The 57,073-nt window shown below is 61.6% G+C and carries 50 protein-coding genes and 1 pseudogene (1 of these 51 running past the window's edge); 27 read left to right on the forward strand and 24 right to left on the reverse strand.

What is annotated here, in order from left to right; all coding sequences use genetic code 11:
- The 3 genes in view from KI237_RS05585 to KI237_RS05595 are tightly spaced (at most 10 nt apart) and all read left to right on the forward strand, a layout consistent with a single transcriptional unit that may run on beyond the window.
- Window positions 1-870, forward strand: the 3' portion of a protein-coding gene (locus KI237_RS05585) for an amino acid ABC transporter permease (RefSeq protein WP_212799125.1). Its footprint begins 312 nt before the window's first position; 870 of the gene's 1,182 nt are visible here — the last part of the coding sequence; its start codon lies off the left edge, out of view; the stop codon is at window positions 868-870.
- Between the two features lie 10 nt (window positions 871-880).
- Window positions 881-1,978 carry an amino acid ABC transporter permease gene (locus tag KI237_RS05590; RefSeq protein WP_212799126.1) on the forward strand — a complete coding sequence of 366 codons (1,098 nt, stop codon included), beginning with the start codon at window positions 881-883 and terminating at the stop codon, window positions 1,976-1,978.
- 10 nt (window positions 1,979-1,988) lie between these two features.
- Entirely contained in the window at window positions 1,989-2,753 is a 765-nt protein-coding gene (locus KI237_RS05595) for an amino acid ABC transporter ATP-binding protein (RefSeq protein ID WP_003178331.1), read from the forward strand.
- Between the two features lie 59 nt (window positions 2,754-2,812).
- Here the strand turns inward: KI237_RS05595 and KI237_RS05600 are convergent, their stop codons facing one another.
- Together KI237_RS05600 and KI237_RS05605 are read right to left on the reverse strand one after the other, a co-directional pair.
- Entirely contained in the window at window positions 2,813-3,295 is a 483-nt protein-coding gene (locus KI237_RS05600) for a type II toxin-antitoxin system MqsA family antitoxin (RefSeq protein WP_212799127.1), read from the reverse strand.
- Window positions 3,292-3,603, reverse strand: a complete 312-nt coding sequence (locus KI237_RS05605) for a type II toxin-antitoxin system MqsR family toxin (protein ID WP_212799128.1) — start codon at window positions 3,601-3,603, stop codon at window positions 3,292-3,294. The genes KI237_RS05600 and KI237_RS05605 overlap by 4 nt, the downstream gene beginning before the upstream one ends.
- Before the next feature lie 165 nt (window positions 3,604-3,768).
- On the opposite strand from KI237_RS05605, the gene KI237_RS05610 reads away from it, so the two are divergent.
- From KI237_RS05610 to KI237_RS05630, 5 genes are all read left to right on the forward strand, one after another.
- Window positions 3,769-4,428, forward strand: coding sequence for a FadR/GntR family transcriptional regulator (locus tag KI237_RS05610; protein WP_212799129.1), 660 nt, complete (start codon window positions 3,769-3,771; stop codon window positions 4,426-4,428).
- Between the two features lie 35 nt (window positions 4,429-4,463).
- The gene (locus tag KI237_RS05615) at window positions 4,464-5,768 is read left to right on the forward strand and encodes a CynX/NimT family MFS transporter (RefSeq protein WP_212799130.1); all 1,305 of its coding nucleotides are present in this window, start codon (window positions 4,464-4,466) and stop codon (window positions 5,766-5,768) included.
- Between the two features lie 87 nt (window positions 5,769-5,855).
- Window positions 5,856-6,326, forward strand: coding sequence for a nuclear transport factor 2 family protein (locus KI237_RS05620; protein ID WP_212799131.1), 471 nt, complete (start codon window positions 5,856-5,858; stop codon window positions 6,324-6,326).
- Between the two features lie 40 nt (window positions 6,327-6,366).
- The gene (locus tag KI237_RS05625; protein WP_212799132.1) at window positions 6,367-6,690 is read left to right on the forward strand and encodes a GIY-YIG nuclease family protein; all 324 of its coding nucleotides are present in this window, start codon (window positions 6,367-6,369) and stop codon (window positions 6,688-6,690) included.
- Window positions 6,691-6,769: 79 nt separating this feature from the next.
- Window positions 6,770-7,705, forward strand: coding sequence for a glutathione S-transferase family protein (locus KI237_RS05630; protein ID WP_212799133.1), 936 nt, complete (start codon window positions 6,770-6,772; stop codon window positions 7,703-7,705).
- 187 nt (window positions 7,706-7,892) lie between these two features.
- On the opposite strand, the gene KI237_RS05635 is transcribed toward KI237_RS05630, so the two are convergent.
- Together KI237_RS05635 and yejK are read right to left on the reverse strand one after the other, a co-directional pair.
- The gene (locus KI237_RS05635) at window positions 7,893-8,249 is read right to left on the reverse strand and encodes a glutaredoxin family protein (protein WP_212799134.1); all 357 of its coding nucleotides are present in this window, start codon (window positions 8,247-8,249) and stop codon (window positions 7,893-7,895) included.
- Window positions 8,249-9,253, reverse strand: coding sequence for a nucleoid-associated protein YejK (gene yejK, locus KI237_RS05640; RefSeq protein WP_212799135.1), 1,005 nt, complete (start codon window positions 9,251-9,253; stop codon window positions 8,249-8,251). The genes KI237_RS05635 and yejK overlap by 1 nt, the downstream gene beginning before the upstream one ends.
- Before the next feature lie 396 nt (window positions 9,254-9,649).
- On the opposite strand from yejK, the gene KI237_RS05645 reads away from it, so the two are divergent.
- Window positions 9,650-9,931, forward strand: a complete 282-nt coding sequence (locus KI237_RS05645) for an HU family DNA-binding protein (protein ID WP_058544106.1) — start codon at window positions 9,650-9,652, stop codon at window positions 9,929-9,931.
- 171 nt (window positions 9,932-10,102) lie between these two features.
- Here KI237_RS05645 and rlmF read toward each other — a convergent pair whose 3' ends face one another.
- The 5 genes from rlmF to KI237_RS05670 all read right to left on the reverse strand — a co-directional run bounded on the left by rlmF (window position 10,103) and on the right by KI237_RS05670 (window position 16,821).
- Window positions 10,103-11,128, reverse strand: a complete 1,026-nt coding sequence (gene rlmF, locus KI237_RS05650) for a 23S rRNA (adenine(1618)-N(6))-methyltransferase RlmF (protein ID WP_212799136.1) — start codon at window positions 11,126-11,128, stop codon at window positions 10,103-10,105.
- Window positions 11,129-11,384: 256 nt separating this feature from the next.
- A complete protein-coding gene (locus tag KI237_RS05655; protein ID WP_212799137.1) occupies window positions 11,385-14,231 on the reverse strand; it encodes a valine--tRNA ligase in 2,847 nt (948 codons plus the stop codon).
- Between the two features lie 236 nt (window positions 14,232-14,467).
- Window positions 14,468-14,833, reverse strand: a complete 366-nt coding sequence (locus KI237_RS05660; protein WP_212799138.1) for a DNA polymerase III subunit chi — start codon at window positions 14,831-14,833, stop codon at window positions 14,468-14,470.
- An 8-nt stretch (window positions 14,834-14,841) separates the two neighbouring features.
- A complete protein-coding gene (locus KI237_RS05665) occupies window positions 14,842-15,270 on the reverse strand; it encodes a DNA polymerase III subunit chi (RefSeq protein WP_212799139.1) in 429 nt (142 codons plus the stop codon).
- A gap of 60 nt (window positions 15,271-15,330) precedes the next feature.
- Window positions 15,331-16,821, reverse strand: a complete 1,491-nt coding sequence (locus KI237_RS05670) for a leucyl aminopeptidase (protein ID WP_212799140.1) — start codon at window positions 16,819-16,821, stop codon at window positions 15,331-15,333.
- Window positions 16,822-17,134: 313 nt separating this feature from the next.
- On the opposite strand from KI237_RS05670, the gene lptF reads away from it, so the two are divergent.
- The 8 genes from lptF (at window position 17,135) to pdxJ (ending at window position 25,625) form a co-directional block, all read left to right on the forward strand.
- Window positions 17,135-18,256, forward strand: a complete 1,122-nt coding sequence (lptF, locus tag KI237_RS05675; RefSeq protein ID WP_212799141.1) for an LPS export ABC transporter permease LptF — start codon at window positions 17,135-17,137, stop codon at window positions 18,254-18,256.
- A complete protein-coding gene (gene lptG / locus KI237_RS05680; RefSeq protein ID WP_212799142.1) occupies window positions 18,249-19,310 on the forward strand; it encodes an LPS export ABC transporter permease LptG in 1,062 nt (353 codons plus the stop codon). Before lptF ends, lptG begins: the two co-directional genes overlap by 8 nt.
- Window positions 19,311-19,506: 196 nt before the next feature.
- Complete coding sequence (lepA, locus tag KI237_RS05685; protein ID WP_212799143.1) at window positions 19,507-21,306, forward strand: translation elongation factor 4; 1,800 nt, start codon at window positions 19,507-19,509, stop codon at window positions 21,304-21,306.
- Between the two features lie 5 nt (window positions 21,307-21,311).
- Window positions 21,312-22,166, forward strand: coding sequence for a signal peptidase I (gene lepB, locus KI237_RS05690; RefSeq protein ID WP_063324533.1), 855 nt, complete (start codon window positions 21,312-21,314; stop codon window positions 22,164-22,166).
- A 183-nt stretch (window positions 22,167-22,349) separates the two neighbouring features.
- Window positions 22,350-23,039 carry a ribonuclease III gene (rnc, locus tag KI237_RS05695; protein ID WP_057448995.1) on the forward strand — a complete coding sequence of 230 codons (690 nt, stop codon included), beginning with the start codon at window positions 22,350-22,352 and terminating at the stop codon, window positions 23,037-23,039.
- A complete protein-coding gene (era, locus tag KI237_RS05700) occupies window positions 23,032-23,934 on the forward strand; it encodes a GTPase Era (protein ID WP_003205264.1) in 903 nt (300 codons plus the stop codon). Before rnc ends, era begins: the two co-directional genes overlap by 8 nt.
- A 208-nt stretch (window positions 23,935-24,142) precedes the next feature.
- A complete protein-coding gene (gene recO, locus KI237_RS05705) occupies window positions 24,143-24,832 on the forward strand; it encodes a DNA repair protein RecO (RefSeq protein ID WP_212799144.1) in 690 nt (229 codons plus the stop codon).
- Window positions 24,833-24,881: 49 nt separating this feature from the next.
- Window positions 24,882-25,625, forward strand: coding sequence for a pyridoxine 5'-phosphate synthase (gene pdxJ, locus KI237_RS05710; protein ID WP_212799145.1), 744 nt, complete (start codon window positions 24,882-24,884; stop codon window positions 25,623-25,625).
- 151 nt (window positions 25,626-25,776) lie between these two features.
- On the opposite strand, the gene mltF is transcribed toward pdxJ, so the two are convergent.
- The gene (mltF, locus tag KI237_RS05715; RefSeq protein WP_212799146.1) at window positions 25,777-27,237 is read right to left on the reverse strand and encodes a membrane-bound lytic murein transglycosylase MltF; all 1,461 of its coding nucleotides are present in this window, start codon (window positions 27,235-27,237) and stop codon (window positions 25,777-25,779) included.
- A gap of 287 nt (window positions 27,238-27,524) precedes the next feature.
- Between mltF and purL the strand changes: the two genes are divergently transcribed.
- Together purL and cutA are read left to right on the forward strand one after the other, a co-directional pair.
- Window positions 27,525-31,421, forward strand: coding sequence for a phosphoribosylformylglycinamidine synthase (gene purL, locus KI237_RS05720; protein ID WP_212799147.1), 3,897 nt, complete (start codon window positions 27,525-27,527; stop codon window positions 31,419-31,421).
- Window positions 31,422-31,425: 4 nt separating this feature from the next.
- Window positions 31,426-31,737, forward strand: coding sequence for a divalent cation tolerance protein CutA (gene cutA, locus KI237_RS05725; RefSeq protein WP_212799148.1), 312 nt, complete (start codon window positions 31,426-31,428; stop codon window positions 31,735-31,737).
- 307 nt (window positions 31,738-32,044) lie between these two features.
- Here the strand turns inward: cutA and nagE are convergent, their stop codons facing one another.
- The 5 genes from nagE to KI237_RS05750 are packed head-to-tail and all read right to left on the reverse strand — an operon-like array spanning window position 32,045 to window position 39,210.
- Window positions 32,045-33,760, reverse strand: coding sequence for an N-acetylglucosamine-specific PTS transporter subunit IIBC (nagE, locus tag KI237_RS05730; RefSeq protein WP_212799149.1), 1,716 nt, complete (start codon window positions 33,758-33,760; stop codon window positions 32,045-32,047).
- A gap of 33 nt (window positions 33,761-33,793) precedes the next feature.
- Window positions 33,794-36,307, reverse strand: a complete 2,514-nt coding sequence (ptsP, locus tag KI237_RS05735; RefSeq protein WP_212799150.1) for a phosphoenolpyruvate--protein phosphotransferase — start codon at window positions 36,305-36,307, stop codon at window positions 33,794-33,796.
- 44 nt (window positions 36,308-36,351) lie between these two features.
- Complete coding sequence (locus KI237_RS05740) at window positions 36,352-37,374, reverse strand: SIS domain-containing protein (protein ID WP_212799151.1); 1,023 nt, start codon at window positions 37,372-37,374, stop codon at window positions 36,352-36,354.
- Entirely contained in the window at window positions 37,355-38,461 is a 1,107-nt protein-coding gene (gene nagA, locus KI237_RS05745) for an N-acetylglucosamine-6-phosphate deacetylase (RefSeq protein ID WP_212799152.1), read from the reverse strand. Before nagA ends, KI237_RS05740 begins: the two co-directional genes overlap by 20 nt.
- 17 nt (window positions 38,462-38,478) lie before the next feature.
- Window positions 38,479-39,210 carry a GntR family transcriptional regulator gene (locus KI237_RS05750; protein WP_212799153.1) on the reverse strand — a complete coding sequence of 244 codons (732 nt, stop codon included), beginning with the start codon at window positions 39,208-39,210 and terminating at the stop codon, window positions 38,479-38,481.
- A 761-nt stretch (window positions 39,211-39,971) separates the two neighbouring features.
- Between KI237_RS05750 and KI237_RS05755 the strand changes: the two genes are divergently transcribed.
- Both KI237_RS05755 and KI237_RS30905 read left to right on the forward strand, forming a co-directional pair.
- Window positions 39,972-40,331: a DUF6124 family protein gene (locus tag KI237_RS05755; protein ID WP_212799154.1), complete on the forward strand. Its 360-nt coding sequence runs from the start codon at window positions 39,972-39,974 to the stop codon at window positions 40,329-40,331.
- A 336-nt stretch (window positions 40,332-40,667) separates the two neighbouring features.
- A pseudogene (locus KI237_RS30905) lies at window positions 40,668-40,799 on the forward strand (DUF6124 family protein); the annotation flags it as partial.
- Window positions 40,800-41,972: 1,173 nt separating this feature from the next.
- Here KI237_RS30905 and KI237_RS05760 read toward each other — a convergent pair.
- The 3 genes from KI237_RS05760 to KI237_RS05770 all read right to left on the reverse strand — a co-directional run bounded on the left by KI237_RS05760 (window position 41,973) and on the right by KI237_RS05770 (window position 44,490).
- Window positions 41,973-42,896 carry a scabin-related ADP-ribosyltransferase gene (locus KI237_RS05760; RefSeq protein WP_212799155.1) on the reverse strand — a complete coding sequence of 308 codons (924 nt, stop codon included), beginning with the start codon at window positions 42,894-42,896 and terminating at the stop codon, window positions 41,973-41,975.
- A gap of 489 nt (window positions 42,897-43,385) precedes the next feature.
- Window positions 43,386-43,892, reverse strand: a complete 507-nt coding sequence (locus KI237_RS05765) for a L,D-transpeptidase family protein (protein WP_212799156.1) — start codon at window positions 43,890-43,892, stop codon at window positions 43,386-43,388.
- Window positions 43,893-43,938: 46 nt separating this feature from the next.
- The gene (locus KI237_RS05770) at window positions 43,939-44,490 is read right to left on the reverse strand and encodes an NUDIX hydrolase (protein WP_212799157.1); all 552 of its coding nucleotides are present in this window, start codon (window positions 44,488-44,490) and stop codon (window positions 43,939-43,941) included.
- 145 nt (window positions 44,491-44,635) lie between these two features.
- Between KI237_RS05770 and KI237_RS05775 the strand changes: the two genes are divergently transcribed.
- The 3 genes from KI237_RS05775 to KI237_RS05785 are packed head-to-tail and all read left to right on the forward strand — an operon-like array spanning window position 44,636 to window position 45,982.
- On the forward strand, window positions 44,636-45,235 hold the full coding sequence (locus tag KI237_RS05775; RefSeq protein WP_046064854.1) for a CoA pyrophosphatase: 600 nt from the start codon (window positions 44,636-44,638) through the stop codon (window positions 45,233-45,235).
- 16 nt (window positions 45,236-45,251) lie between these two features.
- Window positions 45,252-45,776, forward strand: coding sequence for a gamma carbonic anhydrase family protein (locus tag KI237_RS05780; protein ID WP_212799158.1), 525 nt, complete (start codon window positions 45,252-45,254; stop codon window positions 45,774-45,776).
- Window positions 45,773-45,982 carry a DUF1289 domain-containing protein gene (locus tag KI237_RS05785; RefSeq protein ID WP_212799159.1) on the forward strand — a complete coding sequence of 70 codons (210 nt, stop codon included), beginning with the start codon at window positions 45,773-45,775 and terminating at the stop codon, window positions 45,980-45,982. The genes KI237_RS05780 and KI237_RS05785 overlap by 4 nt, the downstream gene beginning before the upstream one ends.
- A 142-nt stretch (window positions 45,983-46,124) precedes the next feature.
- Here the strand turns inward: KI237_RS05785 and KI237_RS05790 are convergent, their stop codons facing one another.
- Both KI237_RS05790 and KI237_RS05795 read right to left on the reverse strand, forming a co-directional pair.
- The gene (locus KI237_RS05790) at window positions 46,125-46,781 is read right to left on the reverse strand and encodes a Pr6Pr family membrane protein (protein ID WP_212799160.1); all 657 of its coding nucleotides are present in this window, start codon (window positions 46,779-46,781) and stop codon (window positions 46,125-46,127) included.
- 3 nt (window positions 46,782-46,784) lie between these two features.
- A complete protein-coding gene (locus KI237_RS05795; RefSeq protein ID WP_212799161.1) occupies window positions 46,785-47,015 on the reverse strand; it encodes a VF530 family protein in 231 nt (76 codons plus the stop codon).
- A gap of 488 nt (window positions 47,016-47,503) precedes the next feature.
- Here KI237_RS05795 and KI237_RS05800 point away from each other — a divergent pair, with 488 nt between their 5' ends.
- Window positions 47,504-49,918, forward strand: a complete 2,415-nt coding sequence (locus KI237_RS05800) for a glucose/quinate/shikimate family membrane-bound PQQ-dependent dehydrogenase (protein WP_212799162.1) — start codon at window positions 47,504-47,506, stop codon at window positions 49,916-49,918.
- Window positions 49,919-50,111: 193 nt separating this feature from the next.
- Here the strand turns inward: KI237_RS05800 and purT are convergent, their stop codons facing one another.
- The 4 genes from purT to KI237_RS05820 form a co-directional block, all read right to left on the reverse strand.
- Window positions 50,112-51,293, reverse strand: a complete 1,182-nt coding sequence (gene purT / locus KI237_RS05805) for a formate-dependent phosphoribosylglycinamide formyltransferase (RefSeq protein ID WP_212799163.1) — start codon at window positions 51,291-51,293, stop codon at window positions 50,112-50,114.
- Window positions 51,294-51,384: 91 nt separating this feature from the next.
- Window positions 51,385-51,852 (reverse strand): preQ0 transporter, encoded by a 468-nt coding sequence (locus KI237_RS05810; RefSeq protein WP_212799164.1) that lies wholly within the window; start codon window positions 51,850-51,852, stop codon window positions 51,385-51,387.
- 212 nt (window positions 51,853-52,064) lie between these two features.
- Window positions 52,065-52,850, reverse strand: a complete 786-nt coding sequence (locus KI237_RS05815) for a siderophore-interacting protein (RefSeq protein WP_212799165.1) — start codon at window positions 52,848-52,850, stop codon at window positions 52,065-52,067.
- Window positions 52,847-53,413 carry a PadR family transcriptional regulator gene (locus tag KI237_RS05820; RefSeq protein WP_212799166.1) on the reverse strand — a complete coding sequence of 189 codons (567 nt, stop codon included), beginning with the start codon at window positions 53,411-53,413 and terminating at the stop codon, window positions 52,847-52,849. Before KI237_RS05820 ends, KI237_RS05815 begins: the two co-directional genes overlap by 4 nt.
- A 436-nt stretch (window positions 53,414-53,849) precedes the next feature.
- On the opposite strand from KI237_RS05820, the gene KI237_RS05825 reads away from it, so the two are divergent.
- Window positions 53,850-54,335, forward strand: a complete 486-nt coding sequence (locus KI237_RS05825; protein ID WP_212799167.1) for a CS1 type fimbrial major subunit — start codon at window positions 53,850-53,852, stop codon at window positions 54,333-54,335.
- A 126-nt stretch (window positions 54,336-54,461) separates the two neighbouring features.
- Window positions 54,462-56,996 (forward strand): CS1-pili formation C-terminal domain-containing protein, encoded by a 2,535-nt coding sequence (locus KI237_RS05830; protein ID WP_212799168.1) that lies wholly within the window; start codon window positions 54,462-54,464, stop codon window positions 56,994-56,996.
- Window positions 56,997-57,073: the final 77 nt, after the last annotated feature.

Raw genomic sequence — 57,073 nt, forward strand, 5'->3', positions numbered from 1 at the left:
CTGGGGTTCATCATCGGTGTGGCACGGCTGTCGCAGAACTGGATCATTTCCAAGTTGGCAACCGTTTATGTCGAGGTTTTCCGTAATATCCCGCCACTGCTGCAAATCCTGTTCTGGTACTTCGCGGTATTCCTGAGCATGCCAGGACCGCGTGCTGCCCATAACTTCGGCGACACCTTCTTTGTCAGCAGCCGGGGCCTGAACATGCCTGCCGCGCTGGTGGCCGAAGGGTTCTGGCCGTTCGTGATCAGTGTTGTGCTGGCGATCGTCGCCATCGTGCTGATGACGCGCTGGGCCAACAAGCGTTTCGAAGCGACTGGCGAGCCGTTTCATAAATTCTGGGTCGGCCTGGCGCTGTTCCTGGTGATCCCGGCGTTGAGCGCGCTGCTTTTTGGTGCGCCAGTGCATTGGGAGATGCCGGAGCTCAAGGGCTTCAACTTCGTCGGTGGCTGGGTGCTGATCCCGGAACTGCTGGCCTTGACCCTGGCCTTGACCGTATATACCGCGGCGTTCATCGCCGAGATCGTACGCTCGGGCATCAAGTCGGTCAGCCATGGCCAGACCGAAGCCGCCCGTTCCCTGGGATTGCGCAACGGTCCGACGCTGCGCAAAGTGATCATCCCGCAGGCCCTGCGCGTGATCATTCCACCGTTGACCAGCCAATACCTGAACCTGGCGAAAAACTCCTCCCTGGCGGCCGGTATCGGCTACCCGGAAATGGTTTCGCTGTTTGCCGGCACAGTGTTGAACCAGACGGGCCAGGCCATCGAGGTGATTGCGATCACCATGAGTGTGTACCTGGCGATCAGTATCAGCATTTCGTTGCTGATGAACTGGTACAACAAGCGCATTGCGCTGATCGAGCGGTGAGGAAACGCGCATGACGACTCATACTTTCAAGCCAGACATGCCCCCGCCGGGCAGCAGCATCGGCGTGGTGGCGTGGATGCGCGCCAACATGTTCTCCAGCTGGATCAACACGCTGCTGACCCTGTTCGCGTTCTACCTGATCTACCTGATCGTGCCGCCGCTGTTGCACTGGGCGATCCTCGATGCCAACTGGGTCGGTACCACCCGCGCCGATTGCACCAAGGAAGGCGCCTGCTGGGTGTTCATCCAGCAGCGTTTCGGTCAGTTCATGTACGGCTACTACCCGACGGACCTGCGCTGGCGCGTAGACCTGACCGTGTGGGCTGCAGTGATCGGTGTGGCGCCGCTGTTCATCTCGCGCTTCCCGCGCAAGGCGATCTACGGCCTGAGCTTCCTGGTGCTGTACCCGATCATTGCCTGGTGCCTGCTGCACGGCGGCGTGCTCGGCCTGGACGCCGTGGCGACCAGCCAATGGGGCGGCCTGATGCTGACCCTGGTGATCGCCACCGTCGGTATCGTCGGTGCACTGCCGCTAGGCATCGTCCTGGCTTTGGGCCGTCGTTCGAACATGCCGGCGATTCGCGTGGTCTGCGTGACCTTCATCGAGTTCTGGCGCGGCGTGCCATTGATCACGGTGCTGTTCATGTCGTCGGTGATGCTGCCGCTGTTCTTGCCCGAAGGCATGAACTTCGACAAGCTGCTGCGAGCGCTGATCGGGGTGATCCTGTTCCAGTCCGCCTATGTGGCCGAAGTGGTGCGCGGCGGCCTGCAAGCCATTCCCAAGGGTCAGTACGAAGCGGCCGCAGCGATGGGCCTGGGCTACTGGCGCAGCATGGGCCTGGTGATTCTGCCGCAAGCCTTGAAGCTGGTAATCCCGGGTATCGTCAACACCTTCATTGCGTTGTTCAAGGACACGAGCCTGGTGATCATCATCGGCCTGTTCGACCTGCTCAACAGCGTGAAACAAGCTGCCGCCGACCCGAAATGGCTGGGCATGGCCACTGAAGGCTATGTGTTCGCCGCCCTGGTGTTCTGGATTTTCTGTTTTGGTATGTCCCGCTATTCCATGCATTTGGAACGCAAGCTGGACACTGGCCACAAGCGTTAGGAGTTGACTCATGAGTGAAGCGATCAAACAGCCTGTGAGCCCTGAAGGCATTATTCAGATGCAGGGCGTCAACAAGTGGTACGGCCAGTTCCACGTGTTGAAAGACATCAACCTGAACGTCAAGCAGGGCGAGCGTATCGTGCTGTGCGGCCCGTCGGGCTCCGGCAAGTCCACCACCATCCGCTGCCTCAACCGCCTGGAAGAGCACCAGCAAGGTCGCATCGTGGTCGACGGTGTGGAACTGACCAACGACCTCAAGCAGATCGAAGCGATCCGCCGTGAAGTTGGCATGGTGTTCCAGCACTTCAACCTGTTCCCGCACCTGACCATCCTGCAGAACTGCACCCTGGCGCCGATGTGGGTACGCAAGATGCCCAAGCGCAAGGCCGAGGAAATCGCCATGCATTACCTGGAGCGCGTGCGCATTCCAGAGCAGGCGCACAAGTACCCGGGCCAGCTCTCCGGCGGTCAGCAACAGCGCGTGGCCATCGCCCGTGCCTTGTGCATGAAGCCGAAAATCATGCTGTTCGACGAGCCGACTTCGGCCCTCGACCCGGAAATGGTGAAAGAAGTGCTGGACACCATGATCGGCCTGGCCGAAGACGGCATGACCATGCTCTGCGTGACCCACGAAATGGGCTTTGCCCGTACCGTGGCCAACCGCGTGATCTTCATGGACAAGGGTGAAATCGTCGAACAGGCCGCACCGAACGACTTCTTCGACAACCCGCAGAATGACCGCACCAAGCTGTTCCTGAGCCAGATCCTGCATTGATCCGGCCTTAGGCAGTGAAATAAACCCGGACTTGTCCGGGTTTGTTTTTAATGGGCCGCTCAGCAAGCCGTGAGGGTCTCGTGTTCCTTGTGCACCGTCGTTTTGAATTGCCGCAAGTCTGCGTCTTCAGCGAAGGCATGGGCATCGGCAAGCAAATGCGGATAGCGATCAAGCAGGCGCATCAGCAAGATCAACGCCTTGGGTGGCACTACCTCGCCGCGCTCGTAGCGGGAAAACGCATTGTGTCCACCGCCCGATAGCAGCAGTACCGCTTCCTTTTGCGATAGATGCAGTTTGCGCCGGACACGTTTGATCTCTTCGCCGATCATTCGCCTGGCTGCGTTGACCAGTTCATCACCTGCCTGGTCGTAGCGATCCGAGCAGCTTGAATCGAGCTCGACTTCGCCGCACATCTGACATTCCCAGCCAGACAAGTCATCGACCCGGCGTTCCAGTCCCTTGACGCTCATGGTTTCGCCGCGACCTTCGAAATGCAACATGCCCTCCGGGGCACCACAGCTGAAGCATTGCTGGTGTTTCATGAGTTGTTCTCCTTGAAGGAAATTACCGGTGGGCCTCCGCTGGGGCGGTACGTCACTTTCAGGTAAATCTGCAGACCGTGTGAATTGGCGTGGTAGACGTCATGCCAGACTCGGTGATCGTCATAGGTGGTCATTGATTTGTAGAACTGTTTTCGCTCAAGCCCATGGATGACCTGCTGCATGTCCGAGACGTTTAAACCGAGCGTCCGAGCAGCGTTCTTCGCAGTGCTGGTGAAAGCTTTCCCTTTAAGCCGCCTGACATCCGCCTGTATCGCCACCAAGGCGTAATGGGGTGTGTTCTTTTCCATGGAACGGTGTGCCTTGTCCTTAAAATTACCCTTAAAGGGTAATATTGACTAATCGAAAATTTCGCTCCTTTTCCGTCCCATTGACCCTAGGCGGTTGCCGTCCTACGCGAAGCTGACTAACATGTCAGAAAATTCATCCTATGATTGGATGAAAGGGCGAATCCTATGTCAGCTATTTCTCCATTAATGAAACGTTCCCTGGTCGATCAGGCCCTGGAACAATTGCGCCGACGTATCAGTGATGGTGTGTGGGCCGTCGGCCAGCGCTTGCCTACCGAGCCGGAGTTGGTGGCGGAGCTGGGTATCAGCCGCAACACCGTGCGTGAAGCCATGCGCGTGCTGGCGTTTTCCGGGTTGATCGAGATCCGCCAGGGCGATGGCAGCTACGTGCGGGCGGTGGTTGATCCGCTGGATACGCTCAAGGTGCTATCCCGTTGTTCGCTGGAACAGGCCCGGGAAACCCGGCATATCCTGGAGGTGGAGGCCATTGGGCTGGCGGCGCTGCGACGCACCGATGAGGATCTGCTTGCCTTGCGCCGGGCCCTGCAAGACAGCGGCGAGCACTATCACGGCGACCTGGAGCACTACATCGCCTGCGACCTGGTGTTCCACCGCCTCCTGGTGGATGCCGCGCACAACCCGGCGCTCAGTGAACTCTATCGCTACTTCTCCAGCGTCATCGGCGCACAGTTGCGCCAGAGCCTCAACATTACCCCGCGCCATCAACATGTGTTCGACCTGCATGTCGAAATCCTGGAAGCCGTCGAGCAACAGGATCCGCAACGGGCCAAGTCCCTGTGTCGCCAGTTGATCAATGAACCCTGAGTGCTTGAAACCCTGAGCCCAAACCTGAGTTTTCCATGTCCCGCGATCTGCTTGACCCTACCACTTCGACGGCCCCCAAACGCGCCGCCGAACTCGAAGAACTGTTGATCGATGCCGAGGCTGACGATGAGCAGGCCCAGCAGCGCCATCCGTTGGTGCGTCGCCCCTGGCTGTTGCTGCTCGGGTTGATCCTGGTGGCGCTGAACCTGCGTCCGGCGTTGTCGAGCATGGCGCCGTTGCTCAGCGAAGTGTCAAGAAGCCTCGGCCTGTCGGCTGCCCAGGCCGGTTTGCTGACCACATTGCCTGTGCTTTGCCTGGGCCTGTTCGCACCGCTGGCACCGGTACTGGCGCGGCGCTTCGGTGCCGAGCGCGTGGTGCTGGGGATCTTGTTGACGCTGGCGGGCGGGATTGTCTTGCGCAGTGCGTTCGGTCAGGTCGGGCTGTTTGTCGGCAGCATCCTGGCCGGCGCGAGTATCGGTGTGATCGGCGTACTGCTGCCAGGCATCGTCAAGCGCGACTTCGCCAAACAGGCCGGCACCATGACCGGTGTCTACACCATGGCGCTGTGCCTGGGCGCGGCGATGGCGGCCGGGGCGACGGTGCCGTTGAGCGAGCACCTTGGCCACAGCTGGGCCTTGGGCCTGGGCTTCTGGGTGGTCCCGGCGCTGCTGGCCGCGGTGTTCTGGCTGCCGCAAGTGGGCGAGAAACACGGTGCGCACCAAGTGGCGTACCGGGTCCGCGGCTTGCTGCGTGATCCCTTGGCCTGGCAAGTGACCTTGTACATGGGGTTGCAATCGTCCCTGGCCTACATCGTCTTTGGCTGGCTACCTTCGATCCTGATTGGCCGTGGCCTGACCCCGACCCAGGCCGGGCTCGTGCTGTCCGGTTCGGTCATCGTGCAGTTGATCAGTTCCCTCGCGGCGCCCTGGTTGGCAACACGCGGCAAGGACCAGCGCCTGGCCATCGTGATCGTCATGCTCATGGTCTTGGGTGGGTTGTTCGGTTGCCTCTACGCTCCGCTCGATGGCTTGTGGGGCTGGGCGATATTGCTGGGGTTGGGGCAGGGCGCGACGTTCAGCCTGGCGCTCACGCTGATCGTGTTGCGTTCGCGGGACGCCCATGTGGCCGCCAACCTGTCCAGCATGGCCCAGGGCTTTGGTTATACACTGGCGTCGCTGGGGCCGTTCGCGGTGGGCGTGATCCACGACTTGACCGGCGGCTGGAATGCCGTGGGCTGGGTCTTCGGCCTGGTTGGCCTGGGGGCGATCATTGCGGGCATCGGTGCAGGCCGGGCGTTGTACGTCGGGGTCGAGAGTGAAAAAATCACCGACCTTCGTTGATATCATTTTCATGGCGAATGACGATAGTCTTCCTCGCGGCGGCAGATTATCGTGCAGGCCTACTGAAACGTTTTTCGGAGCCGGTCCATGAGTGATGCCCACAACGCCTTGATCACCCGTTTTTATCAGGCCTTCCAACGCCTGGATGCCGAAGCCATGAGCGCTTGCTACACCGACGACGTGCTGTTCAGCGACCCGGCGTTCGGCGAACTGCGCGGGCGCGATGCGGGTGACATGTGGCGCATGTTGACGACCCGGGCCAAGGACTTTTCCCTGACGTTCGATAACGTGCGCAGCGATGAGCGTACCGGTGGAGCTCATTGGGTGGCGACGTACCTGTTCAGCCAGACCGGCAACATCGTGATCAACGACATTCAGGCGCGCTTCGTGTTTCGCGACGGCAAGATCTGCGAGCACCATGACAGCTTCGATCTGTGGCGCTGGTCCCGCCAGGCGTTGGGCGCCAAGGGCCTGCTGCTGGGCTGGACACCGCTGGTGCGCAACGCCGTCAGGGCCCAGGCCCTCAAGGGGCTGCGGGCGTTCCAGGCCAGTCGCTGATAAGATCGCGGCTTGTCTTTGCCGACCTGTTGAACATCTTGTGACGACCGCCGCTCCCTCTCCCGATCTGCCTGCACAAGGCCCAACCGAACCGGACAAACCCTGGTTCGTCTATCTGGTGCGGGCCGCCAACGGTTCGCTGTACTGCGGCATCAGTGATGACCCGGTGCGGCGTTTCGCCAAGCATCAAAGCGGCAAGGGGGCGCGCTTCTTCCTTTCCAGCCCGGCAGTGGCTTTGGTGTACACCGAGGTCTGTCGCGACAAGGGCGAAGCCCTGCGCCAGGAGCGGCTGATCAAGAAGCTCAAGAAAAGCGCCAAGGAATGCCTGGTGGCCAGTGCGCTGTCGCTCAATCAGCCGGGCTGATAGGCCCTTATCAGGCCGGTAGGCTAGCCCGGTCAGGCGCGCTAAGCTGTAAAGCTTCATTCCTGCAGTGGCCAATCCCATGTCAGAGCTGATCCTTCATCATTACCCAACGTCTCCCTTCGCGGAAAAAGCCCGCTTGCTGTTGGGTTTCAAGGGCCTGTCCTGGCGTTCGGTGAGCATCCCGCCGATGATGCCCAAGCCTGACCTTACGGCGCTGACGGGTGGCTATCGCAAGACGCCGGTATTGCAGGTCGGCGCGGATATCTATTGCGATACGTCGCTGATGGCCCGCCGCCTGGAGCAGGAAAAAGCCTCGCCGGCGCTGTTCCCCGAAGGCCGGGAAATGCTTGCCGCGTCCTTTGCGGCGTGGGCCGATTCGGTGGTGTTCCAGCATGCGGTAAGCCTGGTGTTCCAGCCGGAGTCGGTGGCGGTGCGGTTCGCCAAGCTATCGCCCGAAGCGATCAAGGCGTTCGTCAGCGACCGCGCCGGGCTGTTCAGTGGCGGCACGACTACGCGCTTGACTGCCGAGCAGGCCAAGCACCAATGGCCGACGATCATGGCGCGCCTGGAGCAACAGTTGCAGCGCGAGGAGGGCGATTTCCTGTTGGGTGATCCGTCGATTGCCGACTTCGCCATGGCCCATCCGCTGTGGTTCCTCAAGGGCACTCCGGTCACCTCGTCGCTGGTGGATGCATATCCGGCTGTCTCGACCTGGTTGGCTCGGGTGTTGGGTTTCGGCCATGGTGCCTCGAGCCAGATGAGTGGCGAAGAAGCCTTGGACGTTGCCCGCAACGCTACGCCGGCAGCGCTGCCGGATGAGTCATTCGATGAGCCGAACGGGTTCACGGCAGGGCAGCAGGTGAGCATCGCCGCGACCGACTATGGCGTCGATCCGGTGGCCGGGGAGTTGTTGTTTGCTGGCAGCGAAGAATTGATTCTGCGTCGCGAAGATGCGCGTGGCGGGGTGGTGCATGTGCACTTTCCGCGGTTTGGCTTCCGGATCGAGGCTCGATGAACAACGAATGACCTTGTGGGAGCGAGCTTGCTCGCGATGGCGCCAGATCAGTCGATATTGATATTGAATGTTGCTCCGCTATCGCGAGCAAGCTCGCTCCCACAGGAGAGGTGTGTGGTGCACTGGATCTGCGTTTGCCGCCGATCACTGTGTGGGAGCGAGCTTGCTCGCGATGAGGCCCCCAAGCCTATATCGCGGACAATGCCCTGAGAATGTTCTCCGGCTCATACCCACGAATCAACGTACCGTTCACATCCAGGATCGGAATCCCCCGGCCACCCAGCGCCTCATAGGTCTTGCGCGCCTCGGTGTCCTTCTCGATATCGAACTCGTGAAACGGCACGCCTTTCTCGTCCAGGAACCGTCGGGTGGCCTTGCAGTAGCCGCACCAGTCGGTGGCATAAAGCACGACGCGGGCGTTGCTGCGAATCTGCTCGGAAACCATCTGTGACGGGTTGAACACCCGCTCGATCTTGCCCCAGTTCTGGTACGCCACCACCACCAGCAGAATCAACAGGAATTTCTTCAGCACCCCACCCAACATCAATTACGACGCTTGAGCTGGTCGGTCAGCGACGTGGGCAGGCCCTTGATGATCAGCGTGCCGGCTTCTTCGTCATACTCGATCTTGGAGCCCAGCAAGTGCGCTTCGAAGCTGATGGACAAGCCTTCGGCGCGGCCGGTGAAGCGGCGGAACTGGTTGAGGGTGCGTTTATCCGCCGGGATTTCCGGCGACAACCCGTAGTCCTTGTTGCGGATGTGATCGTAGAAGGCTTTCGGGCGATCTTCATCGATCAGCTCGGACAATTCTGCCAGGCCCATCGGCTCGCCAAGCTTGGCCTGGCTGCTGGCGTAGTCGACCAGGGTCTTGGTCTTTTCCCGGGCATCTTCTTCCGGCAGGTCTTCGCTTTCGACGAAGTCACTGAAGGCCTTGAGCAGGGTGCGGGTCTCGCCGGGACCGTCGACACCTTCCTGGCAGCCGATGAAGTCACGGAAGTATTCCGAGACCTTCTTGCCGTTCTTGCCCTTGATGAACGAGATGTACTGCTTCGATTGCTTGTTGTTCTGCCATTCCGACACATTGATCCGCGCCGCCAGGTGCAACTGGCCCAGGTCCAGGTGGCGGGACGGGGTCACGTCCAGCGCATCGGTCACCGCCACGCCTTCGCTGTGGTGCAGCAGGGCGATGGCCAGGTAGTCGGTCATGCCTTGCTGGTAATGCGCGAACAGCACGTGGCCGCCCACCGACAGGTTGGACTCTTCCATCAGCTTTTGCAGGTGTTCCACCGCCACGCGACTGAAGGCGGTGAAGTCCTTGCCGCCGTCCAGGTACTCCTTCAGCCAGCCGCTGAACGGATGCGCCCCGGACTCGGCATGGAAAAAGCCCCAGGCTTTGCCTTGCTTGGCGTTATAGCTCTCGTTGAGGTCGGCGAGCATGTTCTCGATGGCCGTGGACTCTGCCAGTTCGGAGTCGCGGGCATGGAGCACAGCAGGGGTGCCGTCGGGTTTTTTGTCGATCAGGTGGACGATGCAATGACGGATCGGCATGGATTTCTCGGCTGATGAAAGAGAGGAGGGCGCGCTCCCCGAAAAAGGGCCCAGTGTACCGCAATCACTGGTTTTGGAACCCGGCAAAGGCCCTTTCAGACTCATCCCACACCCTATATGCATTTTTTTAACGTTTTAGCGCAAGAAAGCTGACCAAATGGGTAGCTAGAGGCGGATATTTCAGAGGCGTTGTGCTAGTTTTGCCCGGTCTTACGCGAAGTCACTGCGTTAAGCGTGCATTCAGCATCTGTCAGGTCGAACCAAACCCGGTTTTCGGCATCTATTACCCCGATCCGTCGCGGTGATTGCCGAGGGTGCCTGATCAATAGAGATCGGGCTCGATGGCTGACACTGCACTCTGCAATCCATATGAATTTGATAGGGAAGGAACACTACATGGCTCTTACTAAAGACCAACTGATCGCTGATTTGGCTGAATCTGTAGATGCACCAAAAGCTACCGTGCGTGCTCTGCTGGACCAATTGGGCCAAGTCGTTGCCGATCAGCTGGAAAATGGCGGCGAAATCACTCTGCCAGGTGTTGGCAAGCTGAAAGTCACCGAGCGTCCTGCCCGTACCGGCCGCAACCCTTCGACTGGCGCTGCCATCGAAATCGCTGCCAAGAAAGTGATCAAGCTGGTTGTGGCCAAAGGCCTGACCGACGCGGTCAACAAGTAAGACCGCAGTAAAAAAACCGTGCCTCGGAGCGATCCGGGCACGGTTTTTTATTGCCTTGAAAAAATGCTCTGTGGCGAGGGGATTTTGTGGGAGCAAGGCTTGCCCGCGACACGGGCGATGCGATCTTCCTGAAACCGAGTCGCCTTAATCGCGGGCAAGCCTGGCTCCCACTCAGTCCTTGCGAACCCAACGCGACTGGCGCCAAGCCTGTTGCTGCGCCTCGGTCTGGAAGGTCCAGGCCACGAAACGACTCTGCTTCTGGCCCTGGGACATCTCCACCACCTGGCTGTGCAGCGCACCGGCCCTTTTCAGCGCGGCTTGGATCGCCGGCAGGTTCGACGCCTTTGACACCAGGGTGCTGAACCACAGCACTTGTCCGGCCAGCTGCGCGCTTTCGCCGATCAGTTGCGTCACGAACCGGGCTTCCCCACCCTCGCACCACAACTCCGCAGCCTGACCGCCGAAATTCAGCACCGGCAGCTTGCGTTTCGGATCGGCCTTGCCCAGTGCCCGCCACTTGCGCTGGCTGCCCTTGGTGGCTTCCTCCAGGGAGGCATGGAACGGAGGGTTGCACATCGTCAGGTCGAACCGTTCGCCGTCCTCCAGCAGGCCCAGGAGAATCTGCTTGCGGTTGGCTTGCTGGCGCAACTGGATGGCTTTGTTCAACCCATTGGACTGGACGATGGCCTTGGCCGAGGCGATGGCCGTCGGGTCGATCTCCGAACCGAGGAAGTGCCAGCGGTAGTCACTGTAGCCGATCAACGGATAGACACAGTTGGCGCCGGTGCCAATGTCCAGCACCTTGACCGCCGCCCCGCGGGGGATTTCACCGGCGTTGTGGCTGGCGAGCAAATCGGCGAGGAAGTGTACATAGTCCGCCCGGCCTGGCACCGGCGGGCACAGGTAGTCGGCCGGGATATCCCAGTGGGCGATGCCATAGAAAGCTTTGAGCAACGCCCGATTGAACACTCGCACGGCTGCGGGGCTGGCAAAGTCGATGCTTTCCTTGCCGTAGGGGTTGATGATCACGAACTTCGCCAGTTCCGGCGTGCTCTTGATCAGCGCGGGGAAGTCGTAGCGGCCCTGGTGGCGGTTGCGCGGATGCAAGCTGGCCTTCTCACGCGGTGCCACGGCTTTGGCCTGCGGGGTGGACTTGGGCTTCTGGCGGGCAGGTTTAGGTGTGCGGGGGGCGGTCATGGGCGAGTCGATTCGGGGGAGGGTTCAAAAAGTGGCGGACATTGTCCCACATCCAGCCCAGTCTGGATGACTGCGCGGTTTAAATGTGGGAGCGAGCTTGCTCGCGATGACGGCGGTACATTCCACAGTGATGCAAGCTGACCCACTGCTATCGCGAGCAAGCTCGCTCCCACAAGGGATCTTCACTGTTTGGAAAAAAGTGCCAGGCATAAAAAAGGAGGTCCAATAGGACCTCCCTTTTCATTGCGAATCGCCGTTACAGGCTGGAGATCCGCCCATGCTGCTCGGCCAGCTTGCCCAAGGCCTGCTGTGCCTCGGCCAGTTTGGCCCGTTCCTTCTCGATGACTTCGGCCGGCGCCTTGTCGACGAAGCCGGCGTTGGACAGCTTGCCGCCGACCCGCTGCACTTCGCCTTTGAGGCGCAGGATTTCCTTGTCCAGGCGCGCCAGTTCCGCAGCCTTGTCGATCAGGCCCGCCATTGGCACCAGCACTTCCATCTCGCCGACCAGGGCGGTGGCCGACAGCGGTGCTTCTTCGCCGGCCGCCAGGACCGTCACCGATTCAAGCTTCGCCAGTTTCTTGAGCAGCGCCTCGTTTTCGTTGAGGCGGCGCAGGTCTTCGGTGCTGGCGTTCTTCAGGAACAGGGCCAGTGGCTTGCCCGGACCGATGTTCATTTCGGCACGGATGTTACGCAGGCCCAGCATGAAGGTCTTGAGCCATTCGATGTCGTCTTCGGCCGCTGGATCGATGCGGCTTTCGTTGGCCACCGGCCAAGGTTGCAGCATGATCGTCTTGCCTTGGGCGCCTGCCAGCGGTGCGATGCGCTGCCAGATTTCCTCGGTGATGAACGGCATGAACGGATGCGCCAGGCGCAGCGCCACTTCCAGCACGCGCACCAGGGTGCGACGGGTGCCGCGTTGGCGTTCGACCGGTGCGTTTTCGTCCCACAGCACAGGCTTGGACAGCTCCAGGTACCAGTCGCAATACTGGTTCCAGATGAATTCGTACAAGGCTTGTGCGGCCAGGTCGAAACGGAACTGGTCCAGTTGGCGAGTCACTTCGGCTTCGGTGCGTTGCAACTGGGAAATGATCCAGCGATCGGCCAGGGTCAGTTCAAAGGCTTCGCCGTTCTGGCCGCAGTCTTCGCCTTTATCCAGCACGTAGCGCGCGGCGTTCCAGATCTTGTTGCAGAAGTTGCGATAGCCTTCGACGCGGCCCATGTCGAACTTGATGTCGCGACCGGTGGATGCCAGCGAGCAGAAGGTGAAGCGCAGGGCGTCGGTGCCGTAGCTGGCGATGCCCTCGGCGAATTCTTCGCGGGTGGCTTTCTCGATCTTCTTCGCCAATTTGGGCTGCATCAGGCCTGAGGTGCGTTTTTGCACCAGGGTTTCCAGGTCGATGCCGTCGATGATGTCCAGCGGGTCGAGGACGTTGCCCTTGGACTTGGACATCTTCTGGCCCTGGCCGTCGCGCACCAGGCCATGGACGTAGACGGTCTTGAACGGTACCTGTGGCGTGCCGTCCTCGTTTTTCATCAAGTGCATGGTCATCATGATCATCCGGGCGACCCAGAAGAAAATGATGTCGAAGCCGGTGACCAGCACGTCGGTGGAGTGGAATTTCTTCAGGAACTCGGTCTGTTGCGGCCAGCCCAGGGTGGAGAAGGTCCACAGGCCCGAGCTGAACCAGGTGTCGAGTACGTCGTTGTCCTGTTGCAGCGCCACGTCCGGGCCGAGGTTGTGCTTGGCGCGGACTTCGGCTTCATCACGGCCAACATAGACCTTGCCCGACTCGTCGTACCAGGCCGGGATGCGATGGCCCCACCACAGTTGACGGCTGATGCACCAATCCTGGATGTCACGCATCCACGAGAAGTACATGTTTTCGTATTGCTTGGGCACGAACTGGATGCGGCCGTCTTCCACGGCGGCAATCGCCGGCTCCGCCAGCGGCTTGGTGGACACGTACCACTGGTCGGTCAGCCACGGTTCGATGATGGTGCCGGAGCGGTCGCCTTTCGGGACTTTCAGGGCGTGATCGTCGACGCTGACCAGCAGGCCGGCGGCCTCGAACGCCGCGACGATTTGCTTGCGTGCTTCGAAGCGGTCCAGGCCGGCGTATTGCGCCGGGATCTGGGCGTCGACGCTTTCGTTCAGCGTGCCGTCGAGGTTGAATGCCTGGGCAGCCGGCAATACGTTGGCGTTCTTGTCGAAGATGTTCAGCAGCGGCAGATTGTGGCGCTTGCCGACTTCGTAGTCGTTGAAATCGTGGGCCGGAGTGATTTTCACGCAGCCGGTGCCGAATTCGGGGTCGCAGTAGTCGTCGCCGATGATCGGGATGCGACGGCCAACCAGGGGCAGTTCGACGAACTTGCCGATCAGTGCCTGGTAGCGTTCATCGTTCGGGTTCACCGCCACGGCGGAGTCGCCCAGCATGGTTTCCGGGCGCGTGGTGGCGACGATCAGGTAATCCTTGCCATCGGCGGTCTTGGCGCCGTCGGCCAGGGGGTATTTCAGGTTCCACAGGAAACCTTTCTCGTCGTGGTTTTCCACTTCGAGGTCGGAAATGGCCGTGTGCAACTTGGTGTCCCAGTTGACCAGGCGCTTGCCGCGATAGATCAGCCCGTCTTCATGCAGGCGCACGAAGGCTTCCTTCACTGCTTCCGAAAGCCCGTCGTCCATGGTGAAGCGCTCGCGGCTCCAGTCCACGGACGAGCCGAGGCGACGGATCTGGCGGCTGATGTTGCCACCGGACTCGTCTTTCCATTCCCAGACTTTCTCGAGGAATTTCTCGCGACCCAGGTCATGGCGATTCTGGCCCTGGGCTTCGAGGCGACGTTCCACCAGCATTTGCGTGGCGATACCGGCGTGGTCGGTCCCTGGCTGCCACAAGGTGTTGCGACCTTGCATGCGGCGAAAACGGATCAGCGCGTCCATGATCGCATTGTTGAAACCGTGGCCCATGTGCAGGCTGCCGGTGACGTTTGGCGGTGGGATCATGATGGTGTAGGAATCGCCCGCGCCTTGCGGAGCGAAATAATTCTCGGACTCCCAGGTGTTGTACCAGGAAGTTTCAATGGCGTGCGGCTGGTAGGTCTTATCCATGCGCGGCGGGACCCTATTGGCATTTATTCAGGAAAAGCCGGGAAGTATAGCGGGCGGGGCGGGTGCAAGCCACAGGCTGCGAGCAGCAAGTCGGGCCTATGTGTGGGTATTGAGAACCCTGTGGGAGCGAGCTTGCTCGCGATAGCGGCGGTTCAGCCTGCACTGATAGTGGATGTGCCGGCCCCATCGCGAGCAAGCTCGCACACAGGGTGTCCGGCGATCAGCAGATCGGTGGGTTACTCGTACTGGCTCAGCAGCCGCTCCATCCTTGCATCCAGGCGGCGCTTGATCTCGGTCTCGATGTGCGGGGCGAAGTCGTCGATGACGTCTTGCAGGATCAGTTGTGCGGCGGCGCGCAGTTCGCTGTCCAGGTGCAGCAGGGCGTCGGGACCCTTGGGCTCGACCTTGGCGGCGGGCTCGGGATCGGGTTGGCCGTTGATCGGGTCGAACAGCAGGGGAATCTGTTCGTCATGCACCGGCTCGTGCACGACCGTGTCGGTCAGCAGCGGTGGTTGCAGGTTGTCGTCGCCGAGCAGTTGGCGGATCGACTCGAGGTCATCCAGCAGGTGCGCAGGCTTTTGTGGCGGTTTTGGAGTGTCCATCGTAGGGCTCAGAGTCGCTGTAAACGGTGGTCTTGCAGAGGATAGCCCTGTTCGCGGTAGAAACGGAAACTCTCCCGCGCGGCTTGTCGGATGGCTGGGTCTTCGACCACCACTTCTGCCACACGGGCGAAGCGCTGGGCAAAGGCCGGTACTTTCAGGTCGAGGTTGACCAGCAGGTCCTGGTGCTGGCCGCAGTCATCTCCCAGCCCCAGCACGATCAACCCCTCGGGTTCGTTTTCGGCTGGGCCGTGGGGCACGAAGCTCTCGCCCTTGAAAGCCCACAGGCGTGCGTCAAGGTCCTCGCGCTGGGCGGCATCGCTGCAATGCAGATAGATGCTGTGCCCCATGCGCCAGGCCTTTTCAACGAGCTTGCAGGCGAAATCCAGCCGCGCCGAAGGATCGGCGCTGGGCAGGATATAGAAATCGACTTTGGTCATTGCGGTTCCTGAGCCGTCGATGACGCCACCCGAAGGCGACGTCCGCGACGGTCATCGGTGTCAGGCCTTGGCGCGGTCCAGCAGGTATTGGGTCAGCAGCGGAACCGGACGACCGGTGGCGCCCTTGTCCTTGCCGCCGCTGGTCCACGCCGTGCCGGCGATGTCCAGGTGCGCCCAGTTCAAGTTCTTGGTAAAGCGCGACAGGAAGCAGGCTGCGGTGATGGTCCCGGCTTTCGGGCCGCCGATGTTGGCGATGTCGGCGAACGGGCTGTCCAGTTGTTCCTGGTACTCGTCGAACAGTGGCAACTGCCAGGCGCGGTCGTCGGCCTGTTGGCCGGCGCTGAGCAGTTGGCCGATCAGCTCATCGTTGTTGCCCAGCAGGCCCGAGGTGTGGGAACCGAGGGCGACGATGCAGGCGCCGGTCAGGGTCGCGATGTCGATCACCGCTTGCGGCTTGAAGCGCTCGGAGTAGGTGAGGGCATCACACAGCACCAGGCGGCCTTCGGCGTCGGTGTTGAGGATTTCCACGGTCTGGCCGCTCATGGTGGTGACGATGTCACCCGGACGCGAGGCGGTGCCGCTGGGCATGTTCTCGGCGCAGGCCAGGATGCACACCAGGTTGATCGGCAGTTGCAGTTCGAGCACGGCGCGCAGGGTGCCGAACACGCTCGCGGCGCCGCCCATGTCGTACTTCATCTCATCCATGCCGGCACCCGGCTTGAGGCTGATGCCGCCGGTGTCGAAGGTGATGCCCTTGCCGACCAGTGCGTACGGTTTCTCGGATTTCTTGCCACCGTTGTATTGCATCACGATCAGGCGTGGCGGCTGGGCGCTGCCCTGGCCGACGGAGTAGAACGAACCCATGCCCAGGTCCTTGATCTTCTTCTCGTCGAAGACTTCGACCTTCAGGCCCTTGAATTCCTTGCCCAGCGCCTTGGCTTGCTCGCCGAGGAACGTCGGGTGGCAGATGTTCGGCGGCAGGTTGCCCAGGTCGCGGGTGAACGCCATGCCGTTGGCAATTGCGGTGGCGTGGGTCACGGCACGCTGGACTTCAGCCTGCGCGGCCTTGATGGTCAGCAGGGTGATTTTCTTCAGGGCGCGGGGTTCGGCTTTCTGGCTCTTGAACTGGTCGAACTGGTATTGGCCATCCACCAGGGTTTCGGCCAGCAGGCGGTTCTTGCCGTAGCTGTCGCGGCCCTTGACCACCAGCTCGTCCAACGCCAGGGTGGCATCAGCGCCGCCAAGGCCCTTGAGGGTGCCCAGCACGCCGGCAATGATTTTACGGAACGGACGGTCGCCCAGTTCAGCGTCCTTGCCCACGCCCACCAGCAATACGCGTTCGGCCTTGAGATTGGGCAGGTTGTGCAGCAACAGGCTCTGGCCGACTTTGCCGGCCAGGTCGCCGCGCTTGAGCACGGCGCTGATGGCACCGCCGCTCAGGGTATCGAGCTGGGTGGCGACCACGCCGAGTTTGCGGTTTTCACCGACGGCAACTACCAGCGCGGCGGTTTTCAACGTTTCTGGGCTGACGCTTTTTACAACCAGTTCCATGTCCGGATCCCTGAGTCAGTGGTCAAGAGGCCAGGCGCCGAGACAATGGCGCACTGAGCAAGCTTCTTCTATATAAAAGAAACGCCGGTGTTTGCCGGCGACAAAGGCCGCAGTTTGAACCCCGGCGGCCGGGCCTGACAACCCTCGGAGCCCTTAACTTTTTGGCTTTAAGTGCCGGCTTAAAGCGTGCGAAGTGACAGGCGCCTCCAATCACAGGATAATGCGCCTCTTTTTTCGACGGTTCGCGTTGGCGGGCCGGCTCGATACGTTTGCTTGTTTGGCCGCCCAGCCTGACAACCCTGGAGTGTCTGGTTTGATCGTCTTTCGTTATCTATCCCGCGAAGTCCTGCTGACCCTGAGCGCCGTCAGCGCCGTGCTGCTGGTCATCATCATGAGCGGGCGCTTCATCAAATACCTCGCCCAGGCGGCCTCCGGCGCCCTGGACCCGGGCTCGTTGTTCCTGATCATGGGGTTCCGCCTGCCGGGCTTCCTGCAACTGATCCTGCCGCTGGGGTTGTTCCTCGGCATCCTGCTGGCTTACGGGCGCTTGTACCTGGACAGCGAGATGACCGTGCTGTCGGCCACCGGCATGAGCCAGCAACGCCTGTTCCGCATCACGCTTTTCCCGGCCGCGCTGGTTGCGCTGATGGTGGCGTGGCTGAGCCTGAGCCTGTCGCCCCAGGGCGCCAACCAGTTCCAATTGCTGATCAACCAGCAGGACGCGATGACCGAATTCGACACGTTGGTGCCGGGGCGTTTCCAGGCGCTGCGCGACGGGACGCGGGTCACCTACACCGAACAGCTGTCGGAAGACCGGGTCGACCTGGGCGGTGTCTTCATTACGCAAAAAAACTTGTCTTCGGACACCAAGAAGGACCGTGGCATTTCCGTGCTGGTGGCCGAGAAGGGGCGCCAGGAAATCAGCCCCGAAGGCAATCGCTACCTGATCCTGAAAAACGGCTATCGCTATGACGGCAAGCCCGGGCAGGCTGATTACCGGGCCATCAAGTACGACACCTATGGCGTGCTGCTGCCCAAGCCGGAAGTCAGCGAAGAAGTCACCGACCGCGACGCAATGCCCACCGCCAGTCTGCTGGGCAGCAATGACATCCGTGCCCGCACCGAGCTGCAGTGGCGCCTGTCGCTGCCGCTGCTGGTGTTCATCGTGACCCTCATGGCGGTCCCGCTGGCGCGGGTTAACCCACGCCAGGGCCGTTTCCTCAAGTTGCTGCCGGCGATTCTCCTGTACATGGCTTACCTGACTATCCTGATTTCCGCCCGCAGTGCCCTGGAGAAAGGCAAGATCCCGCCCGCGTTGGGCCTGTGGTGGGTGCACGGAATTTTCCTGGTCATCGGCCTGGGGCTGCTCTATTGGGAGCCTTTGCGCCTGAAGCTGGCCAGTCGTCGCAGCGCGCTGGAGGTGGCCCGTGGTTAAACTCGACCGCTACATCGGCAGCAGCGTGTTCATGGCGATCCTTGCGGTACTGGGGATCATCCTTGGCCTGGCGACCCTGTTCGCCTTCATCGACGAGATGAGCGACGTCAGTGACACCTATACCCTGGCAGACGTGGCGAGCTACGTACTGCTGACCGCTCCGCGCCGGCTCTACGACATGCTGCCGATGGCTGCGCTGATCGGCTGCCTGATCGGCCTGGGCAGCCTGGCCAGCAACAGCGAACTGACCATCATGCGCGCCGCCGGCGTGTCCATCGGTCGGATCGTCTGGGCGGTGATGAAGCCGATGCTGGTGCTGATGCTGGTGGGTGTGCTGATCGGCGAATACATCGCTCCGGCCACCGAAAATACCGCCCAGGCCAATCGCTCCCTGGCCCAGGGTGGCGGTGATGCGCAAAGCGCCAAGCACGGCCTGTGGCACCGTCAGGGCGACGAGTTTATCCACATCAACTCCGTCCAGCCCAACGGCATCCTCTATGGCGTGACCCGCTATCGTTTCGACGACCAACGGCACATGCTCTCGTCGAGCTTTGCCAAGCGCGCCAATTTTGCCGAGGATCACTGGCAATTGAGCGATGTCACCACCACCCTGTTCCATGACAAACGCACCGAAGTGGTCGCCGCCCCGCAAGAGCGTTGGGACGTGTCGATCAGCCCACAGTTGCTCAGCACCGTGGTGATGGCGCCGGAGTCCCTGTCGATTACCGGTTTGTGGGGCTATATCCACTACCTGGCAGACCAGGGCCTGAACAACGGTCGCTATTGGCTGGCTTTTTGGGTCAAGGTGTTGCAACCGTTGGTCACCGCCGCCTTGGTGTTGATGGCGATTTCCTTCATTTTCGGCCCGCTGCGTTCGGTGACCCTGGGTCAACGGGTGTTTACCGGCGTGCTGGTGGGCTTCACTTTCCGTATTGCCCAGGATTTGCTGGGGCCGTCGAGCCTGGTGTTTGGCTTCTCGCCGCTGTTTGCGGTGCTGGTGCCGGCCGGTGTCTGTGCGTTGGCTGGGCTCTGGTTGTTGCGCCGCGCGGGTTGAACTACGGCTGTAGAAGGGGCTGTGGGAGCAAGGCATGTGGGAGCAAAGCTTGCTCGCGACACAGGCGACGCGGTCTTTCAGAAACCGAGGTGGCCGTTTCGCGAGCAAGCTTTGCTCCCACTTGCCCGGTGTATCAGGTACAATTCCCGGCTATTTTTCGGCGGGCTATGCCTGCAGCCTTTTTGAGTGTTGATCCGTGAGTGATTTGAGTCATATCCGCAATTTCTCCATCATCGCCCACATTGACCATGGCAAGTCGACGCTGGCCGATCGCTTCATCCAGATGTGCGGCGGCCTGGCCGAGCGTGAAATGGAAGCCCAGGTCCTGGACTCCATGGACCTGGAGCGTGAACGCGGGATCACCATCAAGGCCCACAGCGTTACCCTCTATTACAAGGCCCGCGACGGCGTCACCTACCAGCTGAACTTCATCGATACCCCGGGCCACGTCGACTTCACCTATGAGGTCAGCCGGTCGCTGGCGGCCTGTGAAGGTGCGCTGCTGGTGGTCGATGCTGGCCAGGGCGTCGAAGCCCAGTCGGTCGCCAACTGCTACACGGCCATCGAGCAGGGCCTGGAAGTCATGCCGGTGCTGAACAAGATCGACCTGCCCCAGGCCGATCCGGACCGCGTGAAGGAAGAAATCGAGAAGATCATCGGCATCGACGCCACCGACGCGGTCACCTGCAGCGCCAAGACCGGCCTGGGCGTGGACGAAGTGCTCGAACGCCTGGTCACCACCATTCCCGCGCCAACCGGCAACATCGAAGATCCGCTGCAAGCGTTGATCATCGACTCCTGGTTCGACAACTACCTGGGCGTGGTCTCCCTGGTTCGCGTGCGCCATGGCCGCGTGAAGAAGGGCGACAAGATCCTGGTCAAGTCCACCGGCAAGATCCACCTGGTGGACAGCGTCGGTGTATTCAATCCGAAACACTCCGCCACCGTTGACCTGAAGGCCGGTGAAGTGGGCTTCATCATTGCCGGCATCAAGGACATCCACGGGGCGCCGGTCGGTGACACCCTGACCTTGAGCTCGACCCCCGACGTCGATGTGCTGCCAGGTTTCAAACGCATTCAGCCACAGGTCTATGCCGGCCTGTTCCCGGTCAGCTCCGACGACTTCGAGGATTTCCGCGAAGCCCTGCAAAAGCTGACCCTGAACGACTCGTCCCTGCAATACACCCCGGAAAGCTCCGACGCCCTGGGCTTCGGCTTCCGTTGCGGGTTCCTGGGCATGCTGCACATGGAAATCATCCAGGAGCGCCTGGAGCGCGAGTACGACCTGGACCTGATCACCACGGCGCCGACGGTTATTTTCGAGCTGCTGCTCAAGAGCGGCGAAACCATCTACGTCGACAACCCGTCCAAGCTGCCGGACCTGTCGGCCATCGAAGACATGCGCGAGCCGATCGTGCGGGCCAACATCCTTGTGCCTCAGGAGCACCTGGGTAACGTCATTACCCTGTGCATCGAGAAACGTGGTGTGCAGCACGACATGCTGTTCCTCGGCACGCAGGTCCAGGTGACCTACGACCTGCCGATGAACGAAGTGGTGCTGGACTTCTTCGATCGCCTCAAGTCCACCAGTCGCGGCTATGCTTCGCTGGACTACCATTTCGATCGTTACCAATCGGCTAATCTGGTGAAGCTGGATGTGCTGATCAACGGCGAGAAGGTCGATGCCCTGGCATTGATCGTGCACCGTGACAACGCGCACTACAAAGGTCGTGCGTTGACCGAGAAGATGAAGGAACTGATTCCGCGGCAGATGTTCGATGTGGCAATCCAGGCCGCCATTGGCGGGCAGATTGTGGCGCGTACAACCGTCAAGGCGCTCAGAAAGAACGTATTGGCCAAATGCTACGGTGGCGACGTCAGCCGTAAGCGCAAGCTGTTGGAAAAGCAGAAGGCCGGTAAAAAACGCATGAAGCAGGTCGGTAACGTGGAAATTCCACAGGAAGCCTTCCTTGCGGTGCTCAGGTTGGATAGTTAGGTCCTATGTCGCTAAATTTCCCGCTGTTGCTGGTTATCGCCGTGTTTGTCTGCGGCCTGTTGGCGTTGCTTGATCTGTTGTTCCTGGCGCCCCGGCGTCGGGCGGCCATCGCCTCCTATCAGGGCAGCGTCAGCCAGCCTGATGGTGTGGTGATCGAAAAGCTGAACAAGGAACCGCTGCTGGTCGAATATGGCAAGTCGTTCTTCCCGGTGCTGTTCATCGTGCTGGTGCTGCGCTCGTTCCTGGTGGAACCGTTCCAGATCCCGTCCGGCTCGATGAAGCCGACCCTGGACGTGGGCGACTTCATTCTGGTGAACAAGTTCTCCTACGGGATCCGCCTGCCGGTGATCGACAAGAAGGTCATCGAGGTGGGTGACCCGCAACGCGGCGATGTCATGGTGTTCCGCTTCCCGAGCGACCCGAACGTCAACTACATCAAGCGAGTGGTCGGCCTGCCGGGCGACACGGTTCGCTACACTGCCGACAAGCGCCTGTTCGTCAATGGCGAATCGGTGGCCGAACAGTTGCTCGGCTCCGAGCCGGGTACGCTGGGCAGTGCCGAGCTCTACCGGGAAAAACTCGGCGAGGCCGAGCACCTGATCCGCAAGGAGATGAGCCGCTACCGCGCTACACCGGACCATTCGTGGACCGTGCCGGCGGGGCACTACTTCATGATGGGCGACAACCGCGACAACTCCAACGACAGCCGGTACTGGGATGATCCGAACATTCCCAAGGACCTGCTGGGCATGGTCCCGGACCGGAATATCGTCGGCAAGGCCTTTGCTGTCTGGATGAGCTGGCCGGAACCCAAACTCAGTCACCTGCCGAATTTCTCGCGGGTTGGCCTGATCAAGTAATCACACGCGGCGCTGTTGAACACAGCGCCGAATGCTTTTCTGGAGCCTGTGCAAGGTTGCCCGAAGGCATGAAGCCAACGATAGTCAGGACGTATTTTTGAACACAGCGTTAATTGTCCCAAGCCAACGGTGCCTTGCCACCGTGGCGGTGGAATCCAGCCACGAACTCAGCGTGGGTAAACCGTGAGCGTTTCTCTAAGCCGTCTCGAGCGTCAGCTCGGCTACACCTTCAAGGACCAGGACCTGATGCTCCTGGCCCTCACTCACCGCAGTTTTGCCGGGCGCAACAATGAACGCCTGGAATTTCTCGGTGATGCCATCCTCAACTTCGTGGCCGGTGAGGCGCTGTTCGAGCGTTTCCCGCTGGCCCGCGAAGGCCAGTTGTCGCGTTTACGCGCACGTTTGGTAAAAGGTGAGACCCTGGCTGTATTGGCCCGTGGTTTCGACCTGGGCGATTACCTGCGCCTGGGCTCCGGGGAGTTGAAAAGCGGCGGTTTCCGTCGCGAGTCGATCCTGGCCGATGCCCTGGAAGCGTTGATTGGCGCGATCTACCTGGACTCAGGCATGGAAATGGCGCGCGAACGCGTGCTGGCCTGGCTGACGTCCGAGATCGACAGCCTGACGCTGGTGGACACCAACAAGGACCCGAAGACCCGTTTGCAGGAATTTCTGCAATCGCGCAGTTGCGAGCTACCGCGCTACGAAGTCGTGGATATCCAGGGTGAGCCGCATTGCCGTACCTTCTTCGTCGAATGCGAAGTTGTCCTATTGAATGAAAAAAGCCGGGGTCAGGGTGTGAGTCGTCGTATTGCCGAACAGGTAGCGGCCGCCGCAGCACTGATTGCCCTGGGTGTGGAGAATGGCAATGACTGATACAACCGTCACCCGCTGCGGCTATGTCGCCATTGTCGGTCGGCCGAACGTGGGCAAGTCCACGCTGCTGAACCACATCCTGGGCCAGAAGCTGGCGATCACCTCGCGCAAGCCCCAGACCACTCGCCACAACATGCTGGGCATCAAGACCGAAGGCGCCGTGCAGGCGATCTACGTCGACACCCCGGGCATGCACAAGGGCGGGGAAAAGGCCCTGAACCGCTACATGAACAAGACTGCCTCGGCGGCGTTGAAAGACGTCGACGTGGTGATCTTCGTGGTCGACCGCACCAAGTGGACCGAAGAGGACCAGATGGTCCTCGAACGCGTTCAGTACGTGACAGGTCCCTTGATCGTGGCGCTGAACAAGACCGATCGCATCGAAGACAAGGCTGAACTGATGCCGCACCTGACCTGGTTGCAGGAACAGTTGCCGAACGCCCAGATCATCCCGATCTCTGCCCAGCACGGCCATAACCTCGACGCGCTGGAGCGGGTGATTGCCGAGCACCTGCCGGAAAACGATCATTTCTTCCCCGAAGACCAGATCACCGACCGCAGCAGCCGTTTCCTCGCCGCCGAGCTGGTGCGTGAGAAAATCATGCGTCAGATGGGCGCCGAGTTGCCCTACCAGATCACGGTCGAGATCGAAGAGTTCAAGCAGCAGGGCAAGACCCTGCACATTCACGCGTTGATCCTCGTCGAACGTGACGGCCAGAAGAAAATCATCATTGGTGACAAGGGCGAGCGTATCAAGCGCATCGGCACCGAGGCGCGCAAGGACATGGAGCTGTTGTTCGACTCCAAGATCATGCTCAACCTGTGGGTCAAGGTGAAGGGCGGCTGGTCCGATGATGAGCGGGCGCTGCGGTCGTTGGGTTACGGCGACCTCTGATCGCACAACCGGATATACCGAGAACCATTGTGGGAGCGAGCTTCTGTGGCGAGGGAGCTTGCTCCCGCTGGGCTGCGAAGCGGCCCCGGGTCCTCGATTCCTACGCCACATAGCCTGGTTATACGACTGCTTCGCAGTCGAGCGGGAGCAAGCTCCCTCGCCACAGGGTTCTTCAACCACTGATGTCTTGTTGATATTCAGGCCTGTAATGTCCTCCAACCAACCCATCGCCCAACCCGCCTACGTCCTGCACTCTCGCGCCTATCGCGAAAGCAGCGCCCTGGTGGATTTCCTCACGCCGCAAGGGCGGTTGCGGGCGGTGTTGCGTGGGGCGCGGGGCAAGGCCGGGACGCTGGCGCGGCCGTTCGTGCCGCTGGAGGTCGAGTTCCGTGGCCGGGGCGAGTTGAAAAACGTCGGTCGCATGGAAAGCAACGGCGTCGCGGCCTGGCTCAACGGCGAGGCATTGTTCAGCGGCTTGTACCTCAATGAACTGCTGATCCGCCTGCTGCCGGCTGAAGATCCCCACCCGGCCGTCTTCGACCACTACGCCGCCACGCTGCTGGCCCTGGCCGAAGGTCGTCCGTTGGAGCCGCTGCTGCGTTCGTTCGAATGGCGGCTGCTCGATGACCTGGGCTATGGCTTCGCGCTGAACACTGACCTGCACGGCGAACCCATCGCGGCCGACGGCCTGTATCGCTTGCAGGTGGATGCCGGCCTGGAGCAGGTCTACCTGTTGCAGCCGGGGCTGTTCAACGGTGCTGAGCTGCTGGCCATGGCCGAAGCCGACTGGAGTGCACCGGGCGCCTTGTCGGCGGCCAAGCGGTTGATGCGCCAGGCCCTGGCCGTGCATCTGGGCGGGCGGCCACTGGTCAGTCGCGAGCTGTTTCGCAAGCCCTGATCAACCCGTATGCTGTGGGTCGACTATTCGTCCATTCAGGAGCCTTTTCGTGAGCACCAGCAATCGCATTCTTCTCGGCGTGAACATCGACCATGTTGCCACCCTGCGCCAGGCCCGCGGTACGCGTTACCCGGATCCGGTCAAGGCCGCACTGGACGCGGAAGAGGCGGGCGCCGACGGCATCACCGTGCACCTGCGTGAAGACCGTCGTCACATCCAGGAGCGAGACGTGCTGCTGCTCAAGGATGTGCTGCAAACCCGCATGAACTTCGAAATGGGCGTGACCGAAGAGATGATGGCGTTCGCCGAGCGCATCCGCCCAGCGCACATCTGCCTGGTGCCGGAGACTCGCCAGGAACTGACCACCGAAGGCGGCCTCGACGTGGCGGGGCAGGAGGCGCGGATCAGCTTGGCAGTGGAGCGCCTGTCGAAGATCGGCGCCGAGGTATCGCTGTTCATTGATGCCGACGAACGGCAAATCGAGGCGGCCAAGCGGGTCGGCGCGCCAGCCATCGAACTGCATACTGGCCGTTATGCCGATGCCGAAACACCAACGGATGTGGCCGATGAGCTGCAACGCGTGGCCGACGGCGTCGCCTTCGGCCTGGCCCAAGGTCTGATCGTCAACGCCGGCCACGGCCTGCACTATCACAACGTCGAGGCCGTCGCGGCCATCAAGGGCATCAACGAACTGAACATCGGCCATGCACTGGTGGCCCATGCGTTGTTCGTCGGATTCAAATCGGCGGTGGCGGAGATGAAAGCGCTGATCCTGGCTGCCGCCAAACCCTGACCCTGCCACCACATCCTGCGAGAGCTAGCCTGTGGGAGCAAAGCTTGCTCGCGATAGCGGACTGACAGTCAAACCATTATCGCGAGCAAGCTTTGCTCCCACAGACCTGCTCCCACAGACCTGCTCCCACAGTAAGGGGTGTGTAGGGCTATCAGAGCTGCGGTGTTTCCGTACTGGGCTTGCTCTTGTCGACACCCGGCACGTGCAGGTTGCCCTCGGCCACCTGGTTGCCTTCAAGCTGTGGCTGCGTCACCCAGGTCAGGATGTCGTAGTAGCGACGGATGTTCGCCACGAAATGCACCGGCTCGCCGCCCCGGGCGTAGCCGTAGCGGGTCTTGCTGTACCACTGCTTCTGGGACAGGCGCGGCAGGATCTTCTTCACGTCCAGCCACTTGTTCGGGTTCAGCCCTTCCTTGGCCGCCAGTTTGCGGGCGTCGTCCAGGTGACCGCTGCCCACGTTATAGGCGGCGAGGGCGAACCAGGTGCGGTCCGGCTCCTCGATGCTTTCATCCAGTTGGTCCTTCATGTAGGCCAGGTACTTGGCGCCGCCCATGATGCTTTGCTTCGGATCCAGGCGGTTGGACACGCCCATGGCCTGGGCGGTGTTCTGGGTCAGCATCATCAGGCCGCGCACGCCGGTCTTGGACGTGACCGCCGGTTGCCACAGCGACTCCTGGTAGCCAATCGCGGCCAGCAGGCGCCAATCGACTTTTTCCTGCTTGGCGTAGGCCTTGAAGTGCTGTTCGTATTTGGGCAGCCGCTGCTGCAAATGCTGGGCGAACGTGGTGGCGCCCATGTAGCCGAGGACATCGACGTGCCCGTAATAGCGGTCCTTGAGGCGTTGCAGCGTGCCGTTCTTCTGCACCTTGTCGAGGTAGCTGTTGATCTCGTTGAGCAGGCTGTTGTCGTCGCCGGGGGCCAGCGCCCAGCTTTGGCTGCGGGCGTCACCCAGGTCAAAGGCCACGCGCACGTTGGGGAAGTACACCTGGTTCATCGCCACTTCGTTGGAATCCACCAAGGTCAGGTCGATCTGGCCTTCATCGACCATGCGCAGCAGGTCGACCACTTCCACCGCATCGGACTCTTCGTACTCGATGCCCGGGTACTGCTGCTTCAACTGGGCCAGTTGTTCGGCGTGGGTACTGCCCTTGAGTACCATGATCTTCTTGCCGGCGAGGGCGGCGGCATCGGTGGGGCGTGACTGGCCGTTGCGGTAGATGACCTGCGGGGTGACTTCCAGGTAGGAATGGGAAAAACGCACCTGTTTCTTGCGCTGCTCGCTGCTGACAAGGCCGGCGGCGGCCAATACCGGGCCGTTGGGCTTGCCGATCTGGCTGAACAGGTCGTCGAGGTTGTCGGCGGTCTCTATCTTCAGTTCCACCCCCAAATCGTCGGCGAAACGCTTCACCAGCTCGTATTCGAAGCCGGTTTCACCGTTACGATCCTCAAAGTAGGTGGCGGGGCTGTTTCGGGTAACCACCCGCAGCACGCCATCCTCCTTTACGCGCTCCAGTGTGTTGGGTTTCTCAACACAACCACTGAGCACCAGGAAGAGTCCGGTTGCGATCAGCCATCTGGCATATCGCGGACGCAAAGCCGTTGGGGAAAACATCTGCGCAGTATACGCAAACGGCCCTTGCCGCCATATCTCGACAGCAAAAGGCCAGTCTGCTAGCCATTGCAAAACTTGTCCGCAGCACCGGCCGGCCGGGGGCGCAGGGCTTTGCGTCGCTGAAAAATATCTCTGCGAAAACCTTGGCGCGGGTGTCCAATTGCGCCGTGCGCGCCAAGGCCGACATTCGGCTAGCACCGCGCGTGCCGTTTCGGGTGCCGTCGGCGGCGGTTTAGGCTAGAATGCACGGCCTCAAAGCACACCCCCTTCCCGAGGCTGTCCCGAAGATGTTGATCCTGCGCGGCGCTCCTGCCCTTTCTGCCTTTCGCCACAGCAAACTCCTTGAGCAACTGAGCCAGAAGGTACCGGCTGTCAGCGGCTTGTATGCTGAATTCGCTCACTTCGCCGAAGTCACCGGCGGTTTGACCGGCGACGAACAGCAGGTGCTCGCGCGCCTTCTGAAGTACGGTCCAAGTGTTCCTGTCCAGGAGCCGGCCGGTCGCCTGTTCCTGGTGCTGCCGCGTTTTGGCACCATTTCGCCGTGGTCGAGCAAGGCCAGCGACATTGCCCGCAACTGCGGCCTGGCGAAAATCCAGCGCCTGGAGCGCGGTATTGCCTTTTATGTCGCCGGTGAGTTCAGCGAGGCCGAGGCCCAACTGATCGCCGACGGCCTGCATGACCGCATGACCCAGGTCGTCCTGGGCAACCTGGAGCAGGCCGCCGGCCTGTTCAGCCACGCCGAACCCAAGCCACTCACGGCCATCGACGTACTGGGCGGCGGTCGCGCTGCGCTGGAAAAAGCCAACGCCGAACTGGGCCTGGCCCTGGCCGAAGACGAGATCGATTACCTGGTCAACGCCTTCAAGGGCTTGAAGCGCAACCCGCACGACATCGAACTGATGATGTTCGCCCAGGCCAACTCCGAGCACTGCCGCCACAAGATCTTCAACGCCAGTTGGGACATTGACGGCCAGAGCCAGGAAAAAAGCCTGTTCGGCATGATCAAGAACACCTACCAGATGCACAGCGAAGGCGTTCTTTCTGCTTATAAGGACAATGCCTCGGTCATCGTCGGCAGCGTTGCCGGCCGTTTCTTTCCGGACCCCGAGACCCGCCAGTACGGTGCGGTCCAGGAGCCGGTGCACATCCTGATGAAGGTCGAGACCCACAACCACCCGACCGCCATCGCCCCGTTCCCTGGCGCGTCCACCGGTTCCGGTGGCGAGATCCGCGACGAAGGCGCCACCGGGCGCGGCGCCAAGCCCAAGGCTGGCCTGACCGGTTTCACCGTGTCGAACCTGCAGATCCCGGGCTTCGAACAGCCGTGGGAAAAGCCCTACGGCAAGCCTGAGCGCATCGTCAACGCCCTCGACATCATGATCGAAGGTCCCCTGGGTGGCGCGGCGTTCAACAACGAATTCGGCCGTCCGGCCCTGACCGGTTACTTCCGTACCTTCGAACAGTCCATCACCACCCCGCGTGGTGAAGAAGTCCGTGGTTACCACAAGCCGATCATGCTTGCTGGCGGCATGGGCAATATCCGCGCCGAACACGTGCAGAAGGGCGAGATCCTGGTCGGCTCCAAGCTGATCGTCCTCGGTGGCCCGGCCATGCTGATCGGCCTGGGTGGCGGCGCCGCTTCCTCCATGGCCACCGGCACCAGCTCGGCAGACCTGGACTTCGCGTCGGTCCAGCGGGAAAACCCGGAAATGGAACGCCGTTGCCAGGAAGTCATCGACCGTTGCTGGCAGTTGGGTGAACACAACCCCATCAGCTTCATCCACGACGTTGGCGCGGGCGGCCTGTCCAACGCCTTCCCGGAACTTGTCAACGACGGTGGCCGCGGTGGCCGCTTCGAACTGCGCAACATTCCAAACGACGAGCCGGGCATGGCCCCGCATGAAATCTGGAGCAACGAATCTCAGGAGCGTTACGTCCTGGCGGTCGGTCCGGCCGACTTCGAACGTTTCCAGGCCATTTGCGAGCGCGAGCGCTGCCCGTTCGCCGTGGTCGGCGAAGCCACCGCCGAGCCGCAACTGACCGTCACCGACAGCCACTTCGGCAACAGCCCGGTGGACATGCCACTGGAAGTGCTGCTGGGCAAGGCCCCGCGCATGCACCGTTCGGCTGTTCGTGAAGCCGAACTGGGCGATGATTTCGATCCGTCGACCCTCGATATCGCCGACTCCATCGAGCGCGTCCTGCACCACCCGGCCGTGGCGAGCAAAAGCTTCCTGATCACCATTGGCGACCGCACCATCACTGGCCTCGTGGCCCGCGACCAGATGGTCGGCCCATGGCAGGTGCCGGTGGCTGACGTGGCCGTGACCGCCACCAGCTTCGACGTCTACACCGGTGAAGCCATGGCCATGGGCGAGCGCACGCCGCTGGCGCTGCTGGACGCTCCGGCGTCGGGCCGCATGGCAATCGGCGAGACCCTGACCAACATCGCGGCTTCGCGCATTGGCAAGATTTCCGACATCAAGCTGTCGGCCAACTGGATGTCCGCCGCCGGTCACCCGGGTGAAGACGCTCGCCTGTACGACACCGTCAAGGCTGTCGGCATGGAGCTGTGCCCTGAGTTGGGCATCACCATTCCGGTGGGCAAGGACTCCATGTCCATGGCCACGCGCTGGAACGACGAAGGCGTGGACAAGAGCGTCACCTCGCCGTTGTCGCTGATCGTGACCGGTTTTGCTCCGGTCACCGACATCCGCCAGACCCTGACCCCGCAACTGCGCATGGACAAGGGCACCACCGACCTGATCCTGATCGACCTGGGCCGTGGCCAGAACCGCATGGGCGCCTCGATCCTGGCCCAGGTGCATGGCAAGCTCGGCTCGCAAGCGCCGGACGTCGACGATGCCGAAGACCTGAAGGCGTTCTTCGCCGTCATTCAGGGCCTCAACGCCGACGGTCACCTGTTGGCTTACCACGACCGTTCCGACGGCGGCCTGCTGACCACCGTGATGGAAATGGCCTTTGCCGGCCACTGCGGCCTGAGCCTGACCCTCGACAGCGTTGCCGAGTCCAAGGCTGAAATCCCGGCCATCCTGTTCAACGAAGAGTTGGGCGCGGTGATCCAGGTTCGCCAGGACGCCACCCCGGACATCCTCGCCCAGTTCAGCGCAGCTGGCTTGGCCGACTGCGTCTCGGTGATCGGCCAGCCGATCAACAATGCCCACATCAACATCACCTTCAACGGCGACACCGTCTTCGAAGGCCAGCGTCGCCTGTTGCAGCGCCAGTGGGCTGAAACCAGCTACCAGATCCAGCGCCTGCGCGACAACGCCGAGTGTGCCGAGCAGGAATTCGACGCGCTGCTGGAAGAAGACAACCCGGGCTTGAGCGCCAAGCTCAGCTACGACGTCAACCACGACGTGGCCGCGCCCTACATCAAGAAGGGCATTCGCCCACAAGTGGCGGTCCTGCGCGAGCAGGGCGTCAACGGTCAGGTGGAAATGGCGGCGGCTTTCGACCGCGCCGGTTTCAACGCTATCGACGTGCACATGAGCGACATCCTGGCCGGTCGTGTCGACCTGAACGACTTCAAGGGCATGGTTGCTTGTGGCGGTTTCTCCTACGGCGATGTGCTGGGTGCCGGTGAAGGCTGGGCCAAGTCGGCGCTGTTCAACAGCCGCGCCCGTGATGCGTTCCAGGGCTTCTTCGAGCGCACCGACAGCTTCACCCTCGGCGTGTGCAACGGTTGCCAGATGATGTCCAACCTGCACGAGCTGATCCCGGGCAGCGAGTTCTGGCCGCACTTCGTGCGCAACCGTTCCGAGCAGTTCGAAGCCCGCGTGGCGATGGTCCAGGTGCAGGAGTCGAACTCGATCTTCCTGCAGGGCATGGCCGGTTCGCGCATGCCGATCGCTATCGCCCACGGCGAAGGCCACGCCGAATTTGAAAGCGAAGAAGCGCTGCTCGAAGCTGACTTGTCCGGTTGTGTATCGCTGCGTTTTGTCGATAACCACGGCAAGGTCACCGAAACCTACCCGGCCAACCCGAACGGCTCGCCGCGCGGGATCACCGGCCTGACCAGCCGCGACGGCCGCGTCACGATCATGATGCCGCACCCGGAGCGTGTGTTCCGCGCGGTGCAGAACTCGTGGCGTTCGGACGACTGGAACGAAGACGCACCGTGGATGCGCATGTTCCGCAACGCGCGCGTCTGGGTGAACTGAGGCGGTGTACAAACTCTGCTTCTTCGTTCCGGCCAGCCACGTGGACGTGGTCAAAAGCGCCGTATTCGCTGCCGGTGGTGGGCGAATCGGCGACTATGACCACTGCGCCTGGCAAGTGTTGGGCCTGGGCCAGTTTCGCCCGTTGGACGGCAGCCAGCCGTTCATGGGCGAGGCGGGGCAGGTCGAGCAGGTCGAGGAATGGAAGGTGGAGCTGGTCGTTGCCGATGAGTTGATTCGTGAGGTGGTGGCGGCGTTGAAGCAGAGCCATCCCTACGAGACGCCGGCGTATGAAGTGTGGCGGTTGGAGGATTTTTGATCCGACTGCACCGAACTGAAAAACCCGCTGATTGATTCAGCGGGTTTTTTATTGGGCGTGATTTGAAGCCACATCATCTGCGTACACGGAACCCCGTGGCGAGGGAGCTTGCTCCCGCTGGGCGGTGCAGCAGCCCCAAACAGCCAAACTCGATTTGCCTGACACACCGCGTTGTCGGGTTTTAGGGCCGCTTCGCGAGCAAGCTCGCTCCCACAATGGAGTTGTGTTGTTCACAAAATGTGTGATCTGCACCCTGCCCTGTGGGAGCGAGCTTGCTCGCGATAGCGGACTGTCAGGCAACGAAGGCCTAAGCTTTCACCTCTGCCTGACGACTCAGCACCACCGCCTCCAACGCCTGCCACAACCCCGGCGCTTTCTCCCCAAGCAGCAAGTGCCAGACGCCACCCTCCAATGGGCTAACCCCCTGGCACCCCAGCGCCTTGAGAGCGCTTTCCGACAACCCTTTGCCGTCGGCCAGGCGCACCCGCAACCGGCTCATCGCCACGCAATCGAGTTGCAACACATTGCCACCGCCACCCAGCGCATCCAGCCATTGTTGCGCTTGGGCCCCGGACACGACGGTCGCTGTAGTCGGTTCAACCGCAGCGGCCACGGGTGCAATGACAGGGCGGTCGGAGGAGGGCATTGCCAGGCGGATTTCGTCGGCAATGCTGTCGGCCATCGGCCCGACCACCACCTGCAAGCTTCCACCGTTTCCGGGGCGGACCACGGCCATGGCACCCAAAGCCTTGAGCTGCGCGTCGGATGCCTTGTTGCGATCCACCATGTCCAGGCGCAGCCGTGTGGTACAGGCGCCGACGGTGATCAGATTGTCTGCGCCACCCAAGGCCTGGACGTAGGCCGCGGCTCGCTGGTTCTGGGCGATGACGGGTTTGTCCCCGGCCGGCACTTCTTCACGCCCTGGGGTCTTGAGGTCGAAACGGCGGATGCAGAAGTCGAACACCGCGTAATAGATCACCGCATAGGCCAGGCCCACCGGTATCACCAGCCAACCGTTACTGGACTTGCCCCAACCCAGGACCATGTCGATGAAACCGCCGGAGAACGTAAAGCCCAGGCGAATGTTCAGCCAGTCGGTGATCGCCATCGACAAGCCGGTGAGCAAGGCATGCAGCAGGAACAACAACGGCGCGAGGAACATGAAGGCGAATTCCACCGGTTCGGTGACCCCGGTAAGAAACGACGTCAGCGCCATGGACAGCAAAATCCCGCCCATCACCTTGCGCCGCTGGGGCAGGGCATTGCGGTACATCGCCAGGCATGCGGCGGGCAGGCCGAAGAGCATCACCGGGAACATGCCGGTCATGAACTGGCCGCCATTGGGGTCACCGGCAAAGTAGCGGGTCAGGTCGCCGGTGACCACCGCGCCGGTTTGTGGATCGGTGAAGCTGCCGAAGATAAACCACGCCATGTTGTTGAGGATGTGGTGCAGGCCGGTGACGATCAGCAGCCGGTTGAACACGCCGAACACGAAGGCTCCGAAACTGCCACTTTCCATCAGCAGGGCGCCGAAACTGTTGATGCCCTGCTGGACCGGTGGCCAGATCAGGCCGAACACCACGCCAAGGCCTACGGCGCTGAAACCGGTGACAATCGGCACGAAGCGCCGGCCGCCAAAGAACGCCAGGTACTCCGGCAGCTTGATGTCCTTGAAGCGGTTATATAACGCGCCGGCCAGCAGGCCGCTGATGATCCCGGCGAGCATGCCCATGTTGATGCTGGCATCGAGCACCTTCAGGGTGGCGATCATCACCAGATAACCGATGGCCCCGGCCAACCCCGCCGTACCGTTATTGTCCCGGGCGAAGCCCACGGCGATGCCGATGGCGAAGATCATCGCCAGGTTGGCGAAAATCGCCTGGCCGGCATCGTGGATGATGGCGATGTTCAACAGGTCGGTGTCGCCCAGGCGCAGCAACAGGCCGGCGATGGGCAGGATCGCGATGGGCAGCATCAGTGCCCGGCCGAGGCGTTGCAGCCCTTCGATGAAATGCTGGTACATGGCGTTTCTCCCTTTATTGTTCTTCGACGTGGCTCAGCCCAGGGGCCAGTGTTGATGACAGGCGCGGCGCACGGCTGCGGCACTGCCCAGGTTCAGCAGCTCGGCGCTGAGGCAAGCGCACTTGACGGTGTCGAGCTGGCGCACCCGCGCCTTGATTTCAGCGATCTGCGGCGCGCTGACCGACAGTTCCCGTACGCCCAGCCCGATCAGCACCGGCGTGGCCAAAGGGTCGCAAGCCAGGGCGCCACACACGCCGACCCAGCGCCCATGTTTCGCCGCGCCGGCGCAGGTCTGGGCGATCAGCCGCAGCAGTGCCGGGTGCAGGGCATCGACCCGGGCGGCGAGGCCGGCGTGGTCGCGGTCCATGGCGAGGGTGTATTGCGAGAGATCGTTGGTGCCAATGGAGAGGAAATCCGCGTGTTCGGCCAATTGTTCGGCCAGCAACGCGGCCGCCGGCACTTCGATCATCACCCCCAGTTGCGGGCGTTCGCTCAGGCCCAGTTCCGCGCCCAGGGCATCGAGGCGTTGGCGGATGTGCAGCAGTTCGTCGACCTCGGTCACCATCGGCAACAGGATCCGGCAGCACTCCAGCGGACGGGTGTTCAGCAAGGCTCGCAGTTGCTGGTCGAGCAGATCCGGCCGCAGCTGGGCCAGGCGAATGCCGCGCAGGCCCAGCACCGGGTTGGCTTCGGCCGGCAGTGGCAAATAATCCAACTGCTTGTCGCCGCCCACATCGATGGTGCGGATGATCACCGGCTTGCCGCCCATGGCATCGAGTACGGCTTGATAGGCCTGGCGCTGTTCCTCTTCGTCGGGTGCGGTGTGACGGTCGACGAAGAGGAATTCAGTGCGCAACAAGCCAACGCCGTCGGCACCGCTTGCCAACGCCTGGGCCGCATCGCCGCTGGAGGCGACATTGGCCGCCACTTCTATATTCACGCCATCGCGGGTGTGCGCCGGTGTGTGGGCGAGGGCCTGTTGTTGGGCGCGTTGGGTTGTTCGCCGCAGTTGTTCTTGTTGCACCTGGGCCAGGCGCTCGGCGGTTGGCGCGAGTTCGAGGCGGTCGCCGTCGGCATCCAGCACCACCGATTGCCCCGGCGTCTGTACCAGCAGTGCGTCGCCCAGCGCCACCAGGCACGGTAGGCCTTTGCCACGGGCCAGGATTGCCACGTGAGAGGTTGCGCCACCCTCGGCCGTGCATACGCCGGCCACGCCTTGGGCGCAGAGTTGCAGCAGTTCCGACGGTGTCAGTTCCAGCGCCGCGACGATGGCGCCCGTGGGCACGTCGAATTGCCAGGCCTCGCCCAACAGCTCGCGCAAGACCCGCTGGCGCAGATCGCGTAAATCATTGGCACGCTCAGCCAGCAGCGGACTGCCCAGTTGCTGCAGCACCTGGCATTGCAAGTCGATGGAGCGGCTCCAGGCGTGAGGCGCGGCACTGCCCTGATCGATGGCAAGGTGCGCGGCGTCAAGCAAGATCGGGTCTTCCAGCAGTGCCAGATGGGCGCTGAAAATCGCTTCTTCGTCGCGATGGCGGCGGGTCTTGGCGTTTTCCAGGGTGAGCTGGATTTGGCGACGGACGTGCTCCAAGGCACTGTTGAGCCGCTGCCGTTGTTCTTCGGCGTTGTGGTTGCCAGCGTCCTCGGGCAGTTGAATGCCATTCAAGCGAACCAGCGGCCCGGCCACCAGGCCGGGGGCCGCACATACACCGTGCAGCACGCCGTCTTCAGCGCTACGGTTGTGTGCCCTGACCGGCGGCGCCACGGCATGGGCTTCCTCAACCAGGGTTGTGGATAACGTCTTCAGCAGGGCTTGCAACGCTGCCTCGGCATCGCTGCCCCGGCAACTGACGTGCACCTCTGCCTGCTCGGTGATGGCCAGGCCCATCATTCCCATCACGCTGTCGCAGGACGCCGACTGACCAGCGAAATGCAGCTGCGAACGGCTCTTGAAGCCTTGGGCGGTCCGGCGAATCAACGCCGCCGGGCGGGCATGCAGACCGCCGCGATGGGCGATGCGGACCTGGCCGAAGACTTCCAGGCCACTGTCCTGGTCTTCGTCTTGTGTTTCACCCGGGGTCTTGGCGACGACATGCAACAGCGGCTCGCCGACCTTCACCCCTTTGAGGGTGATGGGCCGCGCCTGGAAGTGCTCGCCGTTGGTGATGACCAGCAGGCTGACCAGGCTCTTGCAGCGCAGGGCCACTTTGTCCAGGTCATAACGCAGCAGTGGCTGGCCGTTGCTGACCCGCGCCCCTTCCTTGACCAGCATGGAAAACCCCTCGCCTTGCAGCTCGACCGTATCCAGGCCCAGGTGCAGCAGCAGTTCGGCACCGTTGTCGGCGCGCAAGGTCACGGCGTGGCCGCTGCGGGCGACGTGGATCACTTCGCCGGCGCAGGGCGCGTAGAGGGTGTCGTTCAGCGGGTCGATGGCGATTCCGTCGCCCATCGCGCCACTGGCGAACACCGCGTCCGGAACGTTGGCGAGGGTGAGCACCGGGCCGCTGAGCGGGGCGCTGAGGATCAGCTCTTTATTCTTGTTGGGCATGGGGCGCTCTCATCAGGTTCTTTTATTAAAAGAAAGCCGTTGGCTCAGTGCGTACGGGTGACCTTGCTCAAGTGCCTGGGTTGGTCCGGGTCCAGGCCTCGGGCCACGGCCAGGCTCGCGGCCATGCCGTAGAAGCTCTGGATCGCCAGGATCGGGTCCAGGGCCGGGTGTTCGGCGCGGGTCAACGTCAGGTCGCGTTCGGCGATGTCATCCGGTGCCGCCAGCAATACCCGGGCACCGCGCTGGCGCATGTCCGCGGCCAGGCTCAACACCCCGGCCTGCTCGGCACCGCGTGGGGCGAACACCAGCAGCGGGTAATCGGCATCGATCAGCGCCATCGGCCCGTGGCGGACTTCGGCGCTGCTGAACGCTTCGGCCTGGATCGCCGAGGTTTCCTTGAACTTGAGCGCCGCTTCCTGGGCGATGGCGAACCCGGCGCCCCGGCCGATCACCATCAGCCGCTGACAGTCGCGCAGGGCTTCGACGGCAATGCCCCAATCCTGACGGGCGGCATCGCGCAAACCGTCGGGCAGGGTATGACCCGCTTCGAGCAACTCCGCGTCGTCCTTCCAGTGGGCCACCAGCCGTGCGCTGGCGCTGAGGGTGGCGATGAAACTCTTGGTGGCGGCGACGCTGCTTTCGACGCCGGCGCACAACGGCACGCTGAATTCACACGCCGCTTCCAGGGGCGAGTCGGCGGCGTTGACCAAGGCCACGCTCAAGGCGCCACGCTTGCGCAGCAGGCGCAGACTGTTGACCAGGTCCGGACTCTGTCCCGACTGGGAAAATGCAAAGGCCACCTGGCCGCTGACCTTGAGCGGCGCCTGCTGCATGGTCACCACCGACATTGGCAGCGAGGCCACCGGGATGCCCAGTTGCTGCATGGTCAGGTAGGCGAAGTAGCTGGCCGCGTGGTCGGAGCTGCCACGGGCAACGGTCATCGCCACTTGCGGTGGCTGACGGCGCAAGCGTCCGGCGATTTCCACCAGCGCCGGGTCCAACTGTTGCAACTGACGCTCGACGGCTTCGAAAGCGGTCAGGGCCTCTTCAAGCATTTTGCAAGTCAATGGTTTCTCCTTCGACCATCACGTCGGTCAGCGTCAGGGAGCGGTCCAGGCGCACGCAGTCGGCCCAAGCACCGGGTTGCAGGCGTCCGCGCTCGGGCAGGCCGAGGTAGTCGGCAGGGAATTGGGACAGGCGTTGCGAGGCCTCGCTGATGGGCAGGCCGATCTTCACCAGGTTGCGCAGGGCCTGATCCATGGTCAGGGTGCTGCCGGCCAGGGTCCCGTCGGCCAGCCGTACGCCGCCCAGGCACTTGGTCACGGTGTGGCTGCCCAGCTTGTATTCGCCATCGGGCATGCCGGCGGCGGCGGTGGAGTCGGTGACGCAATACAGGCACGGGATCGCACGCAAGGCCACGCGCATGGCGCCGGGGTGCACGTGCAACAGGTCCGGGATCAGCTCGGCATATTGCGCATGGGCCAGTGCCGCGCCGACGATGCCCGGTTCGCGGTGATGCAGCGGGCTCATGGCGTTGTACAAATGAGTGAAACTGGTGACCCCGGCGGCCAGCGCTGCGACACCTTCTTCGTAGCTGCCCAGGGTATGGCCGATCTGCATGCGCACGCCCCGGGCGCTGAGCGCGCGGATCAAGGCGTCATGACCGGCGATCTCCGGGGCAATGGTAATCACCCGGATCGGCGCCAAGGCCAGGTAACTCTGCACCTCGGCCATCAGCGCGGTGTGGGCGAAATTCGGTTGCGCGCCGAGTTTTCCAGGGTTGATGTAGGGGCCTTCCAGGTGCACGCCCAGGACCCGGGCGCTGCCATTCGGGCGTTGTTCACAAAACTCGCCGAGGGCCTGGAGCACGCTGGCGATCTCGTCGCTGGGCGCGGTCATGGTGGTGGCCAGCAGCGCGGTCGTGCCGAAACGTACGTGGGTGCGGGTAATGGTTTCGAACGCCAGGGCGCCTTGCATGATGTCCTTGCCGCCACCGCCGTGGACGTGCAGGTCGATGAACCCGGGTAACAGGTAAGGCAGGTCGTTGCTCGTCGGGTCGCAAGGCTGGCCTTCGATGGACACGACCTTGCCGTGTTCATGGATCAGGCGGCCGCGAACCCAGCCGTCGGGGGTGAGGATGTTGTCTTCGGACATGGGGATTCTCTAGTCGTCTAGCGCCGCAGCTCTGCGACAAAGTCGTAGTAGTCGTTGCGGCAATAGGTGTCGGTGACTTCGATGGGGGTGTTGTCTTCCAGGTAGCCGACCCGGGTCATCAGCAGCATCGCGGTGCCAGGGGCGATGCCCACCAGGGCGGCGAACTCGTCCGAGGCATTGATGGCCTGGATGTGTTGCAGGGCGCGCACCACCGGCTTGCCGATGCCGTCGAGAAACGCGTAGAGCGAATCACCCACCGCTTGTGGCTTGGGGATGATGCTGGCCGGCAGAGTGCTCATCTCGATGGCCATGACCGTGTCGTCGGCCTTGCGCAGGCGCTTGAGCCGCGCGACCTTGTCGGTGGGCGACAGACCCAGGCGGATCAGTTCTTCGTGGGTGGGCGGGGTGATGTCCCGTTCCAGCCATTGTGAACCGGGCACGAAACCCTTGAGCCGAAGCATCTCGCTGAAGCCGCTCAGGCGCGATAGCGGTTGTTCCAGGCGCGGGGTGATAAAGGTGCCGGAGCCTTGGTTGCGGCGGATCAACCCTTGTTCGAACAGTACTTCCAGCGCCTTGCGCGCAGTGACCCGGGAAATGCCCAGTTGCTCGCTCAAGCTGCGCTCGGACGGCATCGCTTGCTCGGCTTTCCACTGGCCGGCATGAATCGCCGTCTCCAGGTTACGCGCCAGTTGCAGGTACAGCGGCGTGGGTTGGGTGTCGTCGGGGCGCAGGGCCAAGATGTCGTTCATGTGAGTGTCCGATGCGGTTATAGGAATTGTCGCCCGGTGAGTTCCGGCTGAAGCTAATACCACTTGAATACCATGTCAACGCCACTTTCCCCAGGTTTAGAGGTGTATTTGTCGGGTTTTGGTGGGGTGGGATTGAAGTGGTATTAGAGAGTGGGAATTCGAAAGCAAAGATCGCAGCCTGCGACAACGCCGGTTGGGTGAACTGGTATTCGCCTGTAGGTAATTTCCGAATCCGCGATCTTTTGATTTTATTTTTCGATGCCGACGGGCGGTCACCCGAAACTGGCTCAAGCTCAAGGGCAGAGCGCTGTTGCGGCCAGAGCTTGCTCCCGCTGGGGCGCGAAGCAGCCCTGAAACCCGACAACCCGGTGTGCCAGACAGATTGAGTTGACTGCTTTGGGTCTGCTGCGCAGCCCCGCGGGAGCAAGCTCCCTCGCCACGGGGGAACTCGGTCTGTCAGACGCACGGAAGTTTCCGACAAGTTTTTAAGGTTGTCCCTCGGAAGCGTGGGCTCTAGTCTTTGGGTGTCGCTGCCAATTCAGCGACCGGATTTGACCGTCCGAGAATCTAGACGCGCCAGCGTTCCAAGACCTAGTTCAGGCGTTTTTCTTTCGTCTGAGGTATCGTGTTGCGGCGGCTGTGCGTGGGACGTCTTCGGACGTGCCGGTTCTCTTGATTCCCGGTCGGTCAACCCGCGTACAGCTGCCCCTTTTTTGTTTGACCGCAGAAGGGTGGTGGCTCCATTGAATCAGGAGCTGCACATGATCAAAGAAACCCCCAACCCTCCAAAACCCGCCTCCACTTACCCCTACGGCGACTACGCCCCCGAAAAACTCCAGCAGGCCGCTGACCGTGCGCTGGACCATTACCTCAAGCCTGACGACAGTGCATCAGAAGCCAAACCCTCGGTGCAGTTGTTCATTGTGGTGGACAGTGTCGACACCGAAAGCCTGTTAGCCAACCTCAGCGAAAACCTGGCCTCGGCCAATGCGATGCTCAGCGATCTAGCCTTTGACCTGGAAGGCTCGCGGCGACATGTGGCGTTGGGCGTTGCGCAGATGATTGAGTTGGCGGCGTTGTTGGCGAACAAGGTATTGGATCGGGTTGAGCTGCAAGCTTGATGCAATGCGTTTGGGCCTCATCGCGAGCAAGCTCGCTCCCACAGTGGTTTTGTGTGGTTCACGCCTAGGGCGATCGACACCAAACCTCTGTGGCGAGGGAGCTTGCTCCCGCTGGGACGCGAAGCGGCCCTAAAACCCGACAACGCGGTGTGCCAGGCAAAATGAGTTGACTGCTTTGGGGCTGCTGCGCAGCCCAGCGGGAGCAAGCTCCCTCGCCACGGGGAACTCGGTCTGTCAGACGCACCGAAGTTTCCGACAAGTTTTTAAGGTTGTCCTTCGGAAGCGGGGGCTTCAGCCTTTGGATACTGCTGTCGATGTGGCAGTTTTCAGATTTTCGCGATGCTCAGCGACCTTGCTTTCTATCTGGAAGGCTCGCGGCGTCACGTTTTGTTGGGAGTGGCACAGATAATTGAGTTGGGAGTGTTGTTGGCTAGCAAGGCTTTGGATCGGGCTGAGCTGCGGACCTGATGCAATAAGTGCCGGCCGCATCGCGAGCAAGCTTTGCTCCCACAGAGGCCGGTGTTGATCACACGCTCTGTGAACACCACAAATCCACTGTGGGAGCGAGCTTGCTCGCGATAGATCGAAAGACGAATACAAACATTCCGGCAGAGCACTTGACGAGCAAGGCTTTGGATCGGGCTGAGCTGCGGACCTGATGCAATAAGTGCCGGCCTCATCGCGAGCAAGCTTTGCTCCCACAGAAGCCGGTATCGATCACACGCTCTGTGAACACCACAAATCCACTGTGGGAGCGAGCCTGCTCGCGATAGATCGAAAGGCGAATATAGACATTCGGGCAGAGCACTTGGCGAGCAAGGCTTTGGACCGGGTTGAGCTGTAGACCTGATGCAAAAAGTGCCAGCCTCATCGCGAGCAAGCTTTGCTCCCACAGAAGCCGGTGTCGATCACACGCTCTGTGAACACCACAAATCCACTGTGGGAGCGAGCTTGCTCGCGATAGATCGAAAGACGAATACAAACATTCCGGCAGAGCACTTGGCGAGCAAGGCTTTGGATCGGGCTGAGCTGCGGACCTGATGCAATAAGTGCCGGCCTCATCGCGAGCAAGCTTTGCTCCCACAGCCGGTGTCGATCACACACTCTGTGAGCACCACAAATCCACTGTGGGAGCGAGCCTGCTCGCGATAGATCGAAAGACGAATACAGACATTCGGGCAGAGCACTTGGCGAGCAAGGCTTTGGACCGGGTTGAGCTGTAGACCTGATGCAATAAGTGCTGGCCTCATCGCGAGCAAGCTTTGCTCCCACAGAAGCCGGTGTCGATCACACGCTCTGTGAACACCACAAATCCACTGTGGGAGCGAGCTTGCTCGCGATAGATCGAAAGCCGAATACAAACATTCCGGCAGAGCACTTGGCGAACAAGGCTTTGGACCGGGTTGAACTGCGGACCTGATGCAATAAGTGCCGGCCGCATCGCGAGCAAGCTTTGCTCCCACAGAGGCCGGTGTTGATCACACGCTCTGTGAACACCACAAATCCACTGTGGGAGCGAGCTTGCTCGCGATAGATCGAAAGCCGAATACAAACATTCCGGCAGAGCACTGAACCTGTGGCGAGGGAGCCTCAAGTGACAGCATCAGCCACCCTGCCGGGCAACTGGCATGGGTTTGAAAACTACTGGTGGAGGTTCTCGAGCCGGCACGCTTCTCTCTCAATGCCGATGCACTCGACCGGTTGACTCACGCCTTTCTCGAAACGACGGGCATTCATCAATAGGCCGCCTTTGATACCGCCGATGAACGCGTAGGCACCTTCACGCGAGCCAGCGTTAGGTACCGATAAATCTACCGCCACGCTGCTGGGCCTGACTTCATATACCCAGCCGCCGTTTGCTGCTTCCTGGGTTGCCCAGAGCTTGGCTTCGCTATAATCGCGAAAGGCTACAATGATCGATCCGGCCAGGGGAGACTCCGGCCTGCGCACCGATCTCAAACTGGGTGGCGAGGAGTTCCAGGCCCGTAGACCGTTGGCAAGCGCATCTGCTCCCTGCACGGGGTTGATTGTCGTAGAACCGACGGCCCAAAGGGATTGCTTGGTCGTTACCCATGCCAGCCCCACTGGAGGCGTCAGCCGGTTCCAGTTGATGGAAATCGCGGCGACGTCCTGCATTGACTCGCGGCCGGTGGGTGCTCGGTAGTTTGGGTTCGGCCTGCATTTGGCAAGATCGTCTTTGTGGCAGGCCTGCTTGATGAAATGCGCCTTGACCCCACCCGGGAAGCTGATTTCCTGCTCTTTTGGAAAGGGCCCTCCTGATTGAACCTGATCGATTCCGTGGGGAGCCGTGAACTCGTACATCCACTCAATGGCGTAGTGTTGGGCCCAGATCAGGCTGCGCGTTGTGCTGCTGAACACCGTCCCGGCGCTGCCGCTTGCATGGGTGATCCAGTCGTATATCCATTCGTTCTCAGGGACGCCCACGGCTTTTGGCAACAGCCCCTTCTCGAAAGCACCGAGGCCCTGACCTGTCGTATCCCCTCGGTAGAGCGTGTCCATGTCGGTACGCCAGCGCAGCATGGGCGTGGTTTGGTGGATATCCACGCTCGAATCCGCCGTGACCTGAAGCCAGGCTTGATACCAAGGTTCATCTTTTCCATCCGCAGGGGCTCCGGCCCCCACGCGTCGGTACCCGACTGCCACACACCCGCCAACGCCACCACCGCAACCGCGCTGGTCCGTATAAAACTGTTATGAGTTGTCATGATTGGATGTCTCATCTGGAACGGTGAAGCCCTGTCGAATCACATACGTCATGACTGCCTATGCTTCGACGTGACACGTCTCACTATGAATTCTGCGGGGGCGACCTGCTGGGCAGAGCCTCGACCCACCGCATCAGTTATGAGGGTAGATCAAGGTCGGTGAGGCGGTTGGGTTCCGCTTCCGGGACTTGTAACAAGAAGTGGGAGGGGCCCAGTCCCAAGACCTGACACACTTAGTGTGTCAGGCAGACTGCTTTGAGGCTGCTGCGCAGCTCTGCGGGAATAAGCTCCCTCGCCACAAAGGCTCCTTGCAGTAAGGGACGTGGACTTACGGGCGGATCTCGATCATGGTGCCATCTGGCACCAGGTTCCAGATTTCGCGCATGTCCACATTGCGCATGGCGATGCAGCCGTCGGTCCAGTCCAGGGTATGGAACAGCTGTTCCGGGTTTTCTTCGCTGTCCGGCGTGCCATGGATCATGATCATGCCGCCGGGCTCCACGCCCTCGCGCCGGGCGCGGGCGGCGTCGCTGATGTTGGGGTAGGAGATGTGCATCGACAGGTAGTAGTTCGCGCTGGTCTTGCGCCAGTCGATCCAGTAGAAACCTTCGGGGGTGCGCTTGTCGCCTTCGATCAGCTTGGGGCCTTTCTTGGCACCCTTGCCCAGGGAGATGCGATAGGTCTTGAGTGGCTTGTTGTCGTTGATCAATTGCAATTGATGGGCAGACTTGAGCACCAGTACTTTTTCGATGACCTTGCCGTTGTAGGTTCCCACCGCAGAGGCCTGGGACACAGCAGTGAACGACAAGCAGAACAGGACAAGCAACCAGCGCATTGAAACGATATCCCTAGAGGTGTCGCGGCTATATTGATTGGTTTTTTCAGGTGTTGGCAGGCTGGGCCAGCGGTGGGATCGATTCGGATCGCACCGGGTAAGCCTCGGCTCGTCGGTCGGCGTAGAAATATTCCAGGGTGCGGCCCACCGTGCGGAAAGCCAGCTCGTCCCAGGGTATGTCTGCTTCTTCGAACAGTCTCACCTCAAGGCTTTCTGTCCCTGCGGCAAAATCTTCATCCACCAACTCGGCGCGGAAGAATACATGCACCTGGCTGATGTGCGGTACATCGATCAGCGTATAGATGCGTAGATTCCGGACCCGGGCGCAAGCTTCCTCGGCGGTTTCGCGTTCGGCGGCCTGTTCCACGGTTTCGCCATTTTCCATGAAGCCCGCCGGCAGCGTCCAATACCCGCGCCGCGGTTCGATGGCGCGTCGGCACAACAACACTTTGCTGCCCCAGGTCGGCACGCAACCGGCGACGATGTTGGGGTTCTGGTAATGGATGGTGTGGCAGGTGTCGCAAACGAAACGCAGGCGTGAGTCGCCTTCGGGTATGCGCTGGGTCACCGGGTTACCGCACTGGCTGCAGAATTTCATGCTTGGGTTCCTGAATGCTGCGCCTATCTTGGCGTGCGTAGGCCGGTGCGGCAAGTTGTCGTTTCGCGACACGACGCGGTGCGGGGCTTGGGCGGCTTGAATGATTGGTGCATGATGCAAGGTAGCGAATAAATCGAGAAGTCTCATGCTGGACGAGCTACTGCATCGAGTAAGCAACCATACCCCGCACGACCTGCAGGCCGACCGACGTTTCCCTGAAGCTGCGGTGCTGGTGCCGATCACCCGCAGTGATGAACCGGAGTTGGTCCTGACCCTGCGCGCCAGCGGGCTCTCGACCCATGGTGGCGAGGTGGCGTTCCCTGGCGGGCGCCGTGACCCGGAAGACCCCGACCTGATCTTCACCGCCCTGCGCGAGGCCGAGGAAGAAATCGGCCTGCCTCCCGGCCTGGTGGAAGTGATCGGCCCCCTCAGCCCGCTGATCTCGCTGCACGGCATCAAGGTCACGCCTTATGTCGGAGTGATTCCGGACTACGTCGAATACCTGGCCAACGATGCCGAGATCGCGGCGGTGTTCAGCGTGCCGCTGGAGTTTTTCCGCAAGGATCCGCGCGAACACACGCACCGGATCGATTACCAGGGCCGCAGTTGGTACGTGCCCAGCTATCGGTTTGGCGAGTACAAGATCTGGGGGCTGACGGCGATCATGATCGTCGAGTTGGTCAACCTGCTGTACGACGCCGATATCGACCTGCACACACCGCCCAAAAGCTACATCAATACCTGATGACCCGAGGAACCTCATGAAATACCGCTTGGGCGATGCCCGTGTCGAAACCCACCCACAGAGCTGGGTCGCGCCCAACGCAACGCTGGTGGGCAAGGTCCGCCTGGAAGAGGGTGCCAATGTCTGGTTCAACGCTGTGCTGCGCGGCGACAACGAGCTGATCCTGATCGGCAAGGACAGCAATGTGCAGGACGGCACGGTGATGCACACCGACATGGGGTATCCGCTGACCATCGGCACCGGCGTGACCATCGGCCACAACGCCATGCTCCACGGCTGCACGGTGGGCGACTACAGCCTCATCGGCATCAACGCGGTGATTCTCAACGGGGCGAAGATCGGCAAGAACTGCATCATCGGCGCCAATTCGCTGATCGGCGAAGGCAAGGAGATCCCCGACGGCTCCCTGGTGATGGGTTCGCCCGGCAAGGTCGTGCGGGAATTGACCGAAGCCCAGAAAAAAATGCTCGAAGCCAGCGCCGCGCACTATGTGCACAATTCGCAGCGTTATGCCCGCGACCTGGCCGAGCAGGAACTATGAGCGCCCCGGAACGCCCGGTCCCTTCGCCCTGCGTGAGCATTTGTGCGCTGGACGATGACGACATCTGCACCGGTTGCCAGCGCAGCGTGGCGGAAATCACCCGGTGGAGCCGGATGGACAACGCTGAGCGACGCGAGGTCCTGGCGTTGTGTCATGAACGGGCCAAGGCCAGCGGGCTGGTGTGGATGTTGCCGGCCAGGCGCTGACTGTGGATACGGATCCCTGTGGGAACCAAACCTGTGGGAGCAAGCCCTGTGGGAGCAAGGCTTGCCCGCGATGAACGATAACGCGGTCCTTCTGAAAGACCAGGGTGCCTGCATCGCGAGCAAGCTTTGCTCCCACAGGCTTCTATTTCTTCGGCCCCAACCACCGATCCATCCCCACCATCGCCAACGCAATTGCGACAAACCCCGCCAATATCCCCCCGGCATTGATGAACACCTGTGGATAACCCAGGTTCATCACGTCGATGAAAGGGTAGGGATAGGCCGCCAATACGTTGCCCCGGAATAACACATAGGCGAAATAAACCAGGGGGTAGAGCGTCCACAGCCCGATGTGGCGCAGGCGCAAGGAGCCTTTGGGCACCCACAGCCACCAATAGGCGATGTACAGCAAGGGCACCACGTCGTGCAGTAACTCGTCGGCCACGAACTGCCAACCTTCGGGCTGCCAGAGGTGGCGCAGCAGCAGGTTGTAGGCCAGTCCGACCAGGGCGATGCTCGCAGCGACGCCGCTGCCTACACTGGGTAGCAGGAACCAGCGCCGGGCCGCCGACTCGCGAGCGGTCAGTTCCCAGGTCAGCACCACGGCCACCAGGGTATTGGTCAGGACCGTGAAGAAACTGAAGAAACTCACCAGCCCGCCCAGCAGGCTCGCGTCCAGTTTCCAGCGACCCAGCAGGATCAGATACAGTTGGATGCTCAATCCCACCCAGCCCAGCAGTGCCGTCACCGAAACAAAACGCTGTCGCAGCGTGAGGTGACGACCCTGAACACTTCCCACGGCTCAGATCGGCCGTTTAGTGCGCATCAACTTGATGTACAGGCGCTCGACCTTCTCCCGCGCCCAGGGCGTCTTGCGCAGGAAAGTCAGGCTCGACTTGATGCTCGGGTCGCTCTTGAAGCAGCGGATGTCGATGCGTTCGGCCAGGCCCGACCATTCGTAATGCTGCACGAGGGCGTTGAGGATCTGCTCCAGCGTCACACCGTGCAGCGGGTTGTTATTGGGTTCGGTCATGGGAGGCCTTCGCACGAAAAGATGTAAAGCCGCGCACCTTAGCCGAGGTGCCCTCGTGGTGGAAGCATAGCCTTCATCATGATCGCCAGGGCCCCGCGCACTGTTACCGAATCCGAGATGATCCATGTCAACAAAAGCCCTTTCTCTATTGAGAACAGGACATTATCCTTGCGCCGCCTGCTGAAACGCTTCTTCTGTTGTGGCGAAGTTTCTGCATCCCTACTTAAAGATCAAAAAATGCTTAATGTCCTGAATCTGAAAAGACAGCGCTGTCTCGCTGGCCTCCTGTGGGAGCGAGCTCGCTCGCGATAGCCATACACATTCAACATTTGAAGCCGACTGACACGCCGCCATCGCGAGCAAGCTCGCTCCCACAGGGGATCGCGGCCGCCAAATTGCTTTTTTCAACTGAACCAAGCCCCCTCAAGATCGTCATCTACAGTGACTACTTGCGCGGGACTCCTTAAAACGTCACGGAGAATCACACTATGAGCACTGAGGGTGCTTTGAGTCGAAGCCGTTTGCTACCGAGCTTGCTCGGCATTCTGCTTCTATTGATGGGCCTGGCCCTGCTGGCCGGTGGAGTCAAGCTGAGCACGCTTGGCGGCTCGTGGTATTACCTGCTGGCCGGTATCGGTCTGGCGCTGACCGGCGTGCTGCTGATCATGGCCCGTCGTGCGGCCCTGGGCCTGTACGCACTGGTGCTGTTCGCCAGCACCGTGTGGGCGCTGTGGGAAGTGGGCCTGGATTGGTGGCAACTGGTGCCGCGCCTGGCCATGCTGTTTGCCCTGGGCATCGTCATGTTGCTGCCGTGGTTCCGCCGTCCGTTGTTGACCGCCGATGCCTCGGCCACGGGCACCCGCGCGTTGGGCGCCGCCGTGGTCATCGCCGGTGTCGCGGCCATCGCCAGCCAGTTCACCAGCCCCGGTGAAATCAAGGGCCAACTGGACCGTGACGCTGTGCCAGGCATGACCAACACCGCACCGACCATGCCGGACGGCGACTGGAACTCCTACGGGCGCAGCGCCCATGGCGACCGCCATTCGCCGCTGGCGCAGATTACGCCCGAGAACGTCGGCAAGCTGAAGCAAGCCTGGACCTATCGCACCGGCGACCTGCCTGGGCCGAACGACCCAGGTGAGACCACCGCCGAAAACACCCCGCTGAAAGTCAACGGCATGCTCTACGTGTGCACGCCCCACAGCCAGGTAATCGCCCTGGAGCCGGAAACCGGCAAGGAAATCTGGCGTTTCGATCCGAAGCTTTCCACGCAAAAAGCCGAGAACTTCAAGGGCTGGGCCCACATGACCTGCCGTGGCGTGAGCTATCACGATGACGCCGCGTACGCCTCGGCCGAGCAGAGCCCCACCGGTACTGCCAGCACCACGCCGGCCAGCGCCGTGTGCCCGCGCCGGATCTTCCTGCCGACCGCCGACACCCGCCTGATCGCTCTCAACGCCGACACCGGCAAGATGTGCGAAGACTTCGGCGACAAGGGCCAGGTCGACCTGAGCGCCAACATCGGCGGCTTCACGGCGGGCGGCTACTACTCCACCTCGCCACCGGCGGTCACCCAGAACCTGGTGGTGATCGGCGGCCACGTCACCGATAACGTTTCCACCGACGAGCCAAGCGGTGTGATCCGCGCCTACGACGTACACACCGGCAAGCTGGTGTGGAACTGGGACAGCGGCAACCCCGACGACACCACGCCGATTGCCGAAGGCCAGACCTACACCCGCAACTCGCCGAACATGTGGTCCATGTTCAGCGTCGATGAAAAACTCGGCATGCTCTACCTGCCGATGGGCAACCAGACCCCCGACCAGTTCGGTGGCCTGCGCACCCCTGAGTCGGAAAAATACTCCGCCGGCCTGACGGCGCTGGACATCGCCACCGGCAAGGTGCGCTGGTACTTCCAGTTCACCCACCACGACCTGTGGGACATGGACGTTGGCGGACAACCGACCCTGATGGACATGAAGACCGCCGACGGGGTGAAGCCGGCCGTGCTGGCTTCGACCAAGCAGGGCAGCATCTACGTGCTGGACCGCAGCAACGGTCAGCCGATCATCCCGATCAAGGAGATCCCGGTGCCGCAAGGCGCAGTGGAGGGCGACCACACCTCACCGACCCAGCCGATGTCCGACCTGAACTTCGTGCCGCCGGTGCTCAAGGAAAAGGACATGTGGGGCGTGACCCCATTCGACCAGATGTTGTGCCGTATCGACTTCAAGTCGCTGCGTTATGACGGCATGTTCACCCCGCCGTCGCTGCAAGGCTCGATCGTCTACCCGGGTAACTTCGGCGTGTTCGACTGGGGCGGTATTTCGGTGGATCCGGTGCGGCAGATCGCCTTCGTCAACCCGAGCTACATGGCGTTCAAGTCCAAGTTGGTGCCGGCGACGGAAGTGGCTGGCGGTCCGGGTCGCAAGAGCGAAACCGAAGGCGTGCAGCCGAACAAAGGCGCGCCGTATGGCGTGATCCTCGAAGCGCTGCTCTCGCCCATGGGCCTGCCTTGCCAGGCACCTGCGTGGGGTTATGTCGCGGCCGTCGACCTGACCAACAACAAGACCCTGTGGAAACACAAGAACGGCACCGTGCGTGACAGCTCGCCAGTACCTATCCCGCTGAGCATGGGTGTTCCGAGCCTGGGTGGCACGTTCACTACCGGCAGCGGCCTGGCGTTCCTGAGCGGCACCCTCGACCAGTACCTGCGTGCCTACGACGTGAAGAACGGCAAGCAACTGTGGGAAGGCCGCCTGCCCGCGGGCGCCCAGACCACGCCGATGACCTACACCGGCAAGGACGGCAAGCAATACGTGCTGGTCGTTGCCGGCGGCCACGGTTCCCTGGGCACCAAGCAGGGTGACTATGTGATTGCCTACAAACTGCCGGATTAAGCCCAACCGGCGCTCATGAAAAAGGCGACACCCTTGCGGGTGTCGCCTTTTTTAATACCCGAATGTCACCCTAGTTAACCGTGGGAGCAAAGCTTGCTCGCGATGCTGGCGCCTAGGTCTTCAGGTGGACCGCGTTATCGTTCATCGCGGGCAAGCCTTGCTCCCACAGGTCACCCTGGACAAGCGATCCTGTTTACAACTCGATCTTCACCGCCTGCGAAGCGCGGGTCGCCTTGGCGCGGGCGGCTTCGACGGATTCGTCGCGGGCCAGGGCCACGCCCAGGCGGCGTTGGCCGTTGACTTCCGGCTTGCCGAACAGGCGCAGGGCGGTGTCCGGTTCGCTCAGGGCGGCGCCCAGGTTGGCGAAAGCGGTCTGGGTCGATTGGCCTTCCACCAGGATCACCGCCGACGCCGACGGGCCGAACTGGCGGATCAGCGGAATCGGCAGGCCTAGAATGGCCCGGGCATGCAGGGCGAATTGCGACAGGTCCTGGGAAATCAACGTCACCAGGCCAGTGTCGTGCGGGCGCGGCGAGACTTCGCTGAACCACACCTGGTCGCCCTTGATGAACAGTTCGACGCCGAACATCCCACGGCCACCCAGGGCCTCGGTCACCGCTTTGGCGACGCGCTCGGATTCGGCCAGCGCCGCCGGGCTCATGGCTTGCGGCTGCCAGGATTCCTGATAGTCGCCTTTCTCCTGGCGGTGACCGACCGGTGCACAGAAGGTGGTGCCGCCGGCATGGCGTACGGTGAGCAGGGTGATTTCGTAGTCGAAGTCGATGAAACCTTCGATGATCACCCGGCCCTTGCCGGCTCGGCCGCCTTCCTGGGCGTAATCCCAGGCCTTCTGCACATCATCGACGCTGCGCAACAGACTCTGGCCCTTGCCCGAGGAACTCATCACCGGTTTGACCACGCAGGGGAAGCCCAGGGTCTCGACGGCCTTGCGGTAGTCTTCGACGGTGTCGGCGAAGAAATACGGCGAGGTCGGCAGGCCCAGTTCTTCGGCGGCCAGGCGACGGATGCCTTCGCGGTTCATGGTCAACTGCGCGGCGCGAGCCGTAGGGATCACGGTGAAACCTTCGGCTTCCAGTTCCACCAGGGTGGCGGTGGCGATGGCCTCGATTTCCGGCACGATGAAATGCGGCTTCTCGGCCTCGATCACCGCACGCAGCGCGGCACCGTCGAGCATGTTGATCACGTGGCTGCGATGGGCCACTTGCATGGCGGGTGCGTTGGCGTAGCGATCCACGGCAATCACCTCGACGCCCAGGCGCTGCAGTTCGATTACCACTTCCTTGCCCAGCTCGCCGCTGCCACACAACAAAACGCGGGTCGCGGTGGGCGACAATGGGGTTCCGATACGGGTCATCTGAAGGTCCTCAAACAGGAGCGGATCATCGGGGCACACGCGCCGGGCGAGCTTCCCATGGGAGAAAGCGCGGCATTTTACATGAACCGCGTCAGCCAGCGACGGCCTGTTTGCGCACACGCCAGGCCATGATCAGCCAGACGGCCGTCACCCCGGCGAATTTCGAGAGCAGGGCGGTGATCACCACGGCAGGCGTCAGCGCGTCGATCAGGCTGAAAAAGATGAAGGTGTCCAAGGGAATGCTCAGGGCCGAACTGATCCACAACCGGTCATGGAGCGGGCGCTTGGTGATCGTGAACACCAGCCAGTCAATGCATTCGGACACCGCAAACGCCGTGGCGCTGGCCAGGGCGATCGTCGGGTCGGAGGTGACATAGGACAACACCAGCGCTACCAGCATCGCCACGATGGCGCCATGGCCGAAGCGGGTCTGCACCATGTCCCGCAGGACGAACACCAACCCGCCCCAGGCCGACCAGATGATGTCCAGGTGTGGTGCGGCAGAAAACGCGAAGTTGATCAGCACGACGCTGGCGATGTAAGCGAGCAGGAAAAGCATGGGGTGGGGTACCTGATGGAGTTGTCATGCAAAACATTAAAGGACAGCGACAGACCTGTGGGAGCAAAGCTTGCTCGCGAAACAGGCGACTCGATTTCTGAAAGACCGCATTGTCTTCATCGCGGGCAAGCCTTGCTCCCACAGAAGCCTTGCTCCCAAAGAGGGTTGTGTTCAGTCAATGGATGAAGGGTACTTCAGCCACCGCCAGTCCCTCAATCTTCGTCACTGCCCTCTGCCTTCCAATACCCCACCGCCTTCAGGAAATCCGGGTCCAAGCCTTTCTCCTCCAGCAACACCTTGCGAATCTGCCGCGACACCTTGCTCTCGGTGGCGACCCAGGCATATAGCTTGCCACCGGGCATTTCCAGGTGTTGCACGGTGGTCAGCAGGTTGTCCCGGCGGCCTTCGCGCAGGACCCAGATCACGTGGACCTGCGCCGGGCTGTGGAGGATCTGTTGCTCGGCGCCATTCTCCACTTCCACCACCACCAGGGCGCGGCGGTTCGGCGTCAGCCCTTCGAGGCGGCGGGCGATGGCGGGCAGGGCGGTTTCGTCGCCGATCAGCAGGTAGCTGTCGAAGATGTCCGGCACGATCATCGAGCCCCGTGGCCCGGCGATGTTGAGGTATTGCCCGGGCGCTGCCTGGGCCGCCCAGGTCGCGGCGGGGCCGTCGCCGTGGAGCACGAAATCGATGTCCAGCTCCAGGCTGTCCAGGTCATAACGGCGCGGGGTGTAGTCGCGCATCTCGGGCATCGGGCCCTGGGTTTTGCCGGCGCTGGGGCTGAAGTTTTCCAGGGCAGCGTGTTCCTCGGCGTTCTGCGGGAACAGCAGCTTGACGTGATCGTCCGTGCCCAGGCTGGCGAACCCGGCCAGTTCCGGCCCCCCGAGGGTGACGCGGCGCATGCGTGGGGTCAGGTCTTGCACCCGCAACACTTGCAGGCGACGGCGTTTGATCTCGTGGGTGACGCGGTGGATGGTGTTTGGATCGACTTCGGTCATTGGCTTGACTCCGAGACGGGTGGACGGTCAGGGCCGTCGATAATGGCTTGAGCAGTGTCGTTGAGCAGGTCGCGCACCCGCCGGATTTCTTCCGGGCTCCAGTGGCCCGGGTGCTTTTGCAGCGCATGCCGCAGGTTATACACCGCTTCATGGATTTCCGGGGGCCGATCAGGGCCGCGCAAGGTGCGCTTGCTGATTTCAATGCGCGTGCGCACCTCGTCCAGCGCCTCGGCCTGTTCCTCAAGTGATAGACGTCCGGCCTCGGTCAAGCTGTAGCATTTTTTTCCATCGTCGACGCCGCAGCTGACCATTGCACTCGTTTCCAGGAACGACAGGGTCGGGTAGATCACGCCGGGGCTGGGGCTGTAGGCGCCGTCGAACATGTTCTCGATCCGGCGGATCAGGTCATAGCCGTGGCAAGGCTGTTCGGCAATCAATGCCAAAGCCAGCAGTTTCAGGTCGCCGGAAGCAAAGACCCGGGGGCCGCGACTGCCACGCTCGCGCCCGGCCAGGCGTTCGAAACCGTCGTGTTCGCGTTTGTGGGGGGAATAAGGGACGGTCATATGCGGTTCTCCGTTCTGCATAAGAAAGTATTGAGATATAACTTTCGCCATGTGATATATCTTTGAGTGTGGGCAGTTGCTGCAACTAAGATATATCTAATTTTGTGACGGCTACTTGTAATGAAGCAAGACCTTACCTGAATGTGGCGGGTAGGCGGGTGATGGGTTTCTACAGTCGTTTTTTCTTGACAATGAGCAATGCCGCGGCGCTGCTGAGTATGTGGGCCGTTTCTGACATACAAACTTAAATTTTATATATGGGTGGGTATTTTTCGCGCATTTGTATGCCGCATTTACTACAAGCTTGTGGGAAATTGCCTGCTTTTTTTTAGTTAAAGAGAGCCGATCATGCCCGGCGTTGGAAGTGCAGCCAAAGTTGTTGTCTGGCAGCACTTACAACCCTTCTCTATTTATGCCAAGAACAGGTGTTAACAACATGCTCAAACAATTCGTATCCGGTACTGCTCTGGTCGCTGCTGCCCTGAGTTCTTCGGCGGCGTTCGCCGTCGACGATGCTCGCTCCTCGATCCACATCACTGCGAACATTCCGACCGAGCAATTCCATGTGCTGCCACGTGACCCGAACTTCGGTAAAGACGAGGTCATGAGCTACAACACGGTCAGCGGCACCTTGACTTCGTTGCGCCAGACCTTCGACGTGAAGAACACCAACGGTTCGGTCCACGCCTACATCGAGGGTGGCCCGGCATCGCTTTACAACGGTCGTGATGCCATTGCCCTGACCACCAAGTTCAACGGCATCACCCTGTCCGCCCTGCCTCAGGAAGTGGTGGATGATGCAACCTCCACTCCAGGTACCCAGGCTGACATGACCATCGTCGCGGCCAAGCCACTGGACACCCAGAACGGCCTGTACACCACCGACATGACCGTGATCTTCGACGCCGTGCCGCGCCCGTGATGCCGTTCGATGCCCGCTGAGTTTCACCTCGTTTAACGGGCATTGCCGCAGGCCGTCCGGCGCTCCCCCGCCGGGCGGCCCGCACCTGAAACGCCCTGATCGTTCGCTGATTATGAGAATCCGTTGATGTTTCCGATGACACCCATCGCGGGTGCCCTCGCGCTCTTTTTGTGCGCGAGTGCATTGGCTGCGCCGACTGCCCCCGGTACCACACCCAGAAGCCTGCTGGCCCAGGCCAAGGGGTTGCCGGCTGAGTTTGAATCGCACTTTTTCGATGTGCCTTTGGCGGTTCGTGTCGAACTCAATCAACAGTACCTCGGTGAAGCCATGGTGGTCTTGACCCGGGATGATCGTATTACCCTGCTCGAATTCAACGACACGCAGGACAGCCCGATAAAAGCTGTCGAGCGCGAGCAATGGGAGCAGCATCTCAAGCAAGGACAAAAGCTGGGCGCCTGTGAAGGCAAATGCCCGTCCGGACTGCTGGCTGTGCACTACAGTCTGGAAAACTCATTGGTGTCGATCCTGACCAGGGACGTGGAACGAGCCAACGAAATCAAGCGTTATCACGATCAGCCGGACGGCGGCAGCCTCGGCCTGATCTTCAACAACCAACTGAATATCAATGGCGGCCAGGAGCAGGACACGGGCGGGCGCTATGGCCTCAACGCCAGTTCCAGCCTCGGCAACTGGAGCCAGTCAATGGACCTCCAGCTTTCGCGCCTTGGCGGCCCGGACGACAAGCTGTACCACGCCGTCCATGAGCTTTACACCCAACGGGAGCTGGAAGGGAGTTTCTTGCGCCTGGGTTATTTCACCCCCAGTTCCGATGGCTTGAACCGTCAGATCCGTTCGTTCGGTGCCAACCCGGACACCGCCCTCGGCGTGATGTACGGCAGCTCCGACAGCCTGGTGATGGAAAATCCCAAGCCCAGTGTCTACCCCATTTACGTCACCGCCAGCCGTCAGGCTTCGGTGGAGATCTATCGTAACGGCCTGTTGATCAATACCCAGGCGGTCAGCGCCGGCTTGCAGAGCCTGGACACCCGGCCCTTGCCCGGCGGCATCTATGAAGTGGAAGTGCGGTTGATCGAGGACGGGCAAACCACCGCCACCAGCCAGGAGCTGGTCTACAAGCCCAATAATTGGAGCAATTTCGAGGACCGCTGGCGCTACAACCTGTTCGCCGGACGCGAAACCAGGCTGTGGAGCAATTGGGAAGACCAGCCCTCGGGTTTCACTACGGCAGGTGTGGGGTTCAACTACCTGCTGCATCCCCGGGTGATCCTCGGCGCCTCCACGCGCCAAGTGCAGGACAAACTGCAAGTGGGCACTTCGGTGGACTGGACGCTGGCCAGCAACACCAGCCTGTACGCCAACGTCTATCAGACCCAGCAGTACGGCACCGGCATGGACATCCAGGGTCTGTACAGCTACGGCCACGGCAGTGTCGTGGCGAGCCACAACCGCAGCTGGCTGGACACCCGCAACACCTATGAAACCCTGGCGGACGGCACCCGCGTTCGCCAGCGCAATGTGTTCGTCGGCCAGACCAGCAACTCTTCGTTGTCGGTCAACCATCGCTTGAGCAACAAGACCTCCATCAATGGACGGCTGGCCTACAGCGAAGGCAACGTCCAGGGCACGGGGCTGGACCTGGGCTGGACCCAGCGCGGCAAGCTGCGTGGCAGCGATGCCAACTGGCGGCTGTCGGTGTTTGACCGCCCCGGTACGTCGAGCACCGCCGAGCGGCGCAATCGCGGCGTCGACCTGAGCATCAGTGTCGCGTTGGGCGGGCCGGGCGAGTACTGGTCGGGCAGCATCGGTACCCGCACATCGCGGGACGGGGACCGGGACCACAATGCCTCGCTGACCTATCGCCGGGACCTGCAGGATCACGTGTTGCAAAGTGTCTCCGCGACCGCGCTGGCCGACACCTACGGCGTGGGCATGTCTGGCATCGCCAGTTTCATGACCGATTCGCTCTATGGCGATGGTTTCGTCCAGCGCTCTTCCTACAACGACAACCTGACCGGCGGCTTGAACCTGACCAGCACCGTCGCCGTGGGCGGCCAGAAAGCCGCCTTCACCGGCCTGCCCCAAGGGCGCGGCGCGGGGATGATCGTCGACGTGGAAACCGACCTGGACGATGTCGCCCTGCGCGCCGACGACTTGACCGGTGGCAGCACGGCATTGCGCCCGGGCCGTAACTTCGTCCCCATCACCGCCTACAAAAACAGCATGGTGACCTTCGACTTCGACGGCGTGCATCCGCCGGCGGCGAATATCGAGCCTTCACGCACCCGTTACCACCTGAACAAAGGGGGCGTGGACTACCGCAAGATCCAGGTGATGAGAACCGTGACCGTGCTCGGGCGCCTGGTGGACGAACAGGGCGAACCGCTCAGGGGCCATCACGTGATCAACCACGCCAGCCGCGGTGTCAGCGAGGCGGACGGGTTCTTCTCCATGGAAATGAATGCCAGCTCGCCCACCCTGGAGGTGCGCTACGGCAGCGAATTGTTCTGCCGCTTCCGCCTCGACCCGGACAACGCCGACCGCGAAGGCGATGTGTTGATGATCGGCGACTTGCGCTGCACGCCGGACAGCCTGGCCGATACGACGATTCCTGGGGCCGACAGTGCGAAACAGCGCTCGTGAAGCGGTGGGAGCAAAGCTTGCTCATGAAAGTGTGGGAGCAAAGCTTGCTCGCGATGAACGATGACGCGGTTAACCGG

Origin of the sequence: Pseudomonas sp. St316 (assembly GCF_018325905.1) — a bacterium.
Lineage (GTDB): Bacteria > Pseudomonadota > Gammaproteobacteria > Pseudomonadales > Pseudomonadaceae > Aquipseudomonas.

What these genes read in the sequence shown, in the direction of transcription:
- KI237_RS05590 (WP_212799126.1), top strand. Translation starts at nt 881, where the DNA reads ATGACGACTCATACTTTCAAGCCAGACATGCCCCCGCCGGGCAGCAGC.
- KI237_RS05595 (WP_003178331.1), top strand. Translation starts at nt 1,989, where the DNA reads ATGAGTGAAGCGATCAAACAGCCTGTGAGCCCTGAAGGCATTATTCAG.
- KI237_RS05600 (WP_212799127.1), bottom strand. Translation starts at nt 3,295, where the DNA reads ATGAAACACCAGCAATGCTTCAGCTGTGGTGCCCCGGAGGGCATGTTG.
- KI237_RS05605 (WP_212799128.1), bottom strand. Translation starts at nt 3,603, where the DNA reads ATGGAAAAGAACACACCCCATTACGCCTTGGTGGCGATACAGGCGGAT.
- KI237_RS05610 (WP_212799129.1), top strand. Translation starts at nt 3,769, where the DNA reads ATGTCAGCTATTTCTCCATTAATGAAACGTTCCCTGGTCGATCAGGCC.
- KI237_RS05615 (WP_212799130.1), top strand. Translation starts at nt 4,464, where the DNA reads ATGTCCCGCGATCTGCTTGACCCTACCACTTCGACGGCCCCCAAACGC.
- KI237_RS05620 (WP_212799131.1), top strand. Translation starts at nt 5,856, where the DNA reads ATGAGTGATGCCCACAACGCCTTGATCACCCGTTTTTATCAGGCCTTC.
- KI237_RS05630 (WP_212799133.1), top strand. Translation starts at nt 6,770, where the DNA reads ATGTCAGAGCTGATCCTTCATCATTACCCAACGTCTCCCTTCGCGGAA.
- KI237_RS05635 (WP_212799134.1), bottom strand. Translation starts at nt 8,249, where the DNA reads ATGTTGGGTGGGGTGCTGAAGAAATTCCTGTTGATTCTGCTGGTGGTG.
- yejK (WP_212799135.1), bottom strand. Translation starts at nt 9,253, where the DNA reads ATGCCGATCCGTCATTGCATCGTCCACCTGATCGACAAAAAACCCGAC.
- KI237_RS05645 (WP_058544106.1), top strand. Translation starts at nt 9,650, where the DNA reads ATGGCTCTTACTAAAGACCAACTGATCGCTGATTTGGCTGAATCTGTA.
- rlmF (WP_212799136.1), bottom strand. Translation starts at nt 11,128, where the DNA reads ATGACCGCCCCCCGCACACCTAAACCTGCCCGCCAGAAGCCCAAGTCC.
- KI237_RS05655 (WP_212799137.1), bottom strand. Translation starts at nt 14,231, where the DNA reads ATGGATAAGACCTACCAGCCGCACGCCATTGAAACTTCCTGGTACAAC.
- KI237_RS05660 (WP_212799138.1), bottom strand. Translation starts at nt 14,833, where the DNA reads ATGGACACTCCAAAACCGCCACAAAAGCCTGCGCACCTGCTGGATGAC.
- KI237_RS05665 (WP_212799139.1), bottom strand. Translation starts at nt 15,270, where the DNA reads ATGACCAAAGTCGATTTCTATATCCTGCCCAGCGCCGATCCTTCGGCG.
- KI237_RS05670 (WP_212799140.1), bottom strand. Translation starts at nt 16,821, where the DNA reads ATGGAACTGGTTGTAAAAAGCGTCAGCCCAGAAACGTTGAAAACCGCC.
- lepB (WP_063324533.1), top strand. Translation starts at nt 21,312, where the DNA reads ATGTCGCTAAATTTCCCGCTGTTGCTGGTTATCGCCGTGTTTGTCTGC.
- era (WP_003205264.1), top strand. Translation starts at nt 23,032, where the DNA reads ATGACTGATACAACCGTCACCCGCTGCGGCTATGTCGCCATTGTCGGT.
- recO (WP_212799144.1), top strand. Translation starts at nt 24,143, where the DNA reads ATGTCCTCCAACCAACCCATCGCCCAACCCGCCTACGTCCTGCACTCT.
- mltF (WP_212799146.1), bottom strand. Translation starts at nt 27,237, where the DNA reads ATGTTTTCCCCAACGGCTTTGCGTCCGCGATATGCCAGATGGCTGATC.
- purL (WP_212799147.1), top strand. Translation starts at nt 27,525, where the DNA reads ATGTTGATCCTGCGCGGCGCTCCTGCCCTTTCTGCCTTTCGCCACAGC.
- nagE (WP_212799149.1), bottom strand. Translation starts at nt 33,760, where the DNA reads ATGTACCAGCATTTCATCGAAGGGCTGCAACGCCTCGGCCGGGCACTG.
- ptsP (WP_212799150.1), bottom strand. Translation starts at nt 36,307, where the DNA reads ATGCCCAACAAGAATAAAGAGCTGATCCTCAGCGCCCCGCTCAGCGGC.
- nagA (WP_212799152.1), bottom strand. Translation starts at nt 38,461, where the DNA reads ATGTCCGAAGACAACATCCTCACCCCCGACGGCTGGGTTCGCGGCCGC.
- KI237_RS05750 (WP_212799153.1), bottom strand. Translation starts at nt 39,210, where the DNA reads ATGAACGACATCTTGGCCCTGCGCCCCGACGACACCCAACCCACGCCG.
- KI237_RS05755 (WP_212799154.1), top strand. Translation starts at nt 39,972, where the DNA reads ATGATCAAAGAAACCCCCAACCCTCCAAAACCCGCCTCCACTTACCCC.
- KI237_RS05765 (WP_212799156.1), bottom strand. Translation starts at nt 43,892, where the DNA reads ATGCGCTGGTTGCTTGTCCTGTTCTGCTTGTCGTTCACTGCTGTGTCC.
- KI237_RS05770 (WP_212799157.1), bottom strand. Translation starts at nt 44,490, where the DNA reads ATGAAATTCTGCAGCCAGTGCGGTAACCCGGTGACCCAGCGCATACCC.
- KI237_RS05775 (WP_046064854.1), top strand. Translation starts at nt 44,636, where the DNA reads ATGCTGGACGAGCTACTGCATCGAGTAAGCAACCATACCCCGCACGAC.
- KI237_RS05780 (WP_212799158.1), top strand. Translation starts at nt 45,252, where the DNA reads ATGAAATACCGCTTGGGCGATGCCCGTGTCGAAACCCACCCACAGAGC.
- KI237_RS05785 (WP_212799159.1), top strand. Translation starts at nt 45,773, where the DNA reads ATGAGCGCCCCGGAACGCCCGGTCCCTTCGCCCTGCGTGAGCATTTGT.
- KI237_RS05795 (WP_212799161.1), bottom strand. Translation starts at nt 47,015, where the DNA reads ATGACCGAACCCAATAACAACCCGCTGCACGGTGTGACGCTGGAGCAG.
- KI237_RS05800 (WP_212799162.1), top strand. Translation starts at nt 47,504, where the DNA reads ATGAGCACTGAGGGTGCTTTGAGTCGAAGCCGTTTGCTACCGAGCTTG.
- purT (WP_212799163.1), bottom strand. Translation starts at nt 51,293, where the DNA reads ATGACCCGTATCGGAACCCCATTGTCGCCCACCGCGACCCGCGTTTTG.
- KI237_RS05810 (WP_212799164.1), bottom strand. Translation starts at nt 51,852, where the DNA reads ATGCTTTTCCTGCTCGCTTACATCGCCAGCGTCGTGCTGATCAACTTC.
- KI237_RS05815 (WP_212799165.1), bottom strand. Translation starts at nt 52,850, where the DNA reads ATGACCGAAGTCGATCCAAACACCATCCACCGCGTCACCCACGAGATC.
- KI237_RS05820 (WP_212799166.1), bottom strand. Translation starts at nt 53,413, where the DNA reads ATGACCGTCCCTTATTCCCCCCACAAACGCGAACACGACGGTTTCGAA.
- KI237_RS05825 (WP_212799167.1), top strand. Translation starts at nt 53,850, where the DNA reads ATGCTCAAACAATTCGTATCCGGTACTGCTCTGGTCGCTGCTGCCCTG.
- KI237_RS05830 (WP_212799168.1), top strand. Translation starts at nt 54,462, where the DNA reads ATGTTTCCGATGACACCCATCGCGGGTGCCCTCGCGCTCTTTTTGTGC.